The organism is Candidatus Kapaibacterium sp., from assembly GCA_023957315.1.
GTDB lineage: Bacteria > Bacteroidota > Ignavibacteria > Kapaibacteriales > UBA2268 > PGYU01.
The window spans coordinates 1-57671 of sequence record JAMLHE010000018.1 but is presented as its reverse complement, the minus strand read 5'-3'; the positions used below and the strand labels follow the sequence as shown (position 1 = coordinate 57671).

At 38.0% G+C, this 57671-nt stretch carries 43 protein-coding genes and 1 tRNA gene (1 of these 44 running past the window's edge); 16 read left to right on the top strand and 28 right to left on the bottom strand.

Going from position 1 to position 57671, the window contains the following annotated elements; translation table 11 throughout:
• From M9949_13845 to M9949_13800, 10 genes are all read right to left on the bottom strand, one after another.
• Window positions 1-1058, bottom strand: partial view of a tetratricopeptide repeat protein gene (locus M9949_13845; GenBank protein MCO5252485.1) — the start only. It extends 1090 nt beyond the left edge of the window; the window shows 1058 of its 2148 coding nt (coding positions 1-1058); it begins with the start codon at window positions 1056-1058; its stop codon lies off the left edge, out of view.
• Entirely contained in the window at window positions 1055-3316 is a 2262-nt protein-coding gene (locus M9949_13840) for a tetratricopeptide repeat protein (protein ID MCO5252484.1), read from the bottom strand. Before M9949_13840 ends, M9949_13845 begins: the two co-directional genes overlap by 4 nt.
• On the bottom strand, window positions 3313-3972 hold the full coding sequence (locus M9949_13835) for a serine/threonine-protein phosphatase (GenBank protein MCO5252483.1): 660 nt from the start codon (window positions 3970-3972) through the stop codon (window positions 3313-3315). The genes M9949_13840 and M9949_13835 overlap by 4 nt, the downstream gene beginning before the upstream one ends.
• Window positions 3973-4161: 189 nt before the next feature.
• Window positions 4162-5460, bottom strand: coding sequence for a tetratricopeptide repeat protein (locus tag M9949_13830; GenBank protein ID MCO5252482.1), 1299 nt, complete (start codon window positions 5458-5460; stop codon window positions 4162-4164).
• Window positions 5457-6884 (bottom strand): SpoIIE family protein phosphatase, encoded by a 1428-nt coding sequence (locus M9949_13825; protein MCO5252481.1) that lies wholly within the window; start codon window positions 6882-6884, stop codon window positions 5457-5459. The genes M9949_13830 and M9949_13825 overlap by 4 nt, the downstream gene beginning before the upstream one ends.
• Window positions 6881-7546: a hypothetical protein gene (locus M9949_13820; GenBank protein ID MCO5252480.1), complete on the bottom strand. Its 666-nt coding sequence runs from the start codon at window positions 7544-7546 to the stop codon at window positions 6881-6883. Before M9949_13820 ends, M9949_13825 begins: the two co-directional genes overlap by 4 nt.
• Window positions 7547-7550: 4 nt before the next feature.
• Window positions 7551-8714 (bottom strand): DUF2236 domain-containing protein, encoded by a 1164-nt coding sequence (locus M9949_13815; protein ID MCO5252479.1) that lies wholly within the window; start codon window positions 8712-8714, stop codon window positions 7551-7553.
• 173 nt (window positions 8715-8887) lie between these two features.
• A complete protein-coding gene (locus M9949_13810) occupies window positions 8888-11155 on the bottom strand; it encodes a tetratricopeptide repeat protein (GenBank protein ID MCO5252478.1) in 2268 nt (755 codons plus the stop codon).
• Between the two features lie 247 nt (window positions 11156-11402).
• Entirely contained in the window at window positions 11403-13058 is a 1656-nt protein-coding gene (pckA, locus tag M9949_13805) for a phosphoenolpyruvate carboxykinase (ATP) (protein ID MCO5252477.1), read from the bottom strand.
• Window positions 13055-14272, bottom strand: a complete 1218-nt coding sequence (locus M9949_13800) for a pyridoxal phosphate-dependent aminotransferase (protein MCO5252476.1) — start codon at window positions 14270-14272, stop codon at window positions 13055-13057. The genes pckA and M9949_13800 overlap by 4 nt, the downstream gene beginning before the upstream one ends.
• Window positions 14273-14577: 305 nt before the next feature.
• Here M9949_13800 and M9949_13795 point away from each other — a divergent pair, with 305 nt between their 5' ends.
• Together M9949_13795 and M9949_13790 are read left to right on the top strand one after the other, a co-directional pair.
• Window positions 14578-17337, top strand: a complete 2760-nt coding sequence (locus M9949_13795) for an immunoglobulin domain-containing protein (protein MCO5252475.1) — start codon at window positions 14578-14580, stop codon at window positions 17335-17337.
• A 2-nt stretch (window positions 17338-17339) separates the two neighbouring features.
• Window positions 17340-18683 (top strand): hypothetical protein, encoded by a 1344-nt coding sequence (locus tag M9949_13790; protein ID MCO5252474.1) that lies wholly within the window; start codon window positions 17340-17342, stop codon window positions 18681-18683.
• A gap of 9 nt (window positions 18684-18692) precedes the next feature.
• Here M9949_13790 and M9949_13785 read toward each other — a convergent pair whose 3' ends face one another.
• Together M9949_13785 and M9949_13780 are read right to left on the bottom strand one after the other, a co-directional pair.
• Window positions 18693-19439 carry a hypothetical protein gene (locus tag M9949_13785; GenBank protein MCO5252473.1) on the bottom strand — a complete coding sequence of 249 codons (747 nt, stop codon included), beginning with the start codon at window positions 19437-19439 and terminating at the stop codon, window positions 18693-18695.
• Between the two features lie 130 nt (window positions 19440-19569).
• Entirely contained in the window at window positions 19570-20334 is a 765-nt protein-coding gene (locus M9949_13780) for a DUF5602 domain-containing protein (protein MCO5252472.1), read from the bottom strand.
• 266 nt (window positions 20335-20600) lie between these two features.
• Between M9949_13780 and M9949_13775 the strand changes: the two genes are divergently transcribed.
• Window positions 20601-21578 (top strand): cytochrome c, encoded by a 978-nt coding sequence (locus M9949_13775; protein ID MCO5252471.1) that lies wholly within the window; start codon window positions 20601-20603, stop codon window positions 21576-21578.
• A gap of 94 nt (window positions 21579-21672) precedes the next feature.
• On the opposite strand, the gene M9949_13770 is transcribed toward M9949_13775, so the two are convergent.
• Both M9949_13770 and cysS read right to left on the bottom strand, forming a co-directional pair.
• Window positions 21673-22536 carry a DUF2520 domain-containing protein gene (locus M9949_13770; protein ID MCO5252470.1) on the bottom strand — a complete coding sequence of 288 codons (864 nt, stop codon included), beginning with the start codon at window positions 22534-22536 and terminating at the stop codon, window positions 21673-21675.
• Between the two features lie 5 nt (window positions 22537-22541).
• A complete protein-coding gene (cysS, locus tag M9949_13765; GenBank protein MCO5252469.1) occupies window positions 22542-24002 on the bottom strand; it encodes a cysteine--tRNA ligase in 1461 nt (486 codons plus the stop codon).
• A 303-nt stretch (window positions 24003-24305) separates the two neighbouring features.
• Between cysS and purH the strand changes: the two genes are divergently transcribed.
• Entirely contained in the window at window positions 24306-25859 is a 1554-nt protein-coding gene (purH, locus tag M9949_13760) for a bifunctional phosphoribosylaminoimidazolecarboxamide formyltransferase/IMP cyclohydrolase (GenBank protein MCO5252468.1), read from the top strand.
• A gap of 148 nt (window positions 25860-26007) precedes the next feature.
• Here purH and M9949_13755 read toward each other — a convergent pair whose 3' ends face one another.
• The 6 genes from M9949_13755 to M9949_13730 form a co-directional block, all read right to left on the bottom strand.
• On the bottom strand, window positions 26008-26562 hold the full coding sequence (locus tag M9949_13755; protein MCO5252467.1) for a BatD family protein: 555 nt from the start codon (window positions 26560-26562) through the stop codon (window positions 26008-26010).
• A gap of 153 nt (window positions 26563-26715) precedes the next feature.
• A complete protein-coding gene (locus M9949_13750) occupies window positions 26716-27522 on the bottom strand; it encodes a hypothetical protein (GenBank protein MCO5252466.1) in 807 nt (268 codons plus the stop codon).
• A 57-nt stretch (window positions 27523-27579) separates the two neighbouring features.
• A complete protein-coding gene (locus tag M9949_13745; GenBank protein MCO5252465.1) occupies window positions 27580-28314 on the bottom strand; it encodes a hypothetical protein in 735 nt (244 codons plus the stop codon).
• A gap of 253 nt (window positions 28315-28567) precedes the next feature.
• Complete coding sequence (locus tag M9949_13740; GenBank protein ID MCO5252464.1) at window positions 28568-28720, bottom strand: hypothetical protein; 153 nt, start codon at window positions 28718-28720, stop codon at window positions 28568-28570.
• Window positions 28721-28919: 199 nt separating this feature from the next.
• On the bottom strand, window positions 28920-29999 hold the full coding sequence (locus tag M9949_13735; protein ID MCO5252463.1) for a branched-chain amino acid aminotransferase: 1080 nt from the start codon (window positions 29997-29999) through the stop codon (window positions 28920-28922).
• Between the two features lie 39 nt (window positions 30000-30038).
• Window positions 30039-31697: a hypothetical protein gene (locus tag M9949_13730; protein ID MCO5252462.1), complete on the bottom strand. Its 1659-nt coding sequence runs from the start codon at window positions 31695-31697 to the stop codon at window positions 30039-30041.
• A 341-nt stretch (window positions 31698-32038) separates the two neighbouring features.
• Between M9949_13730 and M9949_13725 the strand changes: the two genes are divergently transcribed.
• Together M9949_13725 and leuS are read left to right on the top strand one after the other, a co-directional pair.
• Window positions 32039-33505: a DASS family sodium-coupled anion symporter gene (locus M9949_13725; GenBank protein ID MCO5252461.1), complete on the top strand. Its 1467-nt coding sequence runs from the start codon at window positions 32039-32041 to the stop codon at window positions 33503-33505.
• A 62-nt stretch (window positions 33506-33567) separates the two neighbouring features.
• Window positions 33568-36114, top strand: coding sequence for a leucine--tRNA ligase (gene leuS, locus M9949_13720; GenBank protein ID MCO5252460.1), 2547 nt, complete (start codon window positions 33568-33570; stop codon window positions 36112-36114).
• 88 nt (window positions 36115-36202) lie between these two features.
• On the opposite strand, the gene M9949_13715 is transcribed toward leuS, so the two are convergent.
• The 5 genes from M9949_13715 to M9949_13695 form a co-directional block, all read right to left on the bottom strand.
• A complete protein-coding gene (locus M9949_13715; GenBank protein MCO5252459.1) occupies window positions 36203-37015 on the bottom strand; it encodes a DUF5777 family beta-barrel protein in 813 nt (270 codons plus the stop codon).
• Between the two features lie 11 nt (window positions 37016-37026).
• Entirely contained in the window at window positions 37027-37590 is a 564-nt protein-coding gene (locus M9949_13710; protein ID MCO5252458.1) for a YceI family protein, read from the bottom strand.
• 16 nt (window positions 37591-37606) lie between these two features.
• Window positions 37607-38017 (bottom strand): hypothetical protein, encoded by a 411-nt coding sequence (locus M9949_13705; GenBank protein MCO5252457.1) that lies wholly within the window; start codon window positions 38015-38017, stop codon window positions 37607-37609.
• A 74-nt stretch (window positions 38018-38091) separates the two neighbouring features.
• A complete protein-coding gene (locus M9949_13700; protein MCO5252456.1) occupies window positions 38092-40236 on the bottom strand; it encodes an OmpA family protein in 2145 nt (714 codons plus the stop codon).
• Between the two features lie 7 nt (window positions 40237-40243).
• The gene (locus M9949_13695) at window positions 40244-44626 is read right to left on the bottom strand and encodes a choice-of-anchor D domain-containing protein (protein ID MCO5252455.1); all 4383 of its coding nucleotides are present in this window, start codon (window positions 44624-44626) and stop codon (window positions 40244-40246) included.
• A gap of 368 nt (window positions 44627-44994) precedes the next feature.
• Here M9949_13695 and M9949_13690 point away from each other — a divergent pair, with 368 nt between their 5' ends.
• Together M9949_13690 and M9949_13685 are read left to right on the top strand one after the other, a co-directional pair.
• Window positions 44995-45891 carry a tyrosine recombinase XerC gene (locus M9949_13690; GenBank protein ID MCO5252454.1) on the top strand — a complete coding sequence of 299 codons (897 nt, stop codon included), beginning with the start codon at window positions 44995-44997 and terminating at the stop codon, window positions 45889-45891.
• A gap of 57 nt (window positions 45892-45948) precedes the next feature.
• Window positions 45949-46932, top strand: a complete 984-nt coding sequence (locus M9949_13685) for a Gfo/Idh/MocA family oxidoreductase (protein MCO5252453.1) — start codon at window positions 45949-45951, stop codon at window positions 46930-46932.
• Window positions 46933-46938: 6 nt separating this feature from the next.
• Here M9949_13685 and M9949_13680 read toward each other — a convergent pair whose 3' ends face one another.
• Both M9949_13680 and ligA read right to left on the bottom strand, forming a co-directional pair.
• Window positions 46939-47370 carry a hypothetical protein gene (locus tag M9949_13680; protein ID MCO5252452.1) on the bottom strand — a complete coding sequence of 144 codons (432 nt, stop codon included), beginning with the start codon at window positions 47368-47370 and terminating at the stop codon, window positions 46939-46941.
• 2 nt (window positions 47371-47372) lie between these two features.
• Window positions 47373-49400 (bottom strand): NAD-dependent DNA ligase LigA, encoded by a 2028-nt coding sequence (ligA, locus tag M9949_13675; protein ID MCO5252451.1) that lies wholly within the window; start codon window positions 49398-49400, stop codon window positions 47373-47375.
• A gap of 77 nt (window positions 49401-49477) precedes the next feature.
• Here ligA and M9949_13670 point away from each other — a divergent pair, with 77 nt between their 5' ends.
• The 5 genes from M9949_13670 (at window position 49478) to M9949_13650 (ending at window position 53819) form a co-directional block, all read left to right on the top strand.
• The gene (locus M9949_13670) at window positions 49478-50158 is read left to right on the top strand and encodes a signal peptidase II (protein ID MCO5252450.1); all 681 of its coding nucleotides are present in this window, start codon (window positions 49478-49480) and stop codon (window positions 50156-50158) included.
• 3 nt (window positions 50159-50161) lie between these two features.
• Window positions 50162-51250: an RluA family pseudouridine synthase gene (locus M9949_13665; GenBank protein ID MCO5252449.1), complete on the top strand. Its 1089-nt coding sequence runs from the start codon at window positions 50162-50164 to the stop codon at window positions 51248-51250.
• Window positions 51251-51257: 7 nt separating this feature from the next.
• Window positions 51258-51872, top strand: a complete 615-nt coding sequence (locus tag M9949_13660; protein MCO5252448.1) for a nitroreductase family protein — start codon at window positions 51258-51260, stop codon at window positions 51870-51872.
• Between the two features lie 128 nt (window positions 51873-52000).
• Window positions 52001-53056: a CNNM domain-containing protein gene (locus tag M9949_13655; GenBank protein MCO5252447.1), complete on the top strand. Its 1056-nt coding sequence runs from the start codon at window positions 52001-52003 to the stop codon at window positions 53054-53056.
• A 238-nt stretch (window positions 53057-53294) separates the two neighbouring features.
• Window positions 53295-53819 (top strand): class I SAM-dependent methyltransferase, encoded by a 525-nt coding sequence (locus tag M9949_13650; protein ID MCO5252446.1) that lies wholly within the window; start codon window positions 53295-53297, stop codon window positions 53817-53819.
• 49 nt (window positions 53820-53868) lie between these two features.
• Here M9949_13650 and M9949_13645 read toward each other — a convergent pair.
• Window positions 53869-53942 (bottom strand) — tRNA-Asn (locus M9949_13645).
• A gap of 69 nt (window positions 53943-54011) precedes the next feature.
• Between M9949_13645 and recO the strand changes: the two genes are divergently transcribed.
• From recO to M9949_13630, 3 genes are all read left to right on the top strand, one after another.
• Entirely contained in the window at window positions 54012-54743 is a 732-nt protein-coding gene (recO, locus tag M9949_13640; GenBank protein ID MCO5252445.1) for a DNA repair protein RecO, read from the top strand.
• Window positions 54736-56070: a hemolysin family protein gene (locus tag M9949_13635; GenBank protein ID MCO5252444.1), complete on the top strand. Its 1335-nt coding sequence runs from the start codon at window positions 54736-54738 to the stop codon at window positions 56068-56070. Before recO ends, M9949_13635 begins: the two co-directional genes overlap by 8 nt.
• A gap of 197 nt (window positions 56071-56267) precedes the next feature.
• Window positions 56268-57545, top strand: coding sequence for a citrate (Si)-synthase (locus M9949_13630; GenBank protein MCO5252443.1), 1278 nt, complete (start codon window positions 56268-56270; stop codon window positions 57543-57545).
• Window positions 57546-57671: the final 126 nt, after the last annotated feature.

The window sequence follows — 57671 nt, the reverse complement described above, 5'->3', positions numbered from 1 at the left end:
TATAAATTATGAAATATTTTAGGTTGCAATTCAGCAAGTCCAATACTGTCGGCAAGATGTTCTGCTTCTTTCGCAAATTGCAATGCTGACTGATAGCTGTTTTCTATTTTACTGTCAACTAAATAATCTTTCGATTCTCCTATTGTTCTTACAGAATCGTACATTTTTGCTTGATTTATATAATTACCGGCAAGCATATTTAAAGTATAAGCAGTCTGCCTATGATTCTGAATTTCAATATTTAATTTTAATCCTCGTTTTAAATAATCTAATGATTTATCAAGTTCACCCATTGATGTGAATAATGAACCCATATTTATTAAATTATTTGCAATTCGTGATTTATTCCCCAACTCTTCATTAATTTTCAGAGCTTTATGATAATATTCTAATGCTTTCGGGTAATCTGATTGTTCGGAGTAAATATTACCAATATTAGCAAGATTTGAAGCTATACCGGATTTATTTCCCATCTCTTCATTAATTTTAAGAGCTTTATGTAAATATTCTAATGCTTTCGGGTAATCTGATTGTTCGGAGTAAATATTACCAATATTACCAAGATTATTAGCTATATTTGGTTTCCTTCCCAATTCTTCATTAATTTTCAGTGCTTTATGAAAATATTCTAATGCTTTTGGGTAATCTGATTGAGAGCTGTAAATAACTCCCATATTTCCAAGATTATTAGCTATGTTTGATTTCTTTCCCAATTCTTCATTAATTTTCAAAGATTTATGAAAAATTTCTAATGCTTTCGGGTAATCAGATTTTCCAACATTATTAGTTCCAAGGGAATTATAGCAGTATGCTTCGCCTTCTTTCCAGTCTATTTCTTTTGCGAGTTCTAAGCCCTTTTCCCCATACTCAATTCCTGTGTCTGGGTCAATTCGATAATATTCGAAAGATAAATCAGCGAGCAATTTCACATGATTTGTGTCTTGCTTTCCTTTTGGTAATTCCTTAAGAAGCGAATCAATTTTCGATCGTCCACTCAATTGAGATTTTGCTGTATTTATCATAAATACAAGTGTTAGAATTAATATTAATATTCTCATAACCGTACCCCTATTATTGTTATATCATCAATTTGGTGTTTTTCACCTTGATGAGCTGCCAGTTCGTTATTTAATCTTTTATATTGTTCTTTTAGAGGATTTTCGGCAATTGATTCCAGTAATGCCAAAAAGCGGCGGGTGCTGAACTTTTTGCCGTCTTCGTTCATCTGGTCGGCAAAACCGTCGGTGGTGAGGTAGAGTGTAATATTTTCTGATTTTTCGATTTCAACAGAATTGAATTGATATTCATCATTCTTTGTGCTACCGGCTATGCCCCGTTTGTCGGTTTTGATAATTTCTAATGTGCCATTTTTTAAGTAGAGCGGTCGACCGGCACCTGAAAACTTAATCTTATCTTGATGAATGGCGAGTAGTGCGACTTCCATTCCGTCGCGTGTTTGATTTTCTGATAAACGCTGATTGAGCACGTCTGTAACTTTTTCATTTATATATGTAAGAATTTCAGCCGGGTCGCTTAATCTTTTGCCAAGAACCGCATCATCCAAGGCTGTAGAGGCAATAACAGTCAGCATTGCTCCGGGAATGCCGTGCCCCGTGCAATCTACGACCGCCAAAAACTTGACTCCGTCCACTTCTTTGAACCAATACGAATCACCTGAGACAATATCTTTGGGCTTGAAGAAAACCATGACATCACTAAAAGCCTTGCCTAATGTAGCGTCCCAAGGCAATATCGCATTTTGGATTGTAGAAGCGTACCGAATCGATGCATAAATTTCTTCGCTTTTCTCCTCTACTAATAATTTCTGATTTTCAATTTCATTATTTTGAATTGTAAGTTTATCACTCAATTTTTTCTTTTCTCGAAAACGTAGGAAGGCAATTCCAAAAGCTCCCAGAAGAACGATTACTCCGCCTCCCAACAAATACGATTGAAATTGTTGTGCTTTTTTCTCTGTATTTAAAATGATGATTTCAGCATCTTTAAGCTCATTTTCCCGTTTTGCATCAAGATTTGCAATTTCCTTTTGCTTATCCATCGAGAATACAGAATCTTGCAAGGTTTTAAATTCTTTGAATGCCTCAAATGCTTTTTTGTAATCACCTTTTAGTTCATAAGCTTCGGAGAGGTTATTTAAAATAAATAATTGATAATACAATTCACCGATTTCTTGGTATAGATTAATGGCTTGTTGAGAATATTCAATAGCTTTATTCAAATTAATCTCTTTATTTAGCATTAATTGCAAATTGTTTTCACTGTTCACCATATTTGAATCTTTAGATATTTTTAAATACAGTCCTCCAATTTGTCCCAAACCTAAAGCAATTCCTGATATACGTCCTATTTCTTCGTTAATTTCAATTGCTTTATGAAAAAACTCAAGTGCTTTTGGGTAGTCGGATTGCGTCATAAAAATATTACCAATATTTAAATGATTACTTTGAATCCCATATTTATTACCCAGTTCTTCATTAATTTCAAGTGCTTTATGATAATACTCTATAGCTTTTGGGTAGTCAGATTGTGAATTATAAACAACTCCAATAGCTTCAAGATTATATGCAATCCAATTTTTATTGTCTATTTCTTCATTAATTTTAAGTGCTTTGAGGTAATACTCTAATGCTCTATATCCGTCAGATTGGTCAGAATAAATCATTCCCATATTGTGAAGAGTGCCCGCAATTCCTCGTTTATTTTCTGTTTCTTCATGAATTTTAAGTGCTTTGTGATAATACTCAATAGCTTTTGGATAGTCGGATTGAGAATAATAAATCATTCCAATATTTCCATGAATTAGTGAAACTCCAGATTTATTCTCCAATTCTTCAAACATTTTAAGTGCTTTGTGAAAAGATTCAAGAGATTTGAGATAATCGGATTGGTAATAATAAGCAAGTCCAATATTATTAAGGAAACCTGCGACATTTTGTTCATTCCCCAATTCTTCATTAATTTTTAGTGCTTTGTGATAATATCCAAGAGCTATAGTGTAGTCGGATTTATCCATAAAACTATCACCTAATGAGCTATAACACCTTTCTATACCTTCTTTCCAACCAATCTTTTCAGCAAGTTTTAGTCCTTGCTCGCCATATTTAATTCCTTCATCAGGGTTAATTGAATTGTATAAAAAAGATAAATCCGCGAGCAAGTTGACATGGTTAGTGTCCTGCTTTGATTTTGGCAACTCCGCTTTCAGCGAATCTATTTTCGCTTGTCCCTGAAGTTGTGCAAAGCTTATGTTTACTGCTACAAAAAACATTACGAAAAATATAATCAAATTTCTCATATCCTTACCCCTATTATTGTTATGTCGTCAATTTGGTGTTTTTCGCCTTGATGAGCTGCGAGTTCATTGTTTAATATTTTATATTGTTCCGATAGTGGCTTATCGGCAATTGATTCGAGTAATGCCAAAAAGCGGCGGGTGCTGAATTTTTTGCCGTCTTCGTTCATTTGGTCGGCAAATCCGTCCGTAGTTAGGTAAAGTGTAATATTTTCTGATTTTTCGATTTCAACAGAATTGAATTGATATTCATCATTCTTTGTGCTTCCGGCTATGCCCCGTTTGTCGGTTTTGATGATTTCCAATGTGCCATTCTTGAGATACAAAGGTCGACCGGCACCTGAAAACTTAATCTTATCTTGATGAATGGCGAGTAGTGCGACTTCCATTCCGTCGCGAATATTGTTTTCAGCTAATTTTTGATTTAATACTTCTGTTACTTTTTCATTTATATATGTAAGTATTTCTACCGGGTCGCTTAATCTCTTGCCAAGAACGGCATCATCCAAGGCTGTAGAGGCAATTACAGTTAGCATCGCTCCCGGAATGCCGTGCCCCGTGCACCTTACGACCGCCTCAAAACTTGACTCCGTCCACTTCTTTGAACCAATACGAATCACCTGAGACAATATCTTTGGGCTTGAAGAAAACCATGACATCACTAAAAGCCTTGCCTAATGTAGCGTCCCAAGGCAGTATCGCATTCTGAATTGTTGATGCATACCTAATTGATGCGTAGATTTCCTCTACTTTTTTCCCTCTACTAATAATTTCTGATTTTCAATTTCATTATTTTGAATTGCAAGTTTGTCGCTCAATTTTTCTTTTCGCGAAAACGTAGGAAGGCATTACCAAAAAGCCCCTAAAAGAACTATCGCTCCACCGCCAAGCAAGTATGATTGAAACTGTTGCGCCTTCTTCTGCGTATTTAAAATTGTTATTTCAGCATCTTTTAATTCATTTTCGCGAATCGCTTCGAGATTAGCTATTTCCTTTTGCTTATCCATAGAAAAAACTGAATCTTGTAATGCTTTATATTCTTTAAATGCTTCGAAAGCTTTTTTATAGTTGCCTTTAAATTTGTATGATTCGGAGAGTGAATGTAACAAATTTGAATAGTTGTAAATTGCACCAATTTCAATATAAATCTTAAGAGCTTTTTCCGATAATTCAATGGATTTATTTAAATAAAAATCACTATTTAGAAATACTTGTGTTATAGGTTCGCTATTTTCAAATGTTGAATCTTGGGATAAAAAGAAATAAACGCTCCCAATATTTTCAAGATTTACAGCTATTCTAAATTTATTACCTATCTCTTCGTTGATTTTTAGTGCTTTATGATAATATTCGAGTGCTTTGGGGTAATCTAATTGGTATGTATAAATTGTTCCTAAGTTATCAAGATTTGATGCAATTCCAGATTTATTGGCAATTTCATCATCCATTTTAAGGGCTTTATGGAAATACTCAATGGCTTTTGGGTAATCGGATTGATTCTTATATATGATTCCAATATTTGCAAAGCTCATTGAAATCCCAGGCTTATTCCCCATCTCTTTTTCGATGTCGAGTGACTTATAATGATATTCAAGAGCTTTTGGATAGTCGGCTTGATAATCATAAATAAGTCCAATATTTCCTAGATGTCTGGCAATACCGGCTCTATTATTTAATTTTTCATCAATTTTAAGAGCCTTTTGATAATATTCAAGAGCTTTTAGATAGTCAGACTGATTCTCAAAAATTATTCCAATATTTCCCAGATGTCTGGCAATACCGGCTATATTGCCAAATTTTTCATCAATTTTGAGAGCTATAGTGAAATATTCAAGTGCTCTTGAAGGGTCAGATTTCCCTCCTACATAATTCACACCTAACGAACTATAACACTTTGCTTCTCCTTCCTTCCAATTAATTTTTCCGGAAATTTTTAATCCTTTATTTCCGAATTCAATACCTTTATCCGGATTAATTGAATAGTATAAAAATGATAGCTCTGAAAGTAAATTCACCGCATTTGTATCTTCCTTTATTTTAGGTAGCTCTTTAAGGAGTGAATCTATTCTCGCTTGACCCTCAAGTTGGGCTAAGCTTATATTTACTAAAGAAAAGAATCCTACGAAAAATATTATCAAATTTCTCATATCCTCACCCCTATTATTGTTATATCATCAATTTGGTGCTTGTCACCTTGGTGAGCGGCGAGTTCATTACTCAAGATTGTATATTGTTCTGATAATGGATTATCAGCGATTGAATTTAAAAGCTCAGTGAAACGTTTAGAACCGTATTTCTTTCCGGATTCGTTCATTTGGTCGGCGAAGCCGTCAGTTGTGAGATAGAGCATAAGACTTTCGTCTTCAAAATCGAGATTGTAATCTGTGAAAGTCCGCTCTTCCTCTTTCTGGCGTCCCCCGATGGAGTGTTTGTCACCCTTAAGTTCTACAAATTTCTTTTTCCCATTTTCGAATCGGATTATCCACAATGGTCTTTTTGCACCTGAAAAGACAACTTTCTTTTGCGTTTTATCGAAAGCAAGCAAGCAAACCTCCATGCCATCCATTTGCCGAGAATCTTCTACATCTTGCTTTAGAGTAGTTCGGACTCCTTCGTGCAACATTCGCAATATAACAGAAGGCTTTGTGATTCCTTGCAAAATTACAATTTGGTTAAGCAAATCATTGCCAATCATTGACATGAATGCTCCGGGAACGCCATGCCCTGTACAATCAACCACTGCGATAAATCTCCAATCTCGGGTTTCGGCAAACCAATAAAAATCACCGGAAACGACATCTTTTGGTTTGTAGAATATAATATTGTCGGGGAACAAGGCATTGAGTTCTGTTTTTGAAGGTAATATGACGGACTGAATATCTTTCGCATATTGAATTGAAGCCGTGAGTGCCCTATGTTGCTCTTCAATCAATGCTTTTTGCTCAGAAATTTCATTATTGAATTTCTGTAGTAAATCGTTTGAACTTATTAACTTTAATTCGCTATTGGCGCTTTGTTTGACGAAATACCATATGACAAACACAATAATAATACTTGCCGACATTACTCCAAAAAATTTCTCCATTTTCATCGTTTCGGGAGATAAGATTATTGGTTCGGAAATGATATTGGGGAAAAATATTGTGATGATAATACTGGATGTAGGCAGCATAAGTGCTATTATCAGTTTGACTTTATCTTTTAAACTGAACAATAAAAAAACTACACCAAAACTTGCTATAGTGAGAAAGTGTTGATTTCCTGTTCCGCCGGACATTAATTCCTTCATTAATGGACCTGCAGTACCTGATACCATTAGAAAAAATTTAGCAAAATCATAATACTGCTTTGTATTCATATAATATGCGAATAGAAATAGCACAGTTGAAGCTATTGAAATCAAACTGTGATAGAAATCACTTGTATATAAAAACAAAAAGATACGCAAAAAGGCGACACCGGAAGCCAGTAAAAGTATGTAATTTGTTATAATTACACCCTTTTCTTCATGAGCTGTCATTCCGGGCTTTACGCCTTTTGTGGTAATATTCTTTATGAAACTCTTGTTCATTTGAGGGATTTCCTCCTTTTATGCACAATGAATACGTAATAAATATCTAACAGCAGAACTACCGTTGTGATGAACATCAGAAAATAATTTTCGTTCCAATGCCAAACTAAAGCAACTGATATTAAACCAGTCCCGAGCATTTTATACCAAGCTACATGATATGAGAAGAGCGATTTATCGGCATGATTGACAAATAGGAATATGTATAATGCTGAAATCATAATATTGTCGAGGTATGCTGAAATTGTTCCAATTTCTGTATCGTATCCGGCATTTTTAAATGTATAGAAAAATATCAATCCAAAAATAACAGTGATGATAGCTACTATTTTAGAATTATCGCGAAAGAATGGGTTTTGGAACTGTTTGTAACCATATTTCAAAATTCCCCAAAATATGAAACAATCAAAGAAAAACCACAAACTATAGCCTATTTGAATCGAAGTTCCCATATAGTCGCCCACAGAGCTACCGAATGGAAAGCTCCAAATGAATTCCCAAGCAATATTCAGGCAGACAACTATTAGTGGAATCTCTACAAATTGTTTGGATTTGATATTTTTAATATAGATTATATATGTAAGCAGCCAAAAAATACATCCAATTATAAATAGAATCATTTGAGGTAGATTCAAATTTTGAAGATTTAGCAAATTATCCATAGATTTACCTCTTTTTAAATAATGATTGCAAATGATTGTCTAATTGCCAATCTTTACGAAGACTTGGAGGAATATATATGCCGGTATCTTCGCCTTCGGCTATATATTTTTCCAAACCAATCATAAGTTTCATATTCACGTAATGTGAAGTTATTTTAGAAATAAAACCTCGACTTTCGAATTTCAATAGCCATATACCTAATATAAATGAGATAACAGCAATTGGATTGTATAATTTCGGAGTACGAACCCCGACAAGTTTTGTAGTATTGTCGCCCAAAAGTCTATGCATCATAATCGGCACTACATCATATAAATACTTTTCATGCAATATTTCATCTAAAAATTCTACCAATAGATTAGTGAGGTCACTTCCTGCCATCGTGGGTTTAAAATGTCTTTCGGTAATCATTTGCCAAGTTTGGAGCGCTGTATGATAGTCAATCGGCATTAATTTCTCGTCAATGCCAATCAGATACCCGACACATTTCCACAAATGCAATATTGCGTCCTTTTCAGCTACAGAAATCGTGAAACCAAGACGTTCCATTCCTTCTATAACCACGCAAGAAAATGCGAGCATTGTGCCTAACAAATCTTCCTGATTAATCGGGTAACCGTAATTATTCGGATCGTATTCGATTTTCCCGCGATTTACCTCATTCATAAAGTAATATCTGATTGAGGCGTGCATCAGTCTAACTTTGAGTGATGTTGCAATGCCTCGCCCATTTTCTTCCAATCCTCCGGGTGACATTACATCAAGAACAAATTGTGCAGTTTGGGCTACACGTCTTCGGGTATGGGTGGTCAGACGTCCCGTTTTATACAAGACTTCGGCACCTTTGCCACAAGCGTAACATTCCGGGAGTGATTTGCAAAAATAGGAAACTACGAAAACGGGTCCAATTCGAGTGAAAGCATTTTGGGCAATTTCGATTTTTGATTTGTCAGCCCAAGCAGGAAGACTTGAGTTTTTATTTACATAGTCAGTGAAGTCTGACGGGATGCCGGGTTTGTGCAATTGGTTGTTGTAAACCAATGATTTGAAGAAAACATTAATCTCCTTTAATTCATGCTTTTTAACAACTTCACTTATGAAATCGTCAGCATGAGAATCTCCTAATTGTCTGGCATTGTCAAGAATAACATTTGTAATCTGCTCCAATTTAGTTTACCCTAATTTATTTGCAAACTACAAAAATATGCTATATATTCATTTTTTCCAATTAATTTATATTAACATTACAACGTATAATTAACTTTAATAAAGTTTATGTGAACTTTATATTTATATTCAATGAAATGTATAATTATAAGTTACTAAACAGATGGAATATGTCACAATTCAATACCAACAATTGTAATATCGTCAATCTGGTTTCTGCTGCCTTGGTGAAAAGCTAATTCGCTAAGTAATATCTCATGTTGTTCTTTGAGTGGTTTCATTGATATTTTTTTCAATAGTTCAAGAAATCTCTTTGTACCAAATTTTTTCCCCTCTTCGTTCATTTGGTCAGCATAACCATCGGTAGTTAAATAAATTTTCATCCCATCGTGAATCGGACATACATGAGACTTATATTCATAGTCTAAATTGTTCAAATAACCTGCAATGCCTTTGCGGTCTGTCTTGATAATCTCGAGTTCCTTGTCGAAAATATAAAGCGGTCGTCCTGCACCGGAAAATTGCAATTTTTCCTTATGAATTGCTACCAATGCTATTTCCATACCATCTCGTGATGTGTTTTCTAAATCTCGTTGGTGAAGAACTTCCGTAACTTTCATATTTATATTGTGCAATATTTCTGATGTATCGGTGAGTCTTTTGCTTACAACAGCATCATCAAGAGCAGTATTAGCAATAACGGCTAACATCGAACCCGGCACGCCATGACCGGTGCAATCTACAGCTGCCACAAATTTAATTCCATTTACACTTTGGTACCAATAACAATCACCTGAAACTATTGCTTTGGGTTTGTAAATTGTAAAGTGCTCTTTGAAGGAATTCGCAAGTGTATTTTCCCAAGGCAGTAAAGCATTTTGAATAGAAGAAGCATAACGAATTGAAGAAAAAACATGCTCGTTCATTTCTTCAAGGTTTGCTCTTTGAATCTCAATTTCTTGATTTTGAAAAGTTAATTTTTCGCTTAACTTCTTCTTTTCTCTAAATCTAACGTATATTGTTGTCAACAAAATTATGAGGAAGAATACGCTGCCAAACAATATTGATTTGTACAAATCATTGATATGGTCAATGGCTTCCAAACTTTTAATTTTTTCATCTTTTAGTTGATTGTCACGTTCTGCAATTGATTCAGATACTTTTTTATTTTCCGATGAGAATATGCTGTCTTGCATAGTTTTATGCTTTCTGAAGGATTCGTAGGCAGCTTGATAATCACCTAATAATTCACACACAAGTGCTAATTTTTCGTGATAATATGATAATTTGTGAATGTCGTCTAATTCTGTCAAAACACTAATCGCTTTATTGAGATAAAAATAGCTTTTATTCAAAATTGTATCTTGCAGAGCTTCATCCAAAACCATTGTTCTATTATTGGTGTCTCCACTCGGAAAAAGAATTTGGTTCAAATAAGTAGTACCGATATTACCATAGTTTATGGCTCTACCGTTTGGATTGTCAATTTTTTCATTAATTTCTAATGCTTTATGGAAAAATTCTAAAGATTTAGCATAATTGCCGATTTTTTGCTGAACATCTCCCAAGTTGCTATAATTATTAGCAATTGAACGCTGATTACCAATTTGCAAATTAATTTCGAGTGATTCGTTGAAGTATTCAATTGCTCGCAAGTAATCATTTTGGTGAGTATATATAACTCCAATATTATTAATGTTGTTAGCCAAATTAACCTTTCTACCTAATTCAGCATTTATATCTCGAGCTTTTAGATAGTACTCAATCGCTTTATCAAAAATATTCTGACGAGAATAAATCAACCCAATATTCTCTAAATTATTAGCTACGCCGACTTTTCTGCCAATTTCTTCATTTACCTTTAGGGATTGAAAATAATTTTCGATTGCCTTGTTATAATTCAACTTATTTCGATAAATATTTCCAATATTAAATAGATTACTGGCAATAGCATTCTTTTTACCTAATTCTCGATTAATTTTCAAAGCCTTTTCATAATATTCGAGAGATTTATCATAATCATATTCTCTGGAATACATTATGGCAATATTATTGTAATTAGTAGCAATACCGCTTTTATATTGAATCCGCATATTGATTTTGATAGATTTCTCGAAATAATCTAATGCTTTTTGATTCTCCGAAAGTGACATGTAGTTAGTACCAATGGCATTGTATGCTTCCGATATACCTTTGTCCCATTTAATTTTGCTTGCTAAGTTGAATGCCATATTTCCATAGTCAACACCTTTTTGAGGGTTGATTCCTTGGTAACTGAAGGACAATTGCGCCAATAATATTACTCCGGTCGAATCATCACGCAAATTTGTAATTTCGTTCAATAGCGAATCAATCCTTTGTTGTCCTTGAACTTGAGATAGTACAATTTGATTACTGAGTAATAAAATTGAAAACAGCAGTAATATAAATCTCAATTTCATAATTTCTCGGACTCCAATCAAATTTATTTAACTTACAAATGTAAGAAAGGAATCTATTCAATCCTAATGAAATCGGCATTTGTTATATTAAATAATTTTCATTTTGGGAGATTTCGAGGCAAAATGTATGTGCAAGACGCACTTATGCTTTATGTTAATCTAACAATGAATAAGTGCTAATCGTGCTTTGCGGTATTTCACAAAAAAAAGGGAGCATTTGCTCCCTTTAAATTAAGTTTTAAATACTTTATTGCTTTTTATCTATCCGAGTTGGTCCGGCATTCCGAACTGAATCAGGACAACCTTCCGCAAATAGTTTGAAATTCTCTATATAACGTGCGGCAAGACTATCGTATTTGTTCCAATACTCATCTTTATTGCCCCAAGCATTTGATGGTTCCAATACGTCTTCGGGCACTTCAGGACATGATAGTGGCACTTTGAATCCGAAAACTTTATCAGTTCTGAATTCCGCATTATCCAATTTTCCGTCAAGTGCTGCATTGAGTAAGTTTCGGGTATGACGAATGCTGATACGTTTGCCGACACCAAACTTGCCACCAACCCAGCCGGTATTGACTAACCAACATTTTGTGCCGTGCATTTCCATTTTCTTACGTAGCAAATCAGCATAGTAAAATGGATGATGTACCATAAATGGAGCTCCAAAACAAGCACTGAACGTGATTTCGGGCTCGATTCCAAGTCCGATTTCAGTTCCGGCAATTTTCGAAGTGTAACCACTTATGAAATGGTACATGGCTTGTTCCATATCTAATAGAGCAATAGGTGGCAAAACACCGGTTGCATCACAAGTTAGGAATATTATATTTTTCGGATGCGAGTAAGCCATTTTTTCTTCGACCACATTAGGAATGAAATCCAATGGATATGAAGCGCGAGTATTTTCAGTCAATTTATCATCATCGAGGTCAATTTTGCGAGTAGCATTGTCATAGACAACATTTTCTAAAATTGTACCGAAACGTTTTGTACAATCGTGAATTTGTGGTTCGTGTTCAGCAGAAAGTCTGATAACTTTTGCATAGCATCCACCTTCAAAATTAAACACACCGGAATCGCTCCAACCGTGTTCGTCATCGCCAATTAGTTGACGATTAGGGTCTGCCGATAAAGTGGTTTTACCTGTACCCGATAGCCCGAAAAATAGAGCCACATCTTTCATTTTGCCAACATTTGCCGAGCAATGCATCGCCATAACTTCTTTGAGTGGCAATAAGTAATTCATTACGGTAAATACAGATTTTTTAATTTCGCCACCATAACTTGAACCAAGTACAAGCCCGATTCGTGCAGCAAAGTTCAACACAATCGCTGTTTCGCTTCTGGTACCGTCAATTCTTGGGTCGCAGCTAAATTTGGGAGCAGCAATCATTGTAAATTCGGGAATGTGCTTTTTGTATTCATCACGAGACTTGGGCAAAATGAACATATTGCGAGCAAAAAGGCTTTGCCAAGCATGTGTTGTTATAATTCTGACAGGAAGTTTGTAATCCGGGTCTGCACCCGCATAACAATCCTGAACAAAAAGTTCTTCGCCTTCAAGAAATGCTTGCAATCTGGAGAATAGAACGCCAAATTTTTCGGCAGAATACGGGCGGTTATAAACACCCCACCAAATGTTGTCATGATTTTCGGATTCGCTGACGATAAATTTATCGTTTGCAGCGCGAGCCGTCCATTTACCTGTATGTACCACGAGTGGACCGCCATCGGTAACATGTGCTTCGCCACGGAAAACTGATTCCTCGTACAATGCCGAAGCCGGCAAATTCCAAAAAACTTTATCGAGGTTTATAAGACCGTGATTACTTAGTTTATAGTCGGACGCAAGTTCGCCGGCTTGTTTTACTGCAGGAGTATCAAAATCTAAATATTTCATAACCAATCCCTCACTAATTTTCGTTCACCAATATATAATTCGTTTGGAGCATTGGGGTCCAAAGCCCATTTTATTCTTTCAATTCCTTCTGTAATTTCACGTACAGTACCGCAAGTTGATAGTCTGAGGAAGCCGTCTAAGCCAAATTCGATTCCGGGCATAGTAAGAACTCTCACTTTGTCCAATAAAAATTTGGATAATTTTGTGGAATCTTTTTGATAATAGCTGAACTCTGCGAAGCAATAGAAAGTACCGTCCGGCTTGTAGGCTTTTACTCCATCAAAGGAATTGAGCCTATCCATCATAATATTTCTATTATTTTCCAAAGTCAATCTAAGGCTTTCGACCGAAGATTGTACTCCATTAATAGCTGCTACGGCTGCAATTTGAGTAATTGCGGAAGGACCCGAAGTCTGATGTGCCTGAATGTTGGTCATAGCTTCAATCAATCTTTTGCTGCCAACTGCCCAACCAATTCTGAAACCGGTCATAGCATATTGCTTGGAAACTCCGTTAACAACGATTAGCTTAGAATTTTCAGAGGTATCTTTGGCGTAATTATAGCAATTAAGCGGCTTTTTACCATCGAAAATCAAACGATGGTAGATATCATCCATTATCAACCAAATGCTGCGTTGTTCGCAAAATTCGACAATTTCTGCGATGAATTTTTCGGAATACATAGCACCTGTCGGGTTGTTTGGGCTATTGATGATGATACATTTTGTATATGAAGTGACTCTTTGTTCGATGTCTTGCAAACGCGGGTAAAAGGAACCGTCTTCGGCATGAACGGGCACCGGAACTCCGCCGATGAGTTTCACCATTTCCGGATAACTAACCCAATACGGCGCCGGGAAGATTACCTCTTCTTGAGGATTGAGAATAGCTTGGAGAGCAACCATGATTGATTGCTTAGCTCCGCTCGAGGCTATAATATTTTCGGGCTCGACTTTGCGGTTATAAAATTCTTCGGTGTACCTGATTATTGCTTTTTTGAGGGCTGGAATGCCATCAGCAGGAGTATAACGGATTTCTCCTGAATTGACAAATCCGGCAACTGCCATTAATGCTTCAACGGGAGCTTTTGTTTTAGGCTCGCCGCCACCGAGATGAATAACCGGTTCTCCTTTTTGCTTCAGGATTGCAGCTGTCTCATTCAACTTGAGAGTAGCCGATACACTGACTGATTTTCCGATTAAACTTAAACTCATTGTTTACCTTTGTTTAATGTGAATTTAATTTAAAACATACAATTAAAATGAAAATTTTTTACAAAATCATTTTTAAAATACAAACTTACCGAAAAATTAGATATTATGTCACAATAAAAAAACATTTTCGATGCAATATGTACTTTTCATGTCACAATTTTACTAACTTAACTTTGTAAATTAGCATAATCTAAATTTTTATTTAGTTTGTAGAAATATCAAGAAATTATGTGAATATGTTTTGAACAAATGTAAATTATTGTTAATTTTACCAAATTTGAAAAATTATATTTGGATATTGTTTAATGAAAAAGTTCGCTACTATATTAATAATACTAATTGTTGCTTATGGTTCTGTCGAAATTTATGCAACCAAAACAGGTCGTGCAACCAGAACTTCAACTATTTCTGCGGGATGTGCGGGCTCAGGATGCCATGCAAGTTCCAAAAACACCGCAGTTCAACTTACAGCAACAAGTTCAAAAGGGAACTTTATCTTTAAACCGGAAGAATCTGCTTCAATTACTATCAAAGTAGCACATTCTACCGCTGCAGGAGCCGGAGTAAATGCCGCTATTAAGACTTCGATAACAGGCGAAGACAACACGGGAACCATAAGCGCCGTAAGCGGTACAAAAACAATTGGAGGAGAAATAACTCATTCAACCCCAAAGGAAATGTCCAATGGATACGCTGAATTCGGTTTTACTTGGAAAGCCCCAAAAGTACCCGGGAAATATTACTTAAGGGCTATCGGTTGCGGCGTAGATTTAGATGACAAAGCTCAAACCTCTGAACAATGGAATTGGATGGAACCTATAGAGGTGATTGTAAAAGGCATTACTATCACCGAGCCAAAATCGGGAATCGATTTTTGTGTCAACAATAAAGCTTATATACGATGGTCTTTAGCCGGCATTACTCATGTCAATATCGAGCTATCGAGTGATGGAGGCAACACGTGGTCATTTATGATTGTTAGCAATTTCAATGCTGTGGGCGGTGCTTATGTGTGGGATGTTCCGGCAGGATTTAAGCAAGGTGACAATTATAAATTGAAGATTTCTGATGTCAATGATGCTACTGTTGCGACAATATCGGATAGATTTGGCATTTTCGGTAATTTCACTATCACAAAAGACCCGATTCCGGCAACATTATGCGTAGGTGATGATTATAAGATGTGGGTCGAAGTCGAAGGCACAGGTATAAAATACCAATGGCGAAAAAATGGGCATCCAATACCCGGAGCAACGGATTCGGTTTATACAATTAAAAATGTTCAAGAAAATAGCGATGGACATTACGGAGTGTTGCTTAGTTCCTCATGCAACATAATCATGCCGACTAAGGATGCTGAAATTCTTGTCAGAGGAAGCACTAAAATACTTCAACAACCATCTTCTTATAACGCTTGTATTGGTGAAGAGGTCGCCTTTTACGTCGAAGCTGACGGATATTCGGTAACATACCAATGGTATAAAAATAATTCTGAAATTAAAGATGCAAAAAGTGATTCGTATGTAATTTCGTCGGTTCGCGCTGAAGACGTCGGCAATTACACTTGCAAGGTGACAGGATATTGCGGCGCACCGATTACTACTAATATTGCAAAATTAGCCTTAAACAGCGTCCCAACTTTAACAAAACAGCCAAGCTCGCAAACATTATGCGAAAAACAGAACCTTAACCTTAGCGTTACAGCAACCGGGCTCGAACTAATCTACACTTGGTACCATAATGGCAGTAAAATTGGAACGAACAGCCCTAATTTGTCTGTTACAAATTTGACACCTTCAAACGCCGGTGAATATTATTGCGAAGTCAGAAATCCTTGCGGTACTATCCAAAGCAACAAAGCGACAATTAAGGTTGACCCTCTACCTAAAATCACTTCTCAGACAAATATCCAACAAGTTGTTGTGGGCGAAACGGTTACATTACGAGTAACTGCCGAAGATGCAGATTCGTATCAATGGTATAAAAACAATGTTATTATCGAGGGTGCCAACACACCGGAATATATCATTGAAAATTCCGTTGAAGATGACAGTGGTAATTATCAGTGTCGTTTGAAAAATAGTTGTGGCGAAGTAAATTCGATTATTATAAAAGTGTCGGTATTATTGCCCCAACCGGGTGCAAGAATGAAATATTCAGCATCAAACATCAATTTTGACGTAATTCCATTAGGTTACGTACTTGACACAACCTCATTTATTATTCATAATGTTGGCGATGCTGATTTATTGATAGATAGCATTAGAATCGGTGGATTGAATATTGACCAATTTGAGATACTCGCTCCCGGGGATTCGGTGACAATACTGCCGAATGATTCTTTAGCATTATCAGTTAAATGTACTCCGACGATTTCAGGTTCCATTTCGGCACATCTTAAATTCTTTACGAATTCGATTACAGATGCCGGATTATTCAACCTTTATTCGTTCGGAGGAATATTCCACGTCATTACTAACAGGAAATCAGTATTTTTCGGGACGCTCGAAATAGGCGAATCCGACAGTCGCGAGTTCACCATGCTTAACCAAAGCAATTACAAAGTCAAAATTGTTGATATTGTGATGGAATGCAATGAATCGGAAAGCTCGTTCGAATTGGTGCAACCGACATTACCTTTCACAATTGACGAATCATCATTAGAATACATCACTATGACATTTTCGCCGAAATACGAAGGCGAAATTGATTGCCAAGCATATTTTGTATTCGAGCGCATTGACAGTACAGTTCAAGTGGAATTCTTGGGCAATGGTTTGCCGACAAGTGTTGAAGATTGGAGCAACTTAACGCTTTTATTCCCAAATCCGGCAACTGATTACATCGAAATAAGCTACACCTCTATCAACCCTACGGTTAACCGTAGGGTTGATGAAACTGCTGAAATAAAAATCTTCAACACGCTTGGTGAATGTGTAATGACCACTCCTCACCCTTCGACAGGCTCAGGGAGCGGCAATTTAAGAATTGATATTTCGCATCTCACTCGCGGTGTTTACTTCGTAAAAATCGGCGAAGATGTGCAAATATTTGTGAAGGAGTAAGCATGAAAAGTATTATCAATATTGTATTAATTATTTGGATTTGCTGTTTTACAAATTCTATGGCTACTGAAAATTGGAAAACAGTATATAATTTAAAAGCAAAGAATAGTTTGGGCTCAAATGCATCTGCTCATTATATTGGTATAAAATCGCCTAATAAAAAAGACCTTTTAGTTGTTTCGAATATGGATTATCGGTCACCTTTTATGGTAAAAAGTTCAGATAGCGGATTGACTTGGGAAATAAAGCATAAAGAGAAATTCCCCGGCAATTATGATGGAGTATATTTTGCTCCAAGCAGAGCTAATGCCTTTGCTTATCCTGATACAACGCTTGCTATGGTTGTTTGTGATTCAGGATATTATTATTATTCAACCGATAATTGCGAAACTTGGACTAAGGACAGATTTGAAAATCAATTGAGGTCTTTTCAGATTAGCTTTTGGAATAACAAAGTTGGTATTGTTTTTCAGGTCTTACTTGAAAACAAACAAGTAATACAAAAGACTATTGATGGTGGTATAAATTGGTATAGAATTGATGGGCCTGAATTAATCAACGAAAATGCAGTGAGTTACCTCGAAACTCACGGTGATGGAATTGCATATTTTATTGAAGTAGATAATAAGGTAGATTCGGTTTATTATTTTCATAAATCAACTGATTACGGTGAAACTTGGAGTGTTTATCCGGGTCCCGAGATTCCTCCATTCGGTGGTTTTTATTTTTACAACGAAAACCTTGGTTTCTGTTATGATGGTGAAGAATACAGTTCAGTAGGTGGAATGACTAAGGTTATTAGGCGAACTTCTGACGGTGGTAAATCGTGGAAGGTTGTCATGGACACTGTAATAATCCCAAATGACCCTATAGTGGATATTCACTTTGCTGATACATTAAACGGAATAGCAGTTGCATTAGCAAATATATTTTGGACTAATGACGGTGGTAAAACTTGGATTGAAGATACGAGTTTCAGTTATATAAGTCATCCGGACAGAATCAGTTATGTTTATATGATTGATAAATATAATGCAGTTGGTATTGCAATGAATAGTTACAATAACATCTACCGCTATACAGGTGTTGACCCGTCAAGTGTTTCGCAAAGTTTCCCGATTAAGCAGTTGAAACTATTTCCCAACCCGACACATGAATTGTTGCAAATTGAATTAGCCGACGCTCATATTTATGATGAATATCTGATTTATGATGCCAAGGGTGCATTGCTGCAAAAGTCTCTATTTACGGGTGAAGTGCCAATCGGCGAACTCCCCAAAGGTGCATATTATTTGTTATTGTATTCGCCCACGCGCACCGGTTATGGGCAGTTTGTGAAGGAGTAGTCCGCCAAATCACTTCGCTCTACAAGGGCAAATTAGTGTCTTAGTTTCGGCAGAGATTGTAAATTCAGCAAATGGTTCGAAATTTCGGACCATTTGCTTTACATTGTCGTAGCCTTTGTTGACTCCGTCAGTGTTTCGCATCCAATAATCGTAGGCTTCGTCGCTATCATAGTCGCAAAATTGCTTCAAAATTGATGCTGAAACGTAGCCAGATTGATGCCATCCGTTCCAACAATGGAAATAGATTGGACCCTCGTTTTTACGATTGATAACATCATAAACCATCTGAATGATTTGCTTGATTTCAGCTTTTGAATTGCCCGTAATCTGGTGGTAATTTAGAGTATTGCCGTTGGCTTCGAGTTGCTTTTCAGACGAATCAAAGTTCTTGGAGTAAAGATAGACAGCATCCGAGAAGCCTTCGATGCACAAATTCATCATACCGTCGGGAGGCAAAGGATTGTGATTGTCGCGTTTGGCGGTATTGTGGTAGTAGTTATTTGCACCGCCACGATAAGCTACGCCATGTAAAATGGGGCGCATATTTCGTGTACCGTATAATTCAGGGTGCCCGTTGCCGAAATTATCAGTGATTTTCTCGTCTGTGCAATTCACTTTATATCGCTCCGAATAGTAATGAACTTGCTCGTCCAAAGTTTTCATCTGAGCTTGAACGCCGATGAAGCCCATGAACACAAATAAAATCGGTACAAGTATGAATTTTAACTTTTTCGCTACGAAATATCTATTTTGCATTTTTATAATCCTCTATTTAAAGCTATTTTACACGAAGCAAGAGGAATATGATTTTATGAACGATTTCAAACTAAAACAAAAAGCTGCCTCAGAGAAGCAGCTTTCGTTTATAAACACATACACAAGATGATTACTTATATTCAGCCATACCGCTCAATTTCACAGTATATTCTTTGTTTGTTTCATTGAAAGTGATATTCATTTTAGACGGATACCAACCTGCCGCCGGATATTTTGCAGGTTTTTTGATAGCTTTGTCCAAATTTGGTTTAGTTTTCAAATATTCTATTGTTATCATCGGCTCATAGAAGTGCATTTTGCCGTCGTAATAGCCATATATGAAAGTTTCGGTAAAAGTACCACCATTGAGTTCTGGTGAAGTCATATCAATAGCATGAAGCCCCATCTTGGGGATAACAACACTTCCCTGAGGTATCATATACCCTTCGGCTATGTAGTCAGCTTCAGGCATTTTATAAGCTTTTTCCTCATCCTCTCCTATTCCGGAGATACCGTCACGAGTTACTTCATCAATCATATAAAAATGTATGTCGAAGTGTGGGACATCATAAATTCCGGGTGGTTCGTGTCCCATTGGACTCCAATCAATTGAAATATGCTTTACATTTGTTGGTCCGGCTTGCGCAGGAACGGATAAAACCAATTCGGACATTTGGTCTCCAAGCCCTTCTAAAGAAGTTTCGCTGAAAACAATTCCAATCGCAGCAGGATTGCCCGAATTGTCCAATTCTACGAAACTTTTGGCATTCCCGTTTCCGAGTACTTTAGTTTCGGAATAAAATGTTCCGGCTTTAGAATTATTTGTGGCATCATCAGAACATGAAACCAAAACAATTGCGAATAACGCAATAAGTGATAAAATCAATCTATACATAAAAGCATTCCCTTATAAAAAGTTAGACTTAACAGAAAATTAACATACACAAACGTAATAAATATTTTAGTTTTCACAAAATTTTTTTTAAAAAAATATTCATAGTAGGAAAAATTTTTGCGGACAAACAAAATAATTGCCTGGAACTAAAATTTTTTTTATGTTTGAAACTAAATTTTATTCGTTACGTATTATAATTTTTTTTATGTTTAAAGTAAGCATTTTTACAAATTAAATTTTTTGTTTTAAATTCAGGGAGTGTTTTTATGAGCAAAGGTTTACGTATAGCAGCAATTGCAATCGTTGTAATTATAGTAATAATCAGCGGATTGTTTATTTATATATCCAATTTTCTGCCGAATATATCAGCTGCACAGGATTTGAAGGTTGAATTAACCGATGAACGTGTAGAGCGAGGCAAATACTTAGCAAACCATGTGATGCTATGTATGGATTGCCATGCAGAAAGAGATTTCTCGCTTTTTGCGGGACCACCTAAACCGGGAACGATGGCTGCCGGAGGTGATATTTTTGACCAATCAATGGGTTTCCCGGGAGTGTTTGTATCTAAGAATATTACTCCATTCGGGATTGGGGATTGGACTGACGGTGAATTGTTCCGATTATTAACTACAGGTGTAAATCGTGACGGTGACCCGATTTTCCCCGTAATGCCATATATGAATTATGGCAAAATGGACCCCGAGGACATCAAATCGGTTATTGCATATCTTCGTACTTTGGAACCGATTGAAACTAATCATCCGGAATCAAAAGCAGATTTCCCGATGAGTTTAATTATGCGGACAATTCCTGTTGAAGCAGATTTGCAGCCTATGCCGTCGAAATCAAGTATTGTTGAATACGGACAATATTTGACAAATGCCGCTGCTTGTGCAGATTGCCACACTAAATTTGAAAAAGGAAAATTTGTTGGCGAATTATTAGCCGGAGGACGGGAATTCACATTTCCTGACGGTACACTAATGAGAACTCCAAACCTTACGCCTCATGCGACAGGTTTAGCAAGTTGGACAGAGGAAGCATTTGTCAATAAATTCAAATCTTTCGTTGATAGTGCTTATGTGCCTCACCCTGTCAAACCCGGCGAATTTCAAACATTTATGCCGTGGCAAATGTATGGTGGCATGGATGAAGAAGATTTGAGGGCAATTTACGCTTATTTACGAAGTCTCCCTCCTGTTGACAACCAAGTGACATTAATCACAGCAGCCAAGAAATAAGATTAATTCTTCATTTAAACTTAAAAAGGACGCGTATAAAAGCGTCCTTTTTTTTGTAATTTTTAATGTCTAAAAGCATGATAATTAATATTAATCAACCATTTAATATTCCGAGAAAAGAATTATAAGTTGATTCATCAATTAGCTGTTCAGAATAAGCTAAAGTTACAGTTGCTAATGACATAGCAATGTAAGCATCTCGCAAATGAGGCTGTTGGGCTAATTTTTCGATATGCGATTTAACTACATCAACATCACCCCTTGCGATTGGTCCCGTCAAGGGAAAACTCTTATCGCCCAAACTATTAATATTATTCTCGAGAGTTGTTTTCAAGATTTCGGGCAAAAATACAGAGGAATCAACTCCTGATGTCTCAGCTATTTGCTTTGCTAATTGAATAGCTGCCGTCATTAGATTGGATGAAGCTACTGCCGATAGGTGATATAAAGACTTTTGTTTCAGCACATTAGCACTCAATCTAACCGGAATTCCCTTTAGCGATGCAATTATTAATTCAACCGTTGAATAAATTTCATCACTTGATTCAATGCCCCAAGGAATATTATTGAATGATGAAATATTTTCGGCAAAAAAGGTTTGGTATGGATGGCAGGCTGCTACATTTGCACCCTTATCAATTAATGGCTGGAAAATATCAATTCCGATGGAACCTGCACAATGTATATAAAATGTTATAGCATGATTGATAGCATTATTAGCAGTCAATTTCTGAATTGCTCCGGATAAATTCTTGTCATCGGTACAAATGAATATGCAATCGCAATTTATATCTATCGTATTAATTGAGCGATAAACTGTTGATGTCCCTGCTAATTGCGTAATTTTGTCATAACTCGAATTCGACCGTGCTACAAGCCAGCTTAATTTATTATCCTTCGATAATAATTTAATTAAACTTGTGCCTAATTTTCCTGTGCCGATAACTCCAAATTTCATATTTATCAAGGATTAATTTCTATTTCAAAAGCATCTTTCGAATCTTTAATTAAATATCCAGCATCAATGATTTTCGCTCTCAATTCATCCGCTAATGCCCAATTTTTATCCTTTTTAGCTTGCAATCTTGCTTCGGCTAATTCAGTTATTTCGCTTGGAATTAGCTTTTCCGTAGTTGGGCGTTGCTCAAATTGCCAAATGGCAAAAATATGATTAAGTTCGTTCAGAAACGCAAGCATTTCATTTTTAGATTCAGAATCGGCATCTGCTGCTTTATTTTCATTCATAAAAACAAACAAATTAGCCAAAGCTTTGGGTGTATGCAAGTCATTGCCCAATTCGCCAAAAACCGAATCGCGTAATTTAGCAACGTCGAAAGCATTTTTTCCTAAATTTGAATCGTCCATCAAATCGTAAATATATTCTTGAATTCGCATTCTTGCTTTGCGAGCAGCCGAAATGCCATCATGAGTGAAATTATATTTTGTGCGATAATGAGCCGAAAGCATCGCAAACCTTATGTCGAGCGGGTCGAGAGATTTGTTGATTAAATCACGCAAAGTAAAGAAATTTCCTGCGGATTTGGACATCTTTTCGCCTTCGACTTCCAGAAAATCATTGTGCACCCAATAACTGGTAGGCTCGCAACCGTAACCGGCTTTGCTTTGAGCGATTTCATCTTCATGATGCGGAAATTTCAGGTCCACCCCACCGGTATGAATATCAAAAGGCAGCCCGAGCAATTCATATTCCATCGCCGAGCATTCGATGTGCCAGCCCGGACGCCCGGGATAGTTATTGCCGTCAATTTCAAAATCCCACTGTGGCTCGCTCTCTTTGGGCGCTTTCCACAGCACAAAATCGCAAGCATGTTCGCGCTCATATTCGTCGGCATCAATTCTGGTACCAGGTTTGAAATTTTCGAAATCAATTTTGTAAAGTTTGCCATAAACATCGCTCTGTCTCCACTTAGCGACGTCAAAATAGACCGAGCCACCTGCAACATAAGCATATCCATTTTGGATGATTTGTTTAATCAAAGTCTGCATTTCCTCGATATAATCGGTAGCAGCGGGCAAAGCGTAGAAATCTTCGACGTCAATCCCCAAACTCGAAATGTCCTCTGTGAAGGAATCGAAATAAAACTCAGTTAACATTCTCAAATTTTCAATTGCAGATTCGGTTTGCTCGCCCATTTCCGGTAACCACGCTTCGGAGCCGATTCGGCTGTCGCGAATCGTCTTGTCGTCAATGTCGGTGATGTTCATTACCCATTGCAAATCATATTTTCCGACCACTCTGAGCACGCGTTGCAAGAGGTCTGCCATCAGGAAAGCCCTCATATTGCCGATGTGGGCATAGTTATACACCGTCGGACCGCACGAATACATGCGAACAGTGTTATCCGAAATTGGCTCGAATTCTTCGATTGTCTTACTTAGCGAGTTATATAGTTTGATTTTCATTTCGTTTCCATTCTTCTAAATTTAAAATTCAAGTGCAATGACGATTCAATTCATATGATATGACTAAAATGAAAAGTAAATTTTGCCGTCTCGTCAGTTGTTCTATAGTTAGTGAATCGTCAATTGCTACAAAAACGACTATAATACAAGATTCATCCCTATTCTTCAATTACAACAACTGACGTGACATGAATTCATATGATATGACTAAAATGAAAAGTAAATTTTTTATTTTGTTAATCAATCCGTAATTTTAAATTCTTTATAAATGTAAATTGAAAAAATTATTTTGGAAAAGTTAATATGAGCAACTCAAGTTCGCATGTAATTAAAAGAGCATTAATATCAGTCTCGGACAAAAGCGGTATTGTAGAATTCAGCAAGGAATTGGTCTCACTCGGGGTCGAAATTTTTTCCACAGGTGGCACGGCAGACCTATTGAATAGAAACGGTGTCGCCGTGAAATCAGTGAGTGAGATGACCGATTTCCCGGAAATTTTGGGCGGTAGAGTCAAAACTTTGCACCCAAACATTCACGCAGGAATATTAGCAGACTTAGGCAAGCCCGACCATTTGAAGCAAATGCAAGAGCACGCAATCACTTCGATTGATTTGCTAATCGTCAATCTCTACCCATTCGAGGAGGTTTACTACAACGACAATGCGACTCACGAGGAATTAATCGAAAATATTGACATCGGCGGACCCACAATGTTGCGCGCTGCTGCCAAAAATTACAAATGGACATTGCCTGTCGTCAATCCCGAGCAATACGACGAAATAATCGAATTGATGAAGAAAAATGGCAACACGATTCCCGAAGCATTTCGTGCAAAATTAGCCGGAGAAGTGTTCTCACTCACATCCTATTACGATTCGCTGATTTCGCAATATCTGAACAAATTCAACAAAATCGAAATCCCAACACGAATGACAATCCCTGTAAACAAAGAATACGACTTGCGTTACGGCGAAAACCCGCATCAAAAAGCGGCACTGTTGGGACGATTCAGCAAAGTGTTCGCGAAAATTCACGGAAAAGAGCTGTCGTTCAATAATATTTTGGATATAAACGCCGCTGCAAAGCTGATAATCGAATTTGACGAGCCGACTGTAGCAATTATAAAGCATACAAATCCATGCGGAGTCGGGACTGCTACCACACTTGCAGAAGCATACCAAAAAGCATTTGCCACAGATACGGTTTCGCCATTCGGTGGGATAATTGCCGTGAATCGCAAAATAGACCTTGATTCGGCACTTGCGATGCACGATATTTTCACAGAAGTCATAATTGCACCCGATTTCAGCTACGACGCATTAGAACTGCTGACCCGCAAGAAAGACAGACGCTTAATCAAAGCCGATTACGACTTAATTCCTGATTTCACAGGTACTGATGTTCGTTCGGTAGTGGGTGGATTTTTGTTGCAAGATGAAAACAAAGAACTTTTCGACGAAAGCAAAATGCAAATCGTCACACAGCGCAAACCGAGCGAATCCGAGTATAAAGCCTTGATGTTTGCGTGGAAAATTTGCAAGCACGTAAAATCGAACGCCATTGTGTATTGTGCCGACGACCGGACAATGGGAATCGGTGCCGGGCAAATGTCGCGTGTGGATTCGTCGAGAATCGCAGTCGAAAAAGCAAAATTGATGGGGCTCGACCTTGATGGCACCGTCGTAGCATCAGACGCATTCTTCCCCTTTGCAGACGGCTTGATGGAAGCAGCCAAAGCCGGAGCCACAGCAATTATTCAGCCCGGTGGTTCAGTTCGCGACGAAGAAGTCATCAAAGCCGCCGACGCCAACAACTTAGCAATGATATTCACGGGGATGAGACACTTTAAGCATTGAGGGGGAATAACCAAATCCGAAAAATTAAGACAAAGAACCTTACCCCTACCCTCTCCGAAGGATAGGGTGCAAGAAAAAAACATAACCCACGAAGGAATTCGTGGTTTTTTTGTTTTGATGGGTTTGTAACAAAGACGGAACGGATAGCTCATTCTACTTTTCGAATTATATCCATTTCATCTTTTGTCAACCTTCGGTGTATTATCCAATTACCTTTACTACGAATCTCTATATAACCAAACTCATCTCCAATCGTATATCTATACGTATCATTAGGCTTAGCCAAGTCAATGAAATGTTCAAATTTAAGCCTTTCCAATTCTTGTTTACCCAAACTACCATCGGATATGCTGATGCTTTTGTCATTGTCTTGATAAGTCTCGTCTTTAAAAATGAAAACCGGAGAATTAATTGTTTGATTACCACCAACAATTGGACGTAAATGATAATTCCAAGTAGTTGTTCTTGAAGTTTTTCCACTTGTTATAGTCATAGAGGATGATGTTGTTGGACCATATACAATCACAAAACTCTCGAAATCCGGCATCAATACCGAATCTTCTTTAAAATCAATTGTAATTTCAACTTTAATAATTTCGTCGAATTCATAATAGTCTTTATCAGTTGTAAGTTTGACACTTTGCCCAAATATTGAACTTGTTATTAAAATAAGCATACTAATCATAATAACTATATGATTCATTATAAACCTCGAAATTTGAAAAGATAATACAAAAATAAATATTTTCGCGACAATTCAAATACAAATTTTTTGTTTAGTTTTGGGAACAATCAAAATCATTATCCCACGAATGAATTCGTGGGCTATGTTAATAAATTATCAAGTTGCTTTTCGTTATAATAAATACTTTTCTTTAAAGCCCGAAAGTTGTTGTTGAATAGATTGATTAGTCGTGGAATTTGAAACACTGACAAAGAGTTTGTCCCAAGTTGCAGCAAAAAAATGTCCGTGGTAATTTGATTCTAAGAATTCCGTTTTTACTCTTTCTGCTCCGCTTCTAACTTTGTCATTGCCCTCAGGGTAAATGAAAATTACGTAAGAATTGTCGTCAATGTGAATTAAGTTTCTTAGAATTTGATAATTACTAAAGAATTTCCGTGTATCGTGAAAAGATGGTTTGAGTGGTCTCAAAAACTTTGAATAAACTTCGTCAAACTTTTGGGAATTGATTTTAGCTTTTCCAAACTCCTCTTCTGTGTACTTTATCTCAAAGTGTAATTTTTTTCCCGACATCGTCTCAAAGAAGAAATCAAAACATGTTGGTCTTCTGTTAAATTGTGCCTCTATGCCTTTCTTCTCGAAGCAAACTGTGTCGTAATTTACGGTTTCGTTTGCAAGTCCAAGAAACTCAGTTATCAGTTCAAGTTTCCGTTCTATATAAAGAGGGAAGAAAAAATTGAAGCACATTGCTTGTGAGGAGTTCAAATGGTGAAAGTCCATATGAAGTTTGATATGTTTCTTTTCTAAGTATTCGACAAGTGCCTTCCTGTATGTCGGTAGTAAATTGTGATCTCTCTTGTCCTCAGGTAAAATGTGATGATAAGATTTCTTATTCATTCTCCAAAATCCGTCTGGAAAGTCAGGAAAATTTGTCTTTTTGTAGTTTGCCAGTCGTGCTTTTGTCTCATAGCTGAATTTCATAATTACTCGGTCTCCTAAGAACTATTGTTAATTAGTTTATATATGCCAAAATGCTTCTTAAAGTCTGATTTCACGTGGATAGAACTCGAAAGTGAAATAGCTAATATCGAGTGCAAGAGCTAAGGCTTTCATTTTTGGTCTATCACCAATTTCAACTTCTTCCAATTCATCGTAAGCTTTGCAGCCGGGAACGACTAATACTGCAGGTTTTACTTTTATAGTATCAGGGTCAACAGGGTTGAAAACTTTGTTTAAAATGAATTTTTGATTATTAAAATAATCGTTTATTAGCTTGGTTTTATCAACAACTTTAAAATATGTAAAGCTTTCAAGACTTGCCTTTAATAAGGTCTCTTTATTTGCTTCATATTTTAGTTCTATTAAATATAATGTTTTGGTATTATCGTTAAATGAAATCAAATCAATTTTCCCGAGACCACTATTTTGTAATGTATCTTTTAAAGGGATTTGATAGTCTTTTATTAATCCTAAACCTTCTAATTTTAGCCCGGTAATTCGCTTAGCAAATATTTCTTCATTTCTATTACTTTCGCAAATATCAATTTCAATGTTGCAATGATTCTCTCTATAATATGATTCTGTCCTTGTAACAGTGGGTATTTTGTCAAATTCTTTCAAATTTCTCAACAATTCATTTGCAATAATCTCTGTGTAAAATTCATCTGTATCCTTTGTTTTTCCAGTCCAATTCACACAATTGTCTTTGTAAAGGTCTTTAATAAACGGAAGTTCCTTTTCCAATTCATTAATTGTTTCTAATTTTGTTTTCATAATATTCTCCTTATAATTCGATTTATTCAAAAAACTACAATATGTTAAATTGCTATTAGAAATACTCCACATACAAACTTACCAAATTGAAATGAATAATAAAAATAATCTCCCCTCAACCCATGAATTCATGGCTATGTTGGTTCCGTCGTTATAACAATGACACCACGTGACGTTAATAAAAATAGCCCACAAATTAATCTGTGGGCTTTGTTGGTGCTGTCTTTGTAACAAAGTTGATACAAAAAAGGTGCTACGCACAAGGCTTGGTCTTAGTCTGTGTATTGCGTTTTTTGAAGTATTCCAAGATTTCTTCTTTTGTCATTTTGGATAGCTTTTCACTCAATCTATCTCTCTGTTGGCGCATATATTTTACAGCGTCAAATGTTTTTTCAGTCGTCTTCATATCTTTCAAATTCAACAGTTAATAAGTCTATCTTCCTAAATATTTACCATTTTACAAACTTACAACAAAGACGTGTAAAAAGCAAAAATAATCATTGCTCATTTGCTGTCAGTTGTAACAACTAACAGGACTTCACTTTATAACAAAAAAGCCCACAAATTAATTTTGTGGGCTTTGGAAATTTGGTGATTATGTGTAATTAATCGAAATGCTTGATATTTATTATCCAGTCGTGTTTGTCCTCGATTTCGCCGTATTGGATGCCGGTGATTTGGTCGTAGAATTTTTTTGCATATTCGCCGATTTGCATATCGTTGATGACAATTGTTTCGCCGTTGTAGTGCAATTGCCCGACGGGGGAAATAACTGCTGCTGTTCCGGTTCCGAAGACTTCGTTTAATTTGCCTTCGGCATGTGCATCGAATACTTCTTCGATGGCGATTGACCGTTCGGAAATCGGAATGCCGAAATCTTTGGCAAGTGTGAGCACTGTGTCGCGCGTAACGCCTTCCAATATCGAGCCTGATGCGAGTGGCGGCGTAATCAAAGTGCCGTCAATTACGAACATTATGTTCATCGCCCCAACTTCGTCCACAAAATGCCTGCCGACACCGTCCAACCATAGCACTTGCGAGTAACCCGCTTTTTTTGCTTGTTCGCTCGCCAATAGCGATGCAGCGTAGTTGCCTGCGGTCTTTGCTGTGCCGAGTCCACCTCGTACTGCACGAACGAAATCTTTGGCTACTGAAATTTTCACGGGCGCCATTCCCTCAGGATAGTAGGATGCAACGGGCGATGTCATGATTATGTGTTTGAAAGTTTTTGATGAATGTACACCTAAGAAGTTGCCGTCACCGAAAACTACGGGGCGAATGTAGAGTGAGTGCCCTCTGGTGCGTGGCACCCAATGGTGGTCCACTTTGATTAATTGGACTAAGGCATCCATGAATTGTTGCTCGTCGAAAGGTGGAATAACGACCCGCGAGCCTGAATGATTCAGACGTTTGGCGTTTCTGTCAATTCGGAATAAATTCACGGAACCATCAACAGAGCGGAATGCTTTCAGCCCTTCGAAAATTGATTGTCCGTAATGCAAAGTGCACATAGCAGGTTCGCACGGAAATGGTCCGTATGGAATGATTTCGCCTTCGTTCCATTCTCCGTCCTTATAATTTGAAACATAAATATGGTCGGATAAATAAACTCCAAACCCGAGATTATCCCAATTCACACTATTATGCTTTGATACTTGTGTTTTTGTAATTTTAATATTTGCCATTTTTTTCTCCTTAATAATTTTTATTTATTCGGTTAAATCTTAATAAATATATTCAGTTGCAATATCTCTCGGAATTGCTTTTAATATTTCAATTTCTTTTTTCAAATCGTCAGTTAGTACAGCGTATTTTGCCAAAATTTCGCCGGCTTTGTCATAATCGCCGTTCACTTGTGTCATAAGTATTAAATTGGCTAATTCGCCCATTTTTTCAAAAAATAAATCATCGTTCAAATCAAGTTTGCCCTCGGCAGTTGTAAATATTACTCCTTGCTCTTTGAGATAGTTCAGCTGAACCAAATTTGCGTTGTAATGAGCACCCGAGCCAAATCTAATTGAACGATAAAGCCCTGCGAGATAGGTTGCTTTTGCTTTTTCGATATATTCTTGGTCTTTGATACCACTTTCGAGCAAATATTTATGATTGTACATGCTCAATGCATCAGCTTTGCATTCTTCGATAGCCGAATATCTCTCTTTCAGAGCATTTCTGATTTCCATATTTTTTTTGCCGCTTACATATTTTGGTCCCAAAGCGTGCGAAACTTCGTGCAGAGTGACAAAACTTGTGAATGCTTTTTTGTCAACGTATTTATTGCGTTCCGGTGTCAGCAAAGTTTTGCCGATTTCCGCTACGATTTTATCAAATTTGGCTTCCATATGATTTTTGAACATGGAGAGTTTTCTGCCTTTGGCTTCGGCAACTTTCGGGTCGTTTGGCAAAGCAGAAGCAATTGTTTTCACGCCTTGGTTGCAATCTCCGCCGAAATAAACAACATTAACGACTTGAATTACGTTGCCTTCGCCAATATTTTTTTGCTTGAATTTATTTTCAAGGGGCAATGAATTTTCAAAATTTTGCATGTTGCTTTTGTACAATTCAAGTTCGGCTGTAGCTTCAAAATCTTTTACCAATACAACGGCTTCGTGAGCAGTTTTGTAGTTGAATAATTCATCTTGATAATTTTCGATTGGACCGATTACCACATCAACATTGTTGCCTTCGAGTTCCATCCACGCCAAATCGCTTTCGTAGTAATCATCTGTTCTTGTTGCCGTAGCTCGTAATTGCAGATATTTTTTGAGAGATGGGTTATCGGCAAGTTCTGCGGCTTCGTCGAGCAAACGTGCGAGCATTTCGGTCTTTTCATACATTTGATGGTATGGAACAGCTTTGAGCGTACCATTGTCACGTACGATGATAGTATATTGGCTCTTGAAAGCCTCTGCTTGGTCAGGGTTAGCTGCAATAAATGCGTCAAACTCTTCTTTAGTCATGTCTTCGGGGTAAAATCCGCCACCTTGGGGTCTTTTCGCAGCTCCTGAGCCCACAAATCTGTCATTATCGTAAAGTGGGTCGTATGGACCGTAATTAATCATGACATACTTGAGAAAATCTTTCGCTTCATCAGTATTCAAAGCCATCAGCGAATCGCGCGTTTTGATTGCATCGTGTGTGGATTGTTCCCAGAAAATTTCGTCAATAATTTTCCCGGCTTCGATAAGTTTGGCAACGAGCGCTCTTTCGCGTTCAGTAAGCCCGGACAAATCAGTTTTGAGCGTCACGGGTGCATAAGCATTGATTCTTTCAATGACCATAGCGTGTTCATCACTCATCTTAGGCTCCTCTATTACTTCCTTTTCAGCACATGATACAAATGCAAAAGACACAAAAAGCACTAAACTCAATAATTTTTTCATCTTTTTTAAACCTTTTTTCAAATTTACATCTAAAACATATTCCAAATTACAAACAATGTATTGTATAACAAAATGAAAAAAGCACTTATATGAATTTTATGTCATAAATTTTAAAAAATGTTAACACAAGAAAACAGATGATTTGCCATTATTTGCTTTATTTTCAATGCTTTAACAGAATTTTCAGTTAAAAACACCTTTGAACATGTTGTATAGCTTCATGATTTTTTTGACAAAGCTAGGCTGTTAATATGTACTTTTTTAGTATCTTGGTATCCGTTGTTGTCTCAATTGCTTCATTAAATTTTGAAAATTTTCATATAACCAATTTTACTTAATAGATGAAATATAGTTACAAAGATGGCGGGCTGGTATTAGGTTTAATAGTGTTTTTCATACTGCTAATCTTTCCGGTCAGCGATGAACCGGTAGCATCGAGAATGGCTGCAATTGCAGTGTTGATGGGTATTTGGTGGATGACTGAGGCATTGCCATTGGCAGCGACATCCCTTGTACCGCTGCTGCTATTCCCATTATTGGGCATCATCAATGCCACTGAAACCGCCAAAGAGTACTTCAACTCTACAATTGCGATTTATATTGGCGGATTTTTGATAGCGCTATCAATGCAAAGGTGGGATTTGCACCGAAGATTGGCTCTCAAAACCATTTTGGTGATTGGCAAAGGTCCTTCGGGAATTGTTCTCGGGTTTATGATTGCATCAGCTTTCATTTCGATGTTGATTTCCAATGTAGCCACCACTGTGATGCTTCTGCCGATTGGAATGGCAATAATTTTGAAAGTAGAAGAAAGTTTCAAATCCGAAATTACGAAAGAATTTAGCCTCAGCTTGATGCTTGGGATTGCCTATGCGGCATCAATCGGTGGCGTAGCGACTCTTATCGGTACAGCACCAAACTTGATTTTCAAACGAATTTATGAAATGAATTTCCCTGAAGCCGGTGAAATTACTTTCGGCTCGTGGTTTTTGTTTGGATTTCCGATTGCTATGATAATGTTAGCTTTAGCGTGGATTGTTCTGACAAAAATTTTATACAAGCCATCGCCCGAACTCGTGATGAATAATGACGTAATTCGCGAAGAATACAAATTACTCGGTAAAATGGCGTTTGAGGAGAAGATGGTTGCAATAATCGCCGGGATGACAGCGCTGTTGTGGCTTACAAGGACAAATCTCGAAATTGGAGAATTGATGCTACCGGGTTGGGGGCAATTGCTCCCATTTGTCGATATGATTGACGATGCCACGATAGCGATTTTTTCGGGATTGCTATTGTTTATAATACCAGCTAAAAAGCGTCCACACAGACTTTCACAAGATACAGTATTCATGAAAATCCCATGGGATGTGATTTTAATTTTTGGCGGAGGATTTGCTCTTGCCAAAGGTTTTACAGTATCGGGATTGTCCGAAGTAATCGGCAGCGTTTTGACCGGAATTACCGATATTCACCCATTAATACTAACATTGACAGTTTGTCTGCTTTTAACGTTCCTGACTGAATTAACATCAAACACTGCAACAACTAACACCGTATTGCCAATTCTTGCAGCAGCGGCGATAGCAGGTGGCATAAATCCACTATATTTGATGTTGCCCGCAACATTATCCGCATCTTTTGCATTTATGCTGCCGGTAGCAACTCCACCAAACGCAATAGTTTACGGTTCGGGCAAAATCAAAGTCGAACAGATGATGAAAGCGGGTATAGTTCTCAATTTAATAGGTGTGCTCGTCATTACGGGCATGTTTAAGTTATTTGGTACAAGTGTTTTCGGTAACTGATAGTTCGGCTAAAAAAGCGTATATTTGTAGCTTGTATATTGTAGAATTAACAGATTACGAAAATGGCTTATTCATTCAGTGAAATAGAACAAAAATGGCAATTGTATTGGTTGCAAAACGAAGTTTACAAAACAGGCGAATCTACCGATAAACCAAAATTTTACGTACTTGATATGTTCCCGTATCCAAGTGGTGCAGGGCTTCATATCGGGCATCCTGAGGGCTACACGGCGACTGATATCATAGCGCGATTTAAGCGAATGAAGGGATTCAACGTGTTGCATCCGATGGGATTCGATGCTTTCGGTTTGCCTACCGAGCGATATAGCATGACAACGGGAATTCACCCGATTGATGCCACCAAAGCGAATGTTGACAATTTCAAGCGCCAACTTAATTTGCTGGGCTTAAGTTATGATTGGTCACGCGAAATTAATACCACAGAGCCGAATTACTACAAGTGGACTCAATGGATGTTTTTGATGATTTACAATTCCTGGTATGATGATAAAGCGGCTAAATCGCGTCCAATAAGCGAATTGCCAATTCCCGAAAATTTAAAATCGCAGAAAGAAATCGACGATTACATTGACAGCAAAAGATTAGCTTTCATTGATATGATTCCCGTGAATTGGTGTGAAGCCTTAGGCACAGTTTTGGCGAATGAGGAAGTTGAGGAATGGAAAGGCAAGGGCTACACCGTTGAAAAGAAGCCAATGCGCCAATGGATGCTCCGAATCACAGCCTATGCCGAAAGATTGCTTAACGACTTGGATTTGGTCGAATGGCCCAACTCTACTCGCGATATGCAATTGAATTGGATTGGCAGAAGCGAAGGTGCCGAAATTCAATTCGTTGCTGAAACAGGTGATGTCATCACAGTTTTCACAACTCGCCCTGATACTGTTTTCGGTGCTACTTATTTAGTGCTTGCGCCGGAACATAAATTGGTCAGTAAAGTGACAACAGATGAGCAAAAAAGCAAGATTCAGGATTATATTGATGTTTCGATTTTGAAAAGCGACATCGAACGCCAAGATTTGACAAAGAAAAAAACGGGAGTCTTTACAGGTGGATATGCCATCAATCCAGCTTCAGGCGAAAGAATTGAAATTTGGATTGCAGATTATGTTTTGGCTCAATACGGCACAGGTGCAATCATGGCTGTACCCGGACATGACGAGCGCGACCATGAGTTCGCTTTACAGATGAAACTTCCGATTAAAATGGTCGTCAAGCCTAAAGATAGCGATGATTGGGACATAATGACTTCCGCTTTTACAGAAAAAAATGGATTTTCCGTTAATTCTGAAAATTCTGAAGTGAAATTAAGCGGATTGCCCACAACAGAAGCTATTTCGACAATTATAACGTGGTTGGAATCTAAAAATATCGGCAAAGGGAAAATTCAATATAAATTGCGTGATTGGCTGTTTTCTCGGCAGCGTTATTGGGGCGAACCAATCCCAATAATGTTCTTCGAGGATGGCACTAAACGAGCGCTCGAAAATGATGAACTGCCCTTGATTTTGCCCGATGTTGAGCATTTCAAACCTGCCGGAACGGGCGAATCACCTTTGGCTAACGTCGAAAAATGGGTCAATTTCATTGACAAAAAGACCGGAAAAAAGGCGAAATTCGAGACTAACACTATGCCACAATGGGCTGGGAGCTGTTGGTATTATTTGCGATACATTGACCCGCATAACGACGATATTTTTTGCGATTCAGACAAAGAACGCTACTGGATGTCGCCGTCGGGGGTTGATTTATATGTTGGTGGCGCCGAACATGCCGTTTTGCATTTGCTTTATGCACGTTTTTGGCATAAGGTACTTTACGATTACGGCTATGTCTCCACTCCGGAACCGTTCAAGAAGCTGTTCCACCAAGGATTGATATTGGGTGAAGATGGCGAAAAAATGTCAAAATCTCGCGGGAATGTTGTCAATCCTGATGATATAGTGAAAGAATATGGCGCAGACTCGCTAAGATTGTACGAAATGTTTTTGGGTCCTTTGGAAGCTGTTAAGCCATGGCAAACCAACAATATAACAGGTGTGTTTAATTTCCTGAATCGTGCTTGGAGAATGATTGCAAGCGACGAAGGGACACTCTCTCCAAAGGTTGCTGATACTGCATTGAACCCCGAGCAAGAATATGTATTGAATTACACAATCAAAAAAGTTGCTGACGATATCGAGAATTTGAGCTTCAACACGGCGATTGCACAGATGATGATTTTTGTGAATGAGTTCACGAAAGCGGAAGTCAAGCCATTAGATGCGATGAAGAAATTTGTCCTATGTTTGGCGCCATTTGCACCTCACATAGCTGAGGAACTTTGGCAGATTTTGGGTCATACGCAAAGTGTCGTGTTCGAGGTATTCCCGGCTTATGATGATGCAAAAATCGTGCGGAACGAGATTGAATTTGTTGTGCAGGTCGGAGGCAAGATTCGCGCTAGAATTCAAGTAAATGTTGATTTGGCCCAAGAAGAATTAGAAGCACTCGCACTCGAAGATTCAGCCGTCCAAAAGCATATTGACGGCAAAGAAATTCGCAAAGTAATTTTCGTAAAGAATAAATTGATTAATTTTATCGTTTAAAAATTATGTTATTTAAAATGGGAGATGAATATTATTTTTCATCTCCCTTTTTTATTTTAATAAATAATTATTTAATTATTTATTCGAATTATAATACTCTGGTGATGAGGAAAGTGATGTGGAGTTTGTCATCCACTGACCCTGTCATAAATTGTGAGAAGTTAGTGTAAACGTTGTTGGAGAGCGCCACTTTGAAGAAGTGTCCCGCAGTTTCAATTTCCATTCCGAGCGAGTATGTGTTGTAGAATTGCCTCCAACCGTTCAATGTCGGGTTCGCTTCGGCAATCACGCTCCAGCGCTCATCGAAAAAGTATTGGGCGTATGCTCCCATTGTCCAGGAATTGATTGGCTCTTCGCAAAACAAATTAGCATTGTACAAAAATCCGGGTGAAATCCCCAATCCGAGCGACTTGCCAACCATAGTGTTTGCGATAATGAAACCGTAATATTGCCACAGTCTCGATTTATCCGCCGGTTCGTTCACAACTTTGGAATTATAAGCGACGCCACCATTCACAGCAATTGCTAAGGGCAAAACATCGCTATTAATTTCCAAAACTTTCCATTTTAGCTGTAAGTCTATATTTCCATTTAAATTACTACGTCCTAATTGTGCAAAGAGGTTATCCGCAATTCCGTAGCCTAAGCCTAAACGCATATAGATACTGCCGTCAAAGCCGAAAAGTTCATCAATGCCTTCTGAAACAGGCACAAGAAATTTATGCGAAATATGGAAATAAATATCGCCTTTTTGCAAAGTTTCCGTTGTGGGCAAATTTAATGCATCAGGCGATGAAAATAGTTGCAATGGCAATTCAGCAGGTGCTTCACGTTGCCAACTTGGTTGCGAATAGGCAATTATACAAGAAATAAATAAAAATAATATTACAAAATATTTCATGGTCTCCCCAATTAATTATTGCTTTTTACAAAAAAATCAAGCGTAAGTTGAATATCTTCGCTGATACGAACAAACATAAATTTCGGCACTTTAATATTATAATCAGGCAATTTTACGATAAATTGCGATTTTAGCTGATAGCCGTTTGGCACTTTATATATTTTACCATCGATTTTAATATCGCGAGTGACGCCGTGAATAAATATTTTACCGTTGACCACAACATCAAATTCGGTTTGAGAAATGTCTTTGACTGATGTAATATTGCCCTTGAAATTAGTAAATTGATATTTATCGGTATGCAAATAATCTTCGCGCATGTGGCGATTTCTAAGCCCGATTCCTGTATCAACGGAATTCAAATCAACCTCGAAATAAATCTCGGCATCTTTCAAATTATCTGATTTCATGTAAAGATAACCGTCAATCTTGTTTGTCACGCCGTCAAAACTTTCAACCGGTGTATCTGAGGTGAATTTGACAAGATTCTTCTTCGTCTTATCTACTTGATATTCTTGAGCATTAGCAAAATTAAATGCCACAAGAAATATTATTATATATATTAGGTTTTTCATTTCATTAAATCCTTAATTAATTATTTAAAGCTCCGTTTTCAATCCACACTCTCAATGTGTCAATCATGTATTGAGGTAGTTTTCCGGTTGGAGGCATTACGCTGCTTGTATTTGTATTAACTCTTTGGTATAAATAGCTGTTATCGGGGTCACCGGGTTCGATATACATTGTTTCACCGAATGCAATTTTATTAACAATATTATTATATGCCACTTCCGATGTCAAAACCAAGCCACCGGCAGGAATAGAACCTGCATGGCAACCGGAAAGTGCACAATTCTTCGTTAATAATTCTGTCTGAATCGAAGAGAAAGTAGCTACAAATTTGACATCATCCAAATTTGTAGGACATTCGCTCACAATTCCTTCTTCGCATGAAGCAATAAATATTGCAAAAATTCCAATAATTAATAATTTCTGAAACACAGTGACTCCTATCTATTTTTACTACTATTTATATTGACGAATTTAATCAAATACTTTACATTTGTTAATAATAATTAATTAACCGGGGTTTCGACAATAATTTGAACGGTACGGCAATAGCTGCGACCGAAAGGCGAATTATTATCAAAAAGCAAAATATCGCTGCCGATATTTCTAATTGCCAAATTCTCGGGTTTTACCTTTAATATTTTTTGCACTTCTGCCGTACGTCTGCCGGCAAGTTCGCGATTATATTCGAATTCACCTGTTCTATCTGCGTATCCCAAAATTGTAACTTTGGAATTTGGCTCAATTTTTTTCTTAATTTCATCAACAATTGATTTGTTAACTCCTTTAATATCAGCCTTATCATAATCGAACAAAATTAAAGAATACTTTTCGACGCGCTTATCATCTTTCATTTCAAAGCGTTTTTTGCGAATTGTAAGTTGCTTAATGTCGCGAGAATCAGTAACAGAGCCAATTTGCCCTAAATTATCCTTAACATCCAAATTAATTTGAACGGGTCTTTCCAAAGTCGGGATTGGTTTTATTTCGATGTCCCACCTTACTCTTTCAGGGTTGCCGGTACCTTTGAACTCACGCAATAATACATTATCTTGCATAATATTGATGCTCCATTCGGCTACTCCCGCGTCAGATTGGACGATTGGGTCTGCCATCAATGTTGGAGGATTCGCTTTGCGAATAATATCTTTCATACTGACAGGACTCAGAATCGCTGAATTATTAGAACTAATCTCGACTCTGCGGTTTTCCTCAACGCCTTCGGGACGGTCAACATTGCCCGGGAATTCGGGTAAATTGCGAGCTTGGATTGTCATTCGGTTTGGATTAATGTCCCACACAGTCTCTAAATATTTAGCTACATTATTCGCTCTTTGACGCGAAAGTTCTGTGTTGCCACGTTCGGAATTAGAGTTGCTGTTAGTTCCGGTCAATGTGATTTTTGCTGATGGATTTTCCTGCAGCCTTTTACCGACGATATTAAGCATGTGCGAATAAATTTCTAATGTTGCCCATGGTAATTCATCCATACTAAATTCGGGTTGCTGTGATTTTGTGAGCAAATTCAGTCGTGAGGAATTCAAATCAGACGAGTTTTCGGGAAAAAAGACATATGGCAATACGGGAAATAATTCCTCCGATTCAATTTCTTCGATAATTATTGTAGGATTCTCGACAACGGCACCGTCCGTTGATAATCCGTAAGTATTCAGAGCGACATTAAGTAAGGCATCTTTGGGCAATTCCTGCAAATAATTTTCGGTAACTGTGATGATTTCTACCTCAGTTGACGGGTCGAGCATGTTGAAGAGGCTCTTTCGACTTTCTGAAATCAATTTAATGCTTGGTGATTTCAATCCAACAACATAATTTGTCAAAGTATCGCGTTCGTATCTGTACTCTTGAATTCTTTTCATTTCTTGACTTTCGTAAACAGGGAATTTAACCGCCACACCTAATTTAAGATTTGAAGCATACCAAGATTCAGATGAAATTTTATTCAAAGCTTGATAATATCTAACTTCGGGAACCAAAAATGAATTTGGTCCAATCGGCACTTTGTAACCCAATCCGAGGTAAAGATGAAATAAAGTCCCTGGCAAACCCGGTATTTCATCGCCTTGGCTTTCGTTACGGATTCGGGATTGTTCATTTTTGAAAATCACATCATTTGGAGTGAGCAAAGTTTCTGATTGGTCGAAAGTTCCTTCCATTAGGAATCCAAGCCTGAAACCGCCCGAAAGCAGGAAGCCTTTTACAAATTCGTAATCCACACCGGGTTCGATATAAAAAGTTTGCAGCGACGATTCAATCAAATATTCCGATTCGGCGTTGGCTACACCAGTTGTTTCATGAGGTGGAGTGCTCGATACAAGTTCCGAATTACCGATGATTTGAGTTTCGGATAAATCTGCACCAAGCGAGTTAAGCCCAATGCGTGCAGTAATGTTTAGTTTGCTTTGCAAAGGGTATTCAAACAAGGCTCCGAAATCGAATCCGGTACCATTGCCGCCTGTAAATTTTGGGCAACAATTAGGATATCCGGGCAATTGTTGAAAGTCAGCAGTGTGCATATTCAGATTTAGTCCGCCATATGCACCCCAATAAAAAATTACATTTCGATTTTCTTGAGCATTAAGACAAATTGTAGTTATAATTAAAGCTAAAATTAAAAAATATTTTCTCATCATTTCCTCGTTATTTGGTTATCATAATTGGTAAAGTAAGAACTTGCGTTGGCGAACTGATTTCGGTATAATACAAGCCTGATGGCAATGATTCGATTCCAAAAGTCAATTCGTAAATTCCGCCCGGATTTGTATTTAAATATTCAGTATGAACTGTATTGCCGTTCAAATCTCTGATTGAAATAGTATGTGTGCCTTTTTCGAGTGCTCGAAGAGTCATTTTCACAAAGCCGTTAGCGGGGTTAGGCGACAAAACAGCCGAGAATGGTTCATTTCTCTCTAACAGACGTTCGTCGCCCTCCTCGCAAATTTCGATTGTAATCGAGCCCGAAGTTGTAGCGATTTCTTTCACTCGTGAGCCATAATTATGAGCAATATCACCGAGTTCAAGTATTGTAGATTTTTCATTGCCCAACATTGCATATCCGGTTAATTCGGTCAAAATAAATTCCTGCCCTACGCTATTGTTTAGCATAGTTGTTTCTATTGGAACCCGAATCTCAACTATGCGTTGATTGCCGATATAATTTTCACCGACTATTTGCCCATTACTCACAGCTACAGGATAATAAAGGCTGCGATTGAAGCTCAATATTATTGATTCGAGAATGAATTGGTCTGTAATTGGATTAACCATGTCAACTCTGGCATAAATCGGAACTTTGAAATTATCGTCGGTCGGGTCGGCTATTAAGTCCGGCATTCTAAGTGACATCGCAAATGATGGTGAGCCAGCACCATTCAAATCAAACGATACAATGCGTTCGCAACCGCCAACATTAAGCACCAATTCCATTGTTGCAGGATAATCAATTTCGTCTTGAGGAGTAAATGTGAAACTCATTGTCAAAGTATTGTTACTAAAAGCATCCAATACAAAATTAGTCGGGTCGGGTGTATAGCTCCATACAGTCGGGTCGCCTGTGAAATTGACCGACATAATTTGAACATTCCAAGGTCCTTGATTGACCAAAGTCCACTCTCCATTTTCAGAATCGCCAACGAAAGCATTCAAATTAATAGCCAATGGATTGGTAGTAATTTCACCTGAAATAACTACAGCTCTTAAAATGTATGAATAAGTTTCGATATTTCCGTTTCTATAAATATCAACTCTAAATTCGGCGAGATACTCACCATCTGCAGCACCATCGGAATCAAAGTAAATTTGAGCACCGGTTTGATTGAATGTAGGATTGATAGTATCCGGTGGATTGATAGCCGATTGGTCACTAAAAAATCTTCCGGTTGCATCAATCAAGTTTTCGCTCATAATTATGTATGGAGCGGACGAATTGTTCAGATAATCAAAAATCTTAAGATGGCGAATCGGGTCAACGATACATGGCGGGAATACACCCATTTCCAAAGTATCAACTTTAGTGACAGTGTTTGGTGTAGGAAAACTCAATACCACTTCATCCTCAAACATAATTGTTGGGTATGACAGCAAACCGTTTGCTCTGATAGGAATTTCGAGAGAATCAATACATGGCTTATCGAAATAAACTTTAATCGAACCATTCGTAATGCCGGCAGATTCGGAAATCAAGGTCACTGTAAACTCCGAATCACCAAATCCACTAATAGTCAGTGGGTTCGGCGCTCCTGCAACTAATCCCGGGAATTGAACCGACAGAGAAGAAATAAATTCCTCGAAATCGGCATTGTTTGTCATTACAATTTGCCGTTCAGTTTCGAATCCAACGTAAACATTTCCGAAATCTATTGAAGGCGGAGCAGCCGTAACATTGAATCCCATAACTTCGGCTGTAAGAGTGATTTCAATCGGGCTATTTTCAGGGTCATCAGTAGTTAGTACCAAACGAGCATTTTTCGCACCTGTTGCCGAGCCCATAGGGTCAAATTTCAATGCGATTGTAAATCCTGAAGGTGGATTCTCGTTCGCATTTAGCGTGATAGGATACTCGACCTGATTCGTAATTGTAAACATATCGGAATCTACTCCATCTATATCCGGCAAGTAAAATGTGATGTCTGTCGTTCCTGTATTTTGGATTTTAATAGTATCGAATGCTACCATGCAATGCGGCACACGACCGAAATCAACTAAATATTTGTCAATATCCAAAGCTGATTGGACAGCAGTGCCAAAGAGTTCAGTATTATTTTCGGCATCGCAACTAATATCACTTTTGACTGCAATCGAATTCAGAATTGCATTGAAATCACCTTCAGATGTTGGAGTAAATCTAACTGTCACTTCAAATTCAGCACCTATTGCAATGGTTGTTGGTGGTGCTGGAAACATGGAAACAACCGAAAAAGGATTGCCAATGCTCGGGAAATTTTCAAATCTCAGTGGCGTTGTGCCTGTATTTCGTAAAACGACGACTATATCTGATGATTGACCGACTCGAGTTTCAGGGAATGTGAAATCATCGGGATTGACACCGATTGTAGATAATTCGGGCTCGTCAACATCCGATACAAAAATGTCCACTAAAGCAGGATTTTGCAATGGGTCGTTATTAGGAATTCTGAGGCGATTTGAAATAAAAGTTTTATCACCACCCAAATATTGATATTTAACAACCACTTCGATTTTATCTCCGGGAGCGATACTAATATCACCTATGGGAGAATCAATCCAAAATCCGTTATTTCCAAACATCCAATTAACATCATCTAAAGTCACCAATAAATTATTATTTGCAGTAGCTTCATTTTCAATTTCAAAAGCAAATGTCAAAGTATCTCCCAAACAATGAATGCCTGAATATTCGGCTTTATCGGGGAAAATACCTTTAGCGTTGAGATCAACAAGGAAAATATTTGCAGCAGACTGGGACATAATATGAGTAGGGACAGCAACATAATCAATACTCGATGGATTTTTTATTTCTTGAACCGCTACGAGATAAAATATTTTGTCAGGTTCAGGCAATGTAATGTTTTGGTTCCAAATGCCCGAAAAATCCTCAGCAATTTCGCCAATTAAAGTCCAATCTGTACTTTCAGATTTCATATATAATTCAGTCTTGCCTTGGCGAGTGCTAGAATTCTGAAACCCGCGTAGAGTAAAATCACGAGTAACCCATTTGGAGCTGTCAGTTACAATTCCGCGAAAATTTGAAGCATTCGCGGGTGAAGTAGTTAAGCCACCTTGTGTTAGCACATCATAACGAAATCGTCCGGCTCCACCTGTTGTAGTGACCGAACCTCTTGTATTTGTTCCTCCTGCGACCTCTATTCCAATATTTGTTATATTAGATTTGGCATGGAGACCAATATGCCCACCGGAGCCGCTACCACCTTGGCTATCGCCACAACCGTTAATTGCGCCGCCTTTGCCTTTAGCACTCACTGAGATAGACTCGATGCTTGAAGCAAAAAGGCGTATGGCACCGCCACCGCCGCCACCTGCAGCAGAACAGTCAAAAGCACATTGTGGATTTCCTCCGGATCCTCCTGAACCACCTGCTATCGGAACGACCATATCATTACCATGAACAAAGCCGTTCGTGTTCCCTCTGCCGCCTTGCCCTATGGTAGCATAACCGGCTGCACCGCCCGGAGAATTTTGTTGGTAACCGCTTCCGGCACCAAATCCCCCATCGGGTTCGCAACTATTACCACTATTACATCCTGTACCTGATAATCCGAAAGGATGCCCTGTACCACCTGCAGCAGCTTCGTATGCAGGAGTTGTACCACCGAGGACAGCATTTATACTATAACCACCAATTTTATTATCAACAATCAAATTTGGACCGGTACCTACACCTGCAGCTGCATACGCATCACTTGTGACCGGATTTCCTGAACGATTTCTGCCACCGGGACCACCGCCTGTAAAGCCATCACCACCGCGAAAACCCATGCCTGTCCAGTCGCAAAAACTGCCACCACCACCGCCACCGCCGGGTCCGCCTTGTTGAACTAAATTATTTCCTTCTTCTCCGGCATTTACACTTATAATTGTACCCGTTGTGCCGCGAATTGGACCTTTGCTTAATAATACAAAAGGTAAATAAGCTTGGTTGCCATCTAAATTCGGGTCGCAATCATTCATCGAGACTTTATATTCTCTGCCACCAAGTTGGAGTGAATCAAATATCATTGCCCCTCTCGGAGAACGCACGCCCAAAGCTCCCGCACCAAAAACCACATCAGTTTGGTTGACATTTCCGTTGAAAAAAGGTCGCGGACGCACTATATAATAATTAAATGGAGCAGATTCTACCCCATTTACTACAACTTTTAATGGTATTACAAATTCGGGATTTAAGGTAAGAGCTTCAAAAGAATTGGGCGACAAAGTATGCGAAACGAATATCTGAGTCGAAATCATTCTGCCGTCCCAGCTTACTGCAATCGGTCCGATAGTAATTTTGGACGCATCAGCCGCATTGGCTGTAATCACCCGCACGTTATCACCAGGGTTGTTTAGGTGAAAACCGTCATTGCCGTATGTTTTGAAAACCTATAAGGTGCGATTATCTCTACGTAAATATTCATTCCCGGGGCGCCAATATCAGGGATGATATACGCAACTGGGGTTGCGATATAAGCTTTGTCAGTACGGCTAATCCCAAAACAAAACAGGTCAAAATTATTCTCATTGCTTACCTTTTAAAATATTCTAAAATTCATAACAAATATTACAAAACAAATATTCAAAATAATTATTGCATACATGTAATAACAATATTTTTAGGAAAATGTAACAAAGATTTCGAAAATAATTTGCAATTTTTTTTTGGCTCAATTTTTGTACTATTCATTGTGGGGGTAAAAATGAATTTAAAAGATGCTATTAATAAATTTTTAGACTATTGCGAATCCGAGAAATCGTTTTCGGGAAAAACTGTCGAGAGCTACAAAACCGCTCTGGAGCAGTTCGAGTCGTATTTTTTTTCGCAATATGGCGAGAATCCTGACATTTCGATGATTGAAGCCGATGACATCAAGCCATTTCTGGGTTGGATGCACGACAAGGGTTTGAAGCGAAATTCGCTCCGAATGAAAATTGCAGCCGTTAAATCTTTTTTCAAATATTGCAAAAAAAAGGATTTAATCACACTCAATCCGGGTTCGACTGTAACCACTCCAAAAAAGGAGAAGAGGTTGCCGTCGTTTTTGTTGAAAAATGAAGTCGAAAAAATGCTTGACGGATTTGACACCACAACACCCGAAGGAGCAAGGAACAATGCCTTGGTGGAACTGATTTACAGTTCCGGCTTGCGTATAAGCGAAGCGTTGAATTTGAAGTTAGATGAATTAGATTTACGTAGCGGCACGATACGAATACTCGGCAAAGGCAACAAACAACGCATTGTCCCGATTGGTGAAAAAGCAATCAAGGCAATTGATGAATATAAAAATTTGAGAAGCCAAGTCTCTGCAAAAATTTCCGGAGATTATCTCTTCATCGGTAAATCGGGAAAAAAACTCGATGCCTCGGTTGCATATCGAATAATAAATCGCAAAATGGGCTTAGTGAGCGAATCGAAGCAAAAAAGTCCGCATGTATTGCGTCATAGCTTTGCGACGCATTTACTCGATAACGGTGCCGACATCCGCTCCGTGAGCGAAATGCTCGGACATGCATCGCTCAGTACAACACAAATTTATACTCATTTATCAGTTGAAAAGCTGAAAGAAAGCTACAAAAAAGCGCATCCGAAGGCATGAAATAATTCATTGCCAATTTCTTCTATTTTAAATTAAATAAAAATATAAAATTTGACAATGGAAAAAGTAAAAGTTTCAGTGATTGGTGTAGGGCATTTAGGTAGTATTCATGCAAGATTATGGACAAAACACGAAAACGCCGAGATAGTCGGAGTTCGAGATATAATTCCCGAGCGAGCAACAGCTTCGGCTGATGAGAACAATTGCAAAGTATTTGATGATTTGGAATCTGCTATCGAAGCCGCAGATGCAGTAACGATTGCTGTACCGACTTCGATACATTTCGAAATCGCAAAAGCGTGTATTGAGCGTGGCAAACACTGTTTAATCGAGAAACCGATTACCGAAACTTACGACGACGCCATGAAATTGATTGATTTGGCAAAGCGACATAATGTGCAAATTCAAGTCGGGCATGTGGAAAGATTCAATCCTGCCATTAGTGCCATCAAAAAGTACAACATCAAACCCCTATTTATCGAAGCCCACAGGCTGGGTCAGTTCAAACCGCGTTCTCGAGACGTTTCGGTAATCCATGATTTGATGATTCACGATATTGATATAATATTGTGGTTAGTCAAATCCAAAATTATTAGCGTTCATGCAAATGGAGTAAACGTTTTGACCGATACGACTGATATTGCAAATGCAAGATTGACATTCGAAAACGGAGCAGTGGCAAACATCACGGCTTCGAGGATTTCTGCCAATCCAATGCGTAAGATGCGAATTTTTCAACGCGATACATACTTCTCGCTTGACTTCCAAAAGCATACAGTTGACGTATTCAAAATTTATCCCGATGACGAAAAACCGGATAGTGGCACACCTGCTACAATGCTCGGCTCATTAGAAACAGGCTTGAAGAACAAAAATATATATTTCGAAAAGCCGCAAGTAGAGGAAATCAACGCAATTCTGGAAGAGCAAAAGGCTTTCGCTGACTCGATATTGACAAATTCACCTATTCAGGTGGGTGCATTCGAAGCCAGCGAAGCATTAAGAGTTGCCGAAATAATTATGTATCAAATTTATAACTGATAATTTTTATTCTTTTTCCAAAGTAATGTTTATTTGGACATAATCTTCAGCAATTAAGCTGTAAATATTGATATGTCCGTTGAATTGAGTACTATCGGTTGAAAGAGTTCCTTTGAAAATATACTGAGTCTCGTCCTTGAACTTAATTTCGATTTCTTTCTCGGAAAAAGTGCCTGCGATTGTCCCGCTTTGTTCGAGAGTTTCAGAAACTTGATTATTTTCGTTGCCTACAAAATGGTAAACAAAAACAGCGGCAGTACCGGAAATATTTTGTTCGTTTTTGACAGTCATGCTCATAAATGAGGAGTCCTTATTAACTTTGTAGTAGCCGCGCCATGTACCATTTATAGATTCATCAACAGTGGGTGAAGCGGGGTCATCGCTGCAAGAAATTAAAAATGCAAGCGAGAGAATTATACCAATAAAAATGTTTTTCATTTTCATCCTTTAATTAAATTTAAAAAATCTTCTTCATTCAAAATTTGTACACCAAGCTTTTTTGCTTTGTCGAATTTGCTGCCGGGCTTTGAACCAACCACAACATATGACGTAAGTTTCGATACAGATTTGGTCTCAGTTCCCCCAAGGGATTCGACTTTCAAGGCGGCTTCACTTCGGGTCATAGATTCCATTTCGCCAGTGAAAACGAATGTTTTACCGGATAGTGGTGCATCTGATAAAACTATTTCACCTTCATCAAATTTAAAAGTTAAGCCGTAATTTCGCAGCCGTTCGACGATGGTTTTATTCATTTCAATCGAGAAGAATTTGATAATCGAATCTGCCATTTTGGTGCCGATTTCGTGCACTGCGGTTAATTCATCGCGAGAAGCATTGATGATTGCGTCAATGTTTTTAAAGTGCCTGACGAGAAGTTTTGCCCCTCCCCGACCAATGAATTTGATTCCAATTGCAAACAAAACTCTTTCAAATGGCTGGGATTTGGATTGTTCGATTGCTTCAAGTAAATTTTGTGCAGACTTGTTTCCCCATTTTTCCAAATTTTTCAATATTTCGTAGTGCTTGTGCAATTCGTAAATATCGGCAATATCCTTCAAAAGTCCTTCGTTTACCAGAGTATCAACGACTTTTTCGCCCAGTCCGGCAATATCCAAAGCATCGCGCGATGCAAAATGCTCGATTTTTCGCCGTATTTGCCAAGGACAATCGGGATGCTCGCAATAATAATTTGCCTCGCCTTCGAACCTTACGAGTAAGGTTTTCAAATCACAAGGGCAATATTTTGGAAATTCGTATGGAACAATTTCCGGAGTTCGCAGTTCAATCACAGGCTTAATCACTTTGGGAATGACCTCGCCACCTTTTTCAATCAAAACGGTGTCGCCAATTCGGATGTCGCGTTCGGAAATGAAATCCATATTGTGCAAAGTAGCCCGCGATACAGTCGAACCCGCCAAAAGCACAGGCTCTAATTCAGCAACAGGCGTGACAGCCCCTGTTCTTCCCACTTGAACAGTTATGTCACGCAAAATTGTTGCTGCATTTTCGGATTCATATTTATAAGCAATTGCCCATCGAGGCGAACGTGCCACGCTACCGAGATAATTTTGCTGCCGCGTAGAATCAATTTTGATTACAATTCCATCTGTCTGAAATGGCAAATCATGCCGCTTTGATTCCCATTCATCAATGAAATTTATCAAATCGCCAATGTCATTGCAATATTTGACGCCGGAATTAATCTTGAAGCCTAATTTTGACAGTAAATCTACGATTTCATGTTGGGATTCGATTTCGAAATCATCAGCTTTCAAATAATATGCGATAAAATTTAATTTTCGTTTAGCCACGAGAGCCGAATCTAACAATTTTAATGTTCCGGCAGTTGTATTTCGTGGATTGGCGTAAGGTTTCTCATCCGATTCGATACGTGCTTTGTTGATTTTCTCAAAGTCGTTGACGTGCATAAACACTTCGCCTCGAACTTCAAAATTCTTTAGCTCTTTGCCGTCATAAGACACTACAGGAACTGAGAGCGGGATGCTTTTGATAGTCTTGACATTAGATGTAATATTATCACCTGCGTAGCCATCGCCACGAGTTGCACCGATTTGGAGTTTGCCGTCACTGTATCTCAAACTTAAAGCCACACCGTCAATTTTCAATTCAGCCGAATATGCAAATGACTCGTTTTCTAAGGATTTTTTGATTCGTGCATCGAAATCGAAAATATCTTCCTTTGTGTATGAATTTTGCAAAGATAGCATCGGGACATTGTGAGTGACTTGCTCGAATGCTTTCAGCGGCTCGCCACCCACTCGCTGAGTCGGCGAATCCGAAACAATTATCTCAGGAAATTGTTTTTCGATTGATTGCAATTCGGCGAACAGCAAATCATACTCACGGTCGCTGATAATTGGCTCCGCATCAAGGTAATAAGCCTTGTCGTACTTGCGAATTAGTTGGCTGAGTTCTGTAGCTTTTGCCCTTGCTTGTTCTAAATCCATGTTTTTATTTCAAAATTGATAATCAATATTGACGATGAATCGTCACTACATTTTTAAAAATAAGAAAAAATTAGTCAATGGAAATTGAAAATCAAAAAAACGAATCTCTACATAGAAGAAAAATTTATCCTTTTTTCATGGTCGCATCGCTCTTAATTTTGTTCGACCAAGCCACCAAACTCTATTTCAAAGGCTTTAATCTATTCGGCATCGTTCACGAAGGTGCAGAGTACGGTATGCCAAATCCTGTGATTGGCGACTTCTTGCTATGGACATTTATCGAAAATCCGGGCATGGCATTCGGAATCGAATTCGGAGCAGGGAAAATTTTCTTGAGCCTGTTTTCAGTCTTTGCGAGCATCGGTTTAGCGTGGTTGATTGTGCGAATATCCCAAAGGTCAATCGGGATTTTGATTGGCTTTACATTAATTTTCGCCGGAGCAGTCGGAAATCTGATTGACAGAGTATTTTACGGCGTATTTTACGGTTATGCGCCCTTATTTTACGGCAAAGTAGTTGACTTTGTGCAAGTTGATATTCCTGATATTGATTTTCTGGGATGGACCCACTTCCCCATTTTCAATGTTGCCGATTCTTGTGTCACAGTTGGAGTTGTGTTTTTGATTATATTCCACAAACATTTACCCGAATGGCATGACATATTCCCCCAAAAAGAGACCAATACAATTGAAACCGAAAATATACAATTAATAAATGAAACAGAATCCAAAATAAGCCCAACAGCTAAAGAAGATTAAAATATGGATACCGAAAGTGACATAAAAGCGCAATATCCTGAGCATATTGAAACGATAATTACAATTTCTGTACCCAAAGCACATAAACCCGAACGGCTCGATGTGTATCTGACTCGAAGCGTTGCCAATGCGACTCGGACAAAAGTTCAGAAAGCAATTGACGACGGTTTAGTCACAGTCAACGATTCTCTTGCAAAAGCATCTCAAAAAGTCAAAGCAAATGACCAAATCATCTGCAAATTGATGAAGCCGCCACCAATTGAATTAATTCCCGAGCAACTTCCACTTGAAATATTTTACGAAGATGAGCAACTTTTGGTAGTCAATAAAGCTGCCGGTATGTGCACTCATCCGGGCTACGGAAACAGATACGGAACACTTGTCAACGGACTATTGTATCATTTCGGATTGCGCGAGAGCATCAAATTGGATGATTATGATGAAGATGACGATACAGCCGAAGAGTTAGAAAGCGGGCAAATATTCGCATCCGATACTTTGCGTCCGGGAATTGTTCACCGCTTGGACAAGGACACTTCGGGATTACTTGTCATAGCCAAAAACGACGCTTCTTTGGCAAATTTGAGCAAGCAATTCGCAGACCGTACCACCGAACGCTACTATTATGCTATAGTTTGGGGAATTGTAAAAGAGGACCATGGCGTTATTGAAAATATGCTCGGGCGTTCAATCCGTGACAGAAAAATTTTTGCAGTAGTGAAATCTGATGGCAGAATAGCTAAAACCGAATATGAAGTTCTTGAACGATTTCATTTTGCAACGCTTGTGAAATTGAAATTGCACACAGGCAGAACTCATCAAATCCGTGTACATATGAATCATATCAAGCATCCCATATTCGGCGATACAAGTTATGGTGGCGATAAACAAGTTTACACCTATTTACCGGAAATAAATGCGATTTCCAAAAAATGCTTAAAAATGGTAAATAGGCAACTACTTCACGCAAAAACACTCGGATTCAAGCATCCGGTTACAAAAGAATTTCTAAAATTTGAATCCGACCTACCCGTTGATATGAAAGAGGTAATTCAGGTATTAAGGGAATTAGGTATTTCACAAAACGCATAGGGGTATTATGATTATCAAAAGAGCAGTTACAAGCGAGCCAATTAACGAAGTAATCAAAAATCGGTGGAGTCCGAGAGCATTTGACCGAAATCGCCGAGTTTCTCGCGAAATGTTAGTTTCGATTTGCGAAGCAGCAAGGTGGGCGCCGAGTTGCTTTAACGACCAACCATACCGCTATATAGTATGGGATTATCACCATAATAAATCAGCCTTCGACAGAGCTTTCAATTGTCTTGGCGAATGGAATCAAAAATGGGTGCAAACAGCTCCCGTACTGTTTGTGGCTCTTGCAGATTCAATTTTCAGAAAAACCGGCAAGGATAATCGTTGGGCTCAGTATGATACAGGAGCAGCGAGTATGAATATATGCCTACAAGCAACTTCATTAGGACTTATGGCACATCAAATGGGTGGCTTTGAAGGCGATAAATTGAAAAAAGAATTTGGAATTGACCAAAGATTCACTCCGATGGCAATGATTGCAGTTGGGTATCAAGCTGAAATTGAGGTGCTGGACGAAAGTTACCACAAAGACGAACTCAAAGCTCGTGAGAGAATCCCACTCGGACGTAATTTTTTTGATAGCGAGTGGGAAGTACCGATTTTGAAAGATTTTGCATAATGAATTTGTATTGCTGTTTTGAATGAACTTAGATGCGTTCTAAACTAAACGCCAACTTTCACCGTGTTGATAATTTATGTTCCGATAGTAATAAATCGGATTCAATTTGTTAACTAAAAGATGAATTTATGACTCTATTATTTATTTACTTATTTACAGCTTTAACAATATCCTTCCTTTGTTCAATAATGGAGGCTGTGCTCTTATCAACTCCACTTTCATATTTGAAAGCCAGAGCCTCAAAGGGCGATAAATCTGCGTTAAAATTCATCAAGTTAAAAGAAAATGTTGACAGACCCCTATCGGCAATCTTATCTCTCAATACCGTTGCACATACAGTTGGAGCTGCCGGAGTCGGGGCACAAGCTACTTTGATATTTGGAAATGCCTATTTTGGTATCGTATCGGCTGTGCTTACATTATTAATTTTGATACTTACGGAAATCATCCCGAAAACTCTCGGTGCAAATTATAGCCGTGAACTAATGAGTGTAGCTGCTAATACTATCAATGCAATGATTTTCGTTACATATCCATTAGTTGTAATGTCGGCAGTATTGACAAAGCTGCTATCCCGCAAAGGAACCGAATTGACCACAAGTCGCGAAGAAATATCAGTATTAGCGCATATCGGTACAGAAGAAGGAATTTTCGGCGATAAAGAAAACAAAATCATTCAAAATCTCATAAAATTAAAAAGCATCCGTATTTCTGACATAATGACTCCAAGAATTGTGGTGGTCATTGCAAATGAGGAAATGACTTTGCAGGAATTTTTGAAGAATAAGGATTTCCTACATTTCTCGAGAATCCCAATATATGAAGGCAATCGCGACAATATTACAGGCTATATTTTTCGCGAATTAGTATTTGAAAAGTTGGCAGAAGACCAATTTGACCTGAAATTAAAAGACATCAGAAGGGATATTGTTACTTTTTCCGATTCGACAACGTTATTCACAGCTTGGGAAGAGATGCTCAACAAAAAAGAGCATATAGCATTAGTTTCGGACGAATACGGCGGAATGGACGGAATAGCAACTCTTGAAGACATAATCGAGACCCTTCTCGGTTTTGAAATTGTTGACGAAAAGGACAAAGTTGATGATATGCAAAAATTTGCGATGGACAGATGGAAAACCAAGCAAATGAAATACCGACTACTGAATGAAGAGCATGAATAATAAACCATAAGAGTATGGATCTAATCTATCTTTTCAGGCAGCTTAAAATTATTTTGGATAAATATCCGTTACAATATTAGAGTAACTGACATTTATGTTTCAAAGTAATATTTAGTAGAACTTGAAAAGAAATAAACCAAATAGTTATTGCCCTCTATGCCTGAATGTAGATAATTTTTCATTTTGCAATGATTTTTATCATTGTAGTCAGTGCTTCGGTTTTTTTCGTTCAAATGAATTGCTGCCATCAAGAGAAGAAGAGAGAGAAACATACGAATCACACAATAATGATGTCAATGACCCAAGATATCGGAAATTTGTTGAGCCCATTACTTCTTCCATATTGCTGGAATACACACCTAATAGCAAAGGCTTAGATTTTGGAGCCGGGACGGGACCTGTGATAGAAACAGTTTTGAAAGAGAATTCATTTGATATCGTAATGTATGACCCAATTTTTCACAATTACCCTGAAGTGCTTAATGAGCAGTACGATTACATAGCATGTTGCGAAGTAATTGAGCATTTCCATAATCCGGTCTTTGAATTTGATAAATTTTCAAAAATGCTAAATCCGAAAGGAACTTTGTATTTGATGACGCATCTTTACGACAGCAGCATTGATTTTGCCAGTTGGTACTATATAAAAGATAACACGCATGTTTTCATCTATCAAAAAGATACAATGAGATGGATAAGAGACAAATACAAATATTCGTCAATGAGTATTGAAGGGCGAATGATAATATTGAGAAAAGGGTAATGTGGTTCCCACAACAAAAAAGCCCACCTTTCGGTGAGCTTTATCCTCGCTCCTGAGCAGGGACTTGAACCCCGGACCCTCTGATTAACAGTCAGATGCTCTAACCAACTGAGCTACTCAGGAATAAATTAGATTACAAAAGTAAGGATTTTTTTTAAATTTGCAAAGAGAAAATTTCAAAAAATAAAAAAAATGATTGTAAAAACTGAAGCTGTCGTTTTAAAAACTGCCAAACAAGGCGATACAAGCAAGATTGCGTCGCTTTATACCGATTCGCACGGACTGATTAGCGTGATTGCTAAAGGTGCTCGGAATTCCAAAAGCAAGTTTGGCTCTGCACTCGAGCCGCTTTCGATTGATGAAATCACCTTTTATCATAAGCCGAGCACAGAATTGTATCTGCTCTCCAATGCCGATAGCACAGGAAAAATCCGAAAACTGCAATCGAACACAGAATATTTGATTCACGGATTGATGATTGCCGAAACGATTATGATTTCTCAGGTAAAGCATAGCCCAAATGCTGAACTGAGCTTTATATTGAAAGAATCGCTCATGGAATTGAATCGTGCATCATGCGACCCATTTGCGATTTTTGCTTCGTTCTTGCTGAAATTTTCAAACGAAATGGGATTTGCTCCCGAAATTGAGTTGCTTCACGACATTTCGCCACTTGAGCATATTACGGTAAGTTTGCAAAACGGATGTTCTTGCACTAATCGAAGTGACAAAACTATTCAGATTTCGGCTGATGCATACAGTCTTATCAGCAAATTTAATGAACTTCCTTACGATGCTTTAGAAGGACTAAAATTAAATTTTAATCAACGATTAGAAGTATTTTCCTTTCTTGTTCGTTATATAAGCTATCATTTTGACAAAAGGTTTGTTCTTAAAAGTGCAGGTTTACTAAATTATGGATAATGCCGGCGGAGACCCTTATACGGGGTACGATAATTATTTCAACAGCGAGAATTGGCTAATTCTGCTGATTTTGCTTATACTTAGTCTTGTTATTTTTGCCTCAATCAAAGCAGGTGGTCACGCTCTCAAAAGATTTCGCAGTTATTTTGACGAGTCCGAACTCGGAAATAATTCAGCACTGACACGAATGGCTTTGAATATTTCGGACAACTTTAAAACATATTCATATTCCGAACATGTTGCTTCGACGGTCATATTTGCAGTTTCAGCCGTAGTATTTTATGAATTTGTGTCGCATTTTGCCTTTATTCAGAATGCAGATGATGCACTCAAAATAGCTTTGTTGACATTGTCAATCATACTTTTTGGGATTCTTTCTTATGTTTTCGGTGTGGTGATACCAAAAAATTACGCATCCAAAAATTTGATTTTTTCGGCAAGATTTTTTGCATTCCTATATCAGATTATTTTCCTTATTACGTTTCCAATAGTACATTTAATCAAGTTCATTGATAACAAAACCAAAAATAATTTCCAAAAAGATGATTCAGACAGTGCAAATACTGAAGGAACGGAAGAGATTCGGTACTTGATTGAAGAAAGCTCAAAAAGTGGATATTTGGACGAGGACGACCATGAATTGATGGAAAATGTGATTGATTTTACAGAAACCACCGTGAAGCAAATTATGGTGCCAAGGAATAAAATCGTAGCAGCAGAAATCAATTCCGAATCTCAGGTTATCATCGGGAAAATCATCGAGGAAGGCTATTCGCGTATGCCTGTTTATGAACAAACTATTGATAATATTGTCGGGATTGTGAATACTCGAGATATTTTAATTGCTCAAATGCATGGAAAGCTCAATGATTTGAGAGATTTTTTACGCGAAACAGTTTACACGAAGGAAAATGAGAATATTGATGCATTGCTCAAGGTTCTGCAACAGAAACGCTTGCAATTAGCCGTAGTGCTGGATGCTTTTGGAGGTACAGCCGGAATTGTGACTATGGAGGATATTCTTGAAGAACTTGTTGGCGAAATTCAAGATGAATATGATGAAGAGCAAGCTTTGGTTGAGTTCATTTCGGAAAATTCGTTCATTGTAAAGGCGTCTGCAAGTATAGTAGATTTGAACGAAATTTTGCCCAAAGAATTACCCGAAAGCGACGATTATGAGACTTTGGGCGGCTTGATTACGACTGAAACAGAAACAATTCCGGAATCCGGCGAACAGCATGTTTTGTTTGGTTACAACATGGTGATATTAAATCGTTCAAACAGATATATCGAAACTGTAAGATTGGATTTGTTAGCAAATGAATGATTTATGAAAATTTAATTAGAAAATTTTATCGGAAAATGAATAAGTATTAATTTTTCATTTAAAATAAAATGTATAAATTATGTTGATAACAGATGTCAATAATGCTAATTGTTGTTATGAATGTTCTTTAATTTGCATAGTCAGATAATCAATTGATTCTCAAATCAAATTATTTTAAGTATCTTTAAAGGTTAAAAATGTCATTACTACATTCAAAACTCGCTCAAATACTGCCTAAACAGGCAGATGAAATTCGAAATATGCTGAAAGAACATGGAGATTTTGTTGTTTCAGAAGTAACATTAAAACAGGTATATGGTGGCATGAGAGGTGTCAAAGGACTAGTTTGTGATACATCTGAAGTTCCTCCTGACAAAGGTTTGATTATTCGCGGCATCGAATTAAAAGAAATTACAGAAAAGCTACCCGAAGAAATCTTATGGTTATTGCTTACCGGAGAACTCCCAAATCAAGCTGAATTAGCAGACTTGCAAAAAGAACTTACCGCTCGGAATGCTGTTCCTCAATACGTTTGGGACGTGATTGACAGTATGCCCGCCGATTCTCATCCAATGGCGATGTTCAATACGGCGATTTTGGTGATGCAGAAAGAATCTGTATTTGCCAAAAGATATGACGAAGGTATGCCGAAATATGAGTACTGGGAAGCCACTCTCGATGATTTACTCAATCTTACTGCAAAATTGCCGGCAATAGCGGGCTACGTTTATCGCAAAAGATTCGGCAAAGGTCCACGTATCGAACCGGACAATTCGAAAGATTGGTCGGGCAATTACGTTCACATGTTAGGTTTGGAAGATAATAACGGTGAATTCTCCAAGTTAATGAGACTTTATTTAACACTGCACAGCGACCATGAAGGTGGCAATGCAAGTGCTTACACATCAACTGTTGTAGCATCCACTTTGTCGGATTTGTATTATTCACTTTCGGCAGGTTTGAACGCATTGGCAGGTCCATTGCATGGATTAGCAAATCAAGAATGTTTGAAATGGGTGTTAGAAACTATGGACCAATTCGGTGGAGTTCCGAGTGACGAAGATTTGGAAAAATTTGCTTGGGAAACACTTAATTCAGGTAGAGTAATTCCGGGTTACGGACATGCCGTACTTCGCATCACCGACCCAAGATACGATGCCTTTCTTGCTTTCGGCAAAAAGCATATGCCAAATGACCCTGTATTTGCCACAGTATCAAAAGTTTTTGATGTTGTGCCGAATGTATTGCGTCAAGTCAAGAAAATCAGCGACCCATGGCCCAACGTTGATGCAGGTTCGGGAGCTTTGCTCTATCATTACGGACTGAAAGAATTCAGCTACTATACAGTTTTGTTTAGTGTTTCGAGAGCTTTGGGAATCGGTGCACAAGCCGTTATTGCACGTGCATACGGATTGCCGATTACTCGCCCGAAATCACTTCCTACAGCAAAATATGCAAAGATGGTAAAAGGATAATTCCGAAATCTTTGCTTGAATCAAAAAATGGAAGCTGCTCATATTGGGCAGCTTTTTTTTGGGAGAAATGTAGGAGGCTGTCTCACAAGGGCAGCCATTTTTTATATTTTTGTGGAAAAAAAAGAG

Bases quoted from the DNA above. Each gene is read 5' to 3' on its own strand.
- M9949_13840 (MCO5252484.1), bottom strand. From the start codon at position 3,316: ATGAGAAATTTGATTATATTTTTCGTAATGTTTTTTGTAGCAGTAAAC.
- M9949_13835 (MCO5252483.1), bottom strand. From the start codon at position 3,972: ATGTCATGGTTTTCTTCAAGCCCAAAGATATTGTCTCAGGTGATTCGT.
- M9949_13830 (MCO5252482.1), bottom strand. From the start codon at position 5,460: ATGAGAAATTTGATAATATTTTTCGTAGGATTCTTTTCTTTAGTAAAT.
- M9949_13825 (MCO5252481.1), bottom strand. From the start codon at position 6,884: ATGAACAAGAGTTTCATAAAGAATATTACCACAAAAGGCGTAAAGCCC.
- M9949_13820 (MCO5252480.1), bottom strand. From the start codon at position 7,546: ATGGATAATTTGCTAAATCTTCAAAATTTGAATCTACCTCAAATGATT.
- M9949_13810 (MCO5252478.1), bottom strand. From the start codon at position 11,155: ATGAAATTGAGATTTATATTACTGCTGTTTTCAATTTTATTACTCAGT.
- pckA (MCO5252477.1), bottom strand. From the start codon at position 13,058: ATGAAATATTTAGATTTTGATACTCCTGCAGTAAAACAAGCCGGCGAA.
- M9949_13800 (MCO5252476.1), bottom strand. From the start codon at position 14,272: ATGAGTTTAAGTTTAATCGGAAAATCAGTCAGTGTATCGGCTACTCTC.
- M9949_13795 (MCO5252475.1), top strand. From the start codon at position 14,578: ATGAAAAAGTTCGCTACTATATTAATAATACTAATTGTTGCTTATGGT.
- M9949_13790 (MCO5252474.1), top strand. From the start codon at position 17,340: ATGAAAAGTATTATCAATATTGTATTAATTATTTGGATTTGCTGTTTT.
- M9949_13785 (MCO5252473.1), bottom strand. From the start codon at position 19,439: ATGCAAAATAGATATTTCGTAGCGAAAAAGTTAAAATTCATACTTGTA.
- M9949_13780 (MCO5252472.1), bottom strand. From the start codon at position 20,334: ATGTATAGATTGATTTTATCACTTATTGCGTTATTCGCAATTGTTTTG.
- M9949_13775 (MCO5252471.1), top strand. From the start codon at position 20,601: ATGAGCAAAGGTTTACGTATAGCAGCAATTGCAATCGTTGTAATTATA.
- M9949_13770 (MCO5252470.1), bottom strand. From the start codon at position 22,536: ATGAAATTTGGAGTTATCGGCACAGGAAAATTAGGCACAAGTTTAATT.
- cysS (MCO5252469.1), bottom strand. From the start codon at position 24,002: ATGAAAATCAAACTATATAACTCGCTAAGTAAGACAATCGAAGAATTC.
- purH (MCO5252468.1), top strand. From the start codon at position 24,306: ATGAGCAACTCAAGTTCGCATGTAATTAAAAGAGCATTAATATCAGTC.
- M9949_13755 (MCO5252467.1), bottom strand. From the start codon at position 26,562: ATGAATCATATAGTTATTATGATTAGTATGCTTATTTTAATAACAAGT.
- M9949_13750 (MCO5252466.1), bottom strand. From the start codon at position 27,522: ATGAAATTCAGCTATGAGACAAAAGCACGACTGGCAAACTACAAAAAG.
- M9949_13745 (MCO5252465.1), bottom strand. From the start codon at position 28,314: ATGAAAACAAAATTAGAAACAATTAATGAATTGGAAAAGGAACTTCCG.
- M9949_13740 (MCO5252464.1), bottom strand. From the start codon at position 28,720: ATGAAGACGACTGAAAAAACATTTGACGCTGTAAAATATATGCGCCAA.
- M9949_13735 (MCO5252463.1), bottom strand. From the start codon at position 29,999: ATGGCAAATATTAAAATTACAAAAACACAAGTATCAAAGCATAATAGT.
- M9949_13730 (MCO5252462.1), bottom strand. From the start codon at position 31,697: ATGAAAAAATTATTGAGTTTAGTGCTTTTTGTGTCTTTTGCATTTGTA.
- M9949_13725 (MCO5252461.1), top strand. From the start codon at position 32,039: ATGAAATATAGTTACAAAGATGGCGGGCTGGTATTAGGTTTAATAGTG.
- leuS (MCO5252460.1), top strand. From the start codon at position 33,568: ATGGCTTATTCATTCAGTGAAATAGAACAAAAATGGCAATTGTATTGG.
- M9949_13715 (MCO5252459.1), bottom strand. From the start codon at position 37,015: ATGAAATATTTTGTAATATTATTTTTATTTATTTCTTGTATAATTGCC.
- M9949_13710 (MCO5252458.1), bottom strand. From the start codon at position 37,590: ATGAAAAACCTAATATATATAATAATATTTCTTGTGGCATTTAATTTT.
- M9949_13700 (MCO5252456.1), bottom strand. From the start codon at position 40,236: ATGATGAGAAAATATTTTTTAATTTTAGCTTTAATTATAACTACAATT.
- M9949_13690 (MCO5252454.1), top strand. From the start codon at position 44,995: ATGAATTTAAAAGATGCTATTAATAAATTTTTAGACTATTGCGAATCC.
- M9949_13685 (MCO5252453.1), top strand. From the start codon at position 45,949: ATGGAAAAAGTAAAAGTTTCAGTGATTGGTGTAGGGCATTTAGGTAGT.
- M9949_13680 (MCO5252452.1), bottom strand. From the start codon at position 47,370: ATGAAAAACATTTTTATTGGTATAATTCTCTCGCTTGCATTTTTAATT.
- ligA (MCO5252451.1), bottom strand. From the start codon at position 49,400: ATGGATTTAGAACAAGCAAGGGCAAAAGCTACAGAACTCAGCCAACTA.
- M9949_13670 (MCO5252450.1), top strand. From the start codon at position 49,478: ATGGAAATTGAAAATCAAAAAAACGAATCTCTACATAGAAGAAAAATT.
- M9949_13665 (MCO5252449.1), top strand. From the start codon at position 50,162: ATGGATACCGAAAGTGACATAAAAGCGCAATATCCTGAGCATATTGAA.
- M9949_13660 (MCO5252448.1), top strand. From the start codon at position 51,258: ATGATTATCAAAAGAGCAGTTACAAGCGAGCCAATTAACGAAGTAATC.
- M9949_13655 (MCO5252447.1), top strand. From the start codon at position 52,001: ATGACTCTATTATTTATTTACTTATTTACAGCTTTAACAATATCCTTC.
- recO (MCO5252445.1), top strand. From the start codon at position 54,012: ATGATTGTAAAAACTGAAGCTGTCGTTTTAAAAACTGCCAAACAAGGC.
- M9949_13635 (MCO5252444.1), top strand. From the start codon at position 54,736: ATGGATAATGCCGGCGGAGACCCTTATACGGGGTACGATAATTATTTC.
- M9949_13630 (MCO5252443.1), top strand. From the start codon at position 56,268: ATGTCATTACTACATTCAAAACTCGCTCAAATACTGCCTAAACAGGCA.